This is a genomic window from Ruegeria jejuensis, assembly GCF_041537905.1.
Taxonomy (GTDB): Bacteria; Pseudomonadota; Alphaproteobacteria; order Rhodobacterales; family Rhodobacteraceae; genus Ruegeria_C.
The window spans coordinates 56,605-111,651 of the sequence record NZ_JBGRUO010000002.1; the positions used below are offsets into that span (position 1 = coordinate 56,605).

General features: G+C 60.3%; 62 protein-coding genes (2 of these 62 cut by a window edge). 33 read left to right on the forward strand and 29 right to left on the reverse strand.

What is annotated here, in order from left to right:
* From AB1E34_RS02750 to AB1E34_RS02785, 8 genes are all read left to right on the forward strand, one after another.
* Window positions 1-18, forward strand: partial view of a universal stress protein gene (locus AB1E34_RS02750; protein WP_372570812.1) — the end only. 438 nt of this gene lie to the left of the window's left edge; the window shows 18 of its 456 coding nt (coding positions 439-456); its start codon lies beyond the left edge, outside the window; it ends in the stop codon at window positions 16-18.
* A gap of 133 nt (window positions 19-151) precedes the next feature.
* Window positions 152-715, forward strand: a complete 564-nt coding sequence (locus tag AB1E34_RS02755; protein ID WP_372570813.1) for a NifU family protein — start codon at window positions 152-154, stop codon at window positions 713-715.
* Window positions 705-1,151: a GFA family protein gene (locus tag AB1E34_RS02760; RefSeq protein ID WP_372570814.1), complete on the forward strand. Its 447-nt coding sequence runs from the start codon at window positions 705-707 to the stop codon at window positions 1,149-1,151. Before AB1E34_RS02755 ends, AB1E34_RS02760 begins: the two co-directional genes overlap by 11 nt.
* A 7-nt stretch (window positions 1,152-1,158) precedes the next feature.
* On the forward strand, window positions 1,159-1,731 hold the full coding sequence (gene tsaB / locus AB1E34_RS02765) for a tRNA (adenosine(37)-N6)-threonylcarbamoyltransferase complex dimerization subunit type 1 TsaB (RefSeq protein ID WP_372570815.1): 573 nt from the start codon (window positions 1,159-1,161) through the stop codon (window positions 1,729-1,731).
* Window positions 1,728-2,141 (forward strand): GNAT family N-acetyltransferase, encoded by a 414-nt coding sequence (locus AB1E34_RS02770; protein WP_372570816.1) that lies wholly within the window; start codon window positions 1,728-1,730, stop codon window positions 2,139-2,141. Before tsaB ends, AB1E34_RS02770 begins: the two co-directional genes overlap by 4 nt.
* Before the next feature lie 155 nt (window positions 2,142-2,296).
* Window positions 2,297-3,301: a BMP family lipoprotein gene (locus tag AB1E34_RS02775; protein WP_372570817.1), complete on the forward strand. Its 1,005-nt coding sequence runs from the start codon at window positions 2,297-2,299 to the stop codon at window positions 3,299-3,301.
* 268 nt (window positions 3,302-3,569) lie between these two features.
* Window positions 3,570-4,493: a sulfite exporter TauE/SafE family protein gene (locus tag AB1E34_RS02780; RefSeq protein WP_372570818.1), complete on the forward strand. Its 924-nt coding sequence runs from the start codon at window positions 3,570-3,572 to the stop codon at window positions 4,491-4,493.
* A gap of 2 nt (window positions 4,494-4,495) precedes the next feature.
* Complete coding sequence (locus AB1E34_RS02785; RefSeq protein ID WP_372570819.1) at window positions 4,496-5,263, forward strand: TIGR02186 family protein; 768 nt, start codon at window positions 4,496-4,498, stop codon at window positions 5,261-5,263.
* Window positions 5,264-5,272: 9 nt separating this feature from the next.
* On the opposite strand, the gene AB1E34_RS02790 is transcribed toward AB1E34_RS02785, so the two are convergent.
* From AB1E34_RS02790 to AB1E34_RS02815, 6 genes are all read right to left on the reverse strand, one after another.
* Complete coding sequence (locus AB1E34_RS02790) at window positions 5,273-6,805, reverse strand: ATP-dependent DNA helicase (protein WP_372570820.1); 1,533 nt, start codon at window positions 6,803-6,805, stop codon at window positions 5,273-5,275.
* A 62-nt stretch (window positions 6,806-6,867) separates the two neighbouring features.
* Window positions 6,868-7,506 carry an acyl-homoserine-lactone synthase gene (locus AB1E34_RS02795; RefSeq protein ID WP_372570821.1) on the reverse strand — a complete coding sequence of 213 codons (639 nt, stop codon included), beginning with the start codon at window positions 7,504-7,506 and terminating at the stop codon, window positions 6,868-6,870.
* A 106-nt stretch (window positions 7,507-7,612) separates the two neighbouring features.
* Window positions 7,613-8,332: a helix-turn-helix transcriptional regulator gene (locus AB1E34_RS02800; protein ID WP_372570822.1), complete on the reverse strand. Its 720-nt coding sequence runs from the start codon at window positions 8,330-8,332 to the stop codon at window positions 7,613-7,615.
* Window positions 8,280-8,489 (reverse strand): hypothetical protein, encoded by a 210-nt coding sequence (locus AB1E34_RS02805; RefSeq protein ID WP_306196609.1) that lies wholly within the window; start codon window positions 8,487-8,489, stop codon window positions 8,280-8,282. The genes AB1E34_RS02800 and AB1E34_RS02805 overlap by 53 nt, the downstream gene beginning before the upstream one ends.
* Before the next feature lie 214 nt (window positions 8,490-8,703).
* Window positions 8,704-9,990 carry a crotonyl-CoA carboxylase/reductase gene (ccrA, locus tag AB1E34_RS02810; protein ID WP_372570823.1) on the reverse strand — a complete coding sequence of 429 codons (1,287 nt, stop codon included), beginning with the start codon at window positions 9,988-9,990 and terminating at the stop codon, window positions 8,704-8,706.
* A 107-nt stretch (window positions 9,991-10,097) separates the two neighbouring features.
* Window positions 10,098-11,507 carry a 1-acyl-sn-glycerol-3-phosphate acyltransferase gene (locus tag AB1E34_RS02815; protein ID WP_372570824.1) on the reverse strand — a complete coding sequence of 470 codons (1,410 nt, stop codon included), beginning with the start codon at window positions 11,505-11,507 and terminating at the stop codon, window positions 10,098-10,100.
* Window positions 11,508-11,656: 149 nt separating this feature from the next.
* Between AB1E34_RS02815 and AB1E34_RS02820 the strand changes: the two genes are divergently transcribed.
* From AB1E34_RS02820 to deoD, 3 genes are all read left to right on the forward strand, one after another.
* Complete coding sequence (locus AB1E34_RS02820; protein WP_372570825.1) at window positions 11,657-13,621, forward strand: ethylmalonyl-CoA mutase; 1,965 nt, start codon at window positions 11,657-11,659, stop codon at window positions 13,619-13,621.
* Window positions 13,622-13,725: 104 nt separating this feature from the next.
* Window positions 13,726-14,043 (forward strand): H-NS histone family protein, encoded by a 318-nt coding sequence (locus tag AB1E34_RS02825; protein WP_306196619.1) that lies wholly within the window; start codon window positions 13,726-13,728, stop codon window positions 14,041-14,043.
* Window positions 14,044-14,060: 17 nt separating this feature from the next.
* Entirely contained in the window at window positions 14,061-14,765 is a 705-nt protein-coding gene (gene deoD, locus AB1E34_RS02830) for a purine-nucleoside phosphorylase (RefSeq protein ID WP_372570826.1), read from the forward strand.
* A 20-nt stretch (window positions 14,766-14,785) separates the two neighbouring features.
* Here deoD and AB1E34_RS02835 read toward each other — a convergent pair whose 3' ends face one another.
* From AB1E34_RS02835 to AB1E34_RS02885, 11 genes are all read right to left on the reverse strand, one after another.
* Window positions 14,786-15,643: an urea carboxylase-associated family protein gene (locus AB1E34_RS02835; RefSeq protein ID WP_372570827.1), complete on the reverse strand. Its 858-nt coding sequence runs from the start codon at window positions 15,641-15,643 to the stop codon at window positions 14,786-14,788.
* A gap of 300 nt (window positions 15,644-15,943) precedes the next feature.
* On the reverse strand, window positions 15,944-16,090 hold the full coding sequence (locus tag AB1E34_RS02840) for a hypothetical protein (protein ID WP_372570828.1): 147 nt from the start codon (window positions 16,088-16,090) through the stop codon (window positions 15,944-15,946).
* Between the two features lie 179 nt (window positions 16,091-16,269).
* Window positions 16,270-17,049, reverse strand: coding sequence for a succinate dehydrogenase iron-sulfur subunit (locus AB1E34_RS02845; RefSeq protein WP_306196627.1), 780 nt, complete (start codon window positions 17,047-17,049; stop codon window positions 16,270-16,272).
* 12 nt (window positions 17,050-17,061) lie between these two features.
* Window positions 17,062-18,867, reverse strand: coding sequence for a succinate dehydrogenase flavoprotein subunit (sdhA, locus tag AB1E34_RS02850; RefSeq protein WP_372570829.1), 1,806 nt, complete (start codon window positions 18,865-18,867; stop codon window positions 17,062-17,064).
* A 21-nt stretch (window positions 18,868-18,888) separates the two neighbouring features.
* Window positions 18,889-19,260 (reverse strand): succinate dehydrogenase, hydrophobic membrane anchor protein, encoded by a 372-nt coding sequence (gene sdhD / locus AB1E34_RS02855; protein WP_306196631.1) that lies wholly within the window; start codon window positions 19,258-19,260, stop codon window positions 18,889-18,891.
* 12 nt (window positions 19,261-19,272) lie between these two features.
* Entirely contained in the window at window positions 19,273-19,659 is a 387-nt protein-coding gene (gene sdhC, locus AB1E34_RS02860) for a succinate dehydrogenase, cytochrome b556 subunit (protein WP_372570830.1), read from the reverse strand.
* 210 nt (window positions 19,660-19,869) lie between these two features.
* Window positions 19,870-20,532 (reverse strand): DUF1194 domain-containing protein, encoded by a 663-nt coding sequence (locus tag AB1E34_RS02865; RefSeq protein WP_372570831.1) that lies wholly within the window; start codon window positions 20,530-20,532, stop codon window positions 19,870-19,872.
* Between the two features lie 67 nt (window positions 20,533-20,599).
* Window positions 20,600-21,628 (reverse strand): MaoC family dehydratase, encoded by a 1,029-nt coding sequence (locus AB1E34_RS02870; protein WP_372570832.1) that lies wholly within the window; start codon window positions 21,626-21,628, stop codon window positions 20,600-20,602.
* Entirely contained in the window at window positions 21,628-21,834 is a 207-nt protein-coding gene (locus AB1E34_RS02875) for a DUF1737 domain-containing protein (RefSeq protein ID WP_372570833.1), read from the reverse strand. The genes AB1E34_RS02870 and AB1E34_RS02875 overlap by 1 nt, the downstream gene beginning before the upstream one ends.
* 11 nt (window positions 21,835-21,845) lie before the next feature.
* The gene (locus AB1E34_RS02880) at window positions 21,846-22,400 is read right to left on the reverse strand and encodes an NnrU family protein (RefSeq protein WP_372570834.1); all 555 of its coding nucleotides are present in this window, start codon (window positions 22,398-22,400) and stop codon (window positions 21,846-21,848) included.
* Window positions 22,401-22,403: 3 nt separating this feature from the next.
* Window positions 22,404-23,264, reverse strand: a complete 861-nt coding sequence (locus AB1E34_RS02885) for an HpcH/HpaI aldolase/citrate lyase family protein (RefSeq protein WP_372570835.1) — start codon at window positions 23,262-23,264, stop codon at window positions 22,404-22,406.
* 178 nt (window positions 23,265-23,442) lie between these two features.
* On the opposite strand from AB1E34_RS02885, the gene AB1E34_RS02890 reads away from it, so the two are divergent.
* Complete coding sequence (locus tag AB1E34_RS02890; protein WP_372570836.1) at window positions 23,443-23,757, forward strand: hypothetical protein; 315 nt, start codon at window positions 23,443-23,445, stop codon at window positions 23,755-23,757.
* A gap of 38 nt (window positions 23,758-23,795) precedes the next feature.
* Here AB1E34_RS02890 and AB1E34_RS02895 read toward each other — a convergent pair whose 3' ends face one another.
* Window positions 23,796-24,551: a sulfite exporter TauE/SafE family protein gene (locus AB1E34_RS02895; protein WP_372570837.1), complete on the reverse strand. Its 756-nt coding sequence runs from the start codon at window positions 24,549-24,551 to the stop codon at window positions 23,796-23,798.
* Between the two features lie 161 nt (window positions 24,552-24,712).
* On the opposite strand from AB1E34_RS02895, the gene mdh reads away from it, so the two are divergent.
* The 12 genes from mdh (at window position 24,713) to lpdA (ending at window position 37,521) form a co-directional block, all read left to right on the forward strand.
* Complete coding sequence (gene mdh, locus AB1E34_RS02900; protein WP_372570838.1) at window positions 24,713-25,675, forward strand: malate dehydrogenase; 963 nt, start codon at window positions 24,713-24,715, stop codon at window positions 25,673-25,675.
* 258 nt (window positions 25,676-25,933) lie between these two features.
* Window positions 25,934-27,127 (forward strand): ADP-forming succinate--CoA ligase subunit beta, encoded by a 1,194-nt coding sequence (gene sucC, locus AB1E34_RS02905; RefSeq protein ID WP_372570839.1) that lies wholly within the window; start codon window positions 25,934-25,936, stop codon window positions 27,125-27,127.
* Between the two features lie 63 nt (window positions 27,128-27,190).
* Window positions 27,191-27,700: a hypothetical protein gene (locus AB1E34_RS02910; protein WP_372570840.1), complete on the forward strand. Its 510-nt coding sequence runs from the start codon at window positions 27,191-27,193 to the stop codon at window positions 27,698-27,700.
* A 32-nt stretch (window positions 27,701-27,732) separates the two neighbouring features.
* The gene (sucD, locus tag AB1E34_RS02915; protein ID WP_372570841.1) at window positions 27,733-28,617 is read left to right on the forward strand and encodes a succinate--CoA ligase subunit alpha; all 885 of its coding nucleotides are present in this window, start codon (window positions 27,733-27,735) and stop codon (window positions 28,615-28,617) included.
* 1 nt (window position 28,618) lies between these two features.
* On the forward strand, window positions 28,619-29,350 hold the full coding sequence (locus tag AB1E34_RS02920; RefSeq protein ID WP_372570842.1) for a hypothetical protein: 732 nt from the start codon (window positions 28,619-28,621) through the stop codon (window positions 29,348-29,350).
* Between the two features lies 1 nt (window position 29,351).
* Window positions 29,352-29,900, forward strand: a complete 549-nt coding sequence (locus AB1E34_RS02925) for a DUF805 domain-containing protein (RefSeq protein ID WP_372570843.1) — start codon at window positions 29,352-29,354, stop codon at window positions 29,898-29,900.
* A complete protein-coding gene (locus AB1E34_RS02930; RefSeq protein WP_372570844.1) occupies window positions 29,897-30,364 on the forward strand; it encodes a DUF805 domain-containing protein in 468 nt (155 codons plus the stop codon). The genes AB1E34_RS02925 and AB1E34_RS02930 overlap by 4 nt, the downstream gene beginning before the upstream one ends.
* Window positions 30,361-33,318: a 2-oxoglutarate dehydrogenase E1 component gene (locus AB1E34_RS02935; protein WP_372570845.1), complete on the forward strand. Its 2,958-nt coding sequence runs from the start codon at window positions 30,361-30,363 to the stop codon at window positions 33,316-33,318. Before AB1E34_RS02930 ends, AB1E34_RS02935 begins: the two co-directional genes overlap by 4 nt.
* A gap of 3 nt (window positions 33,319-33,321) precedes the next feature.
* Window positions 33,322-34,827: a 2-oxoglutarate dehydrogenase complex dihydrolipoyllysine-residue succinyltransferase gene (odhB, locus tag AB1E34_RS02940; RefSeq protein WP_372570846.1), complete on the forward strand. Its 1,506-nt coding sequence runs from the start codon at window positions 33,322-33,324 to the stop codon at window positions 34,825-34,827.
* A 2-nt stretch (window positions 34,828-34,829) separates the two neighbouring features.
* Complete coding sequence (locus AB1E34_RS02945; RefSeq protein ID WP_372570847.1) at window positions 34,830-35,099, forward strand: hypothetical protein; 270 nt, start codon at window positions 34,830-34,832, stop codon at window positions 35,097-35,099.
* A gap of 161 nt (window positions 35,100-35,260) precedes the next feature.
* Window positions 35,261-36,031 (forward strand): sulfotransferase family 2 domain-containing protein, encoded by a 771-nt coding sequence (locus tag AB1E34_RS02950; RefSeq protein ID WP_372570848.1) that lies wholly within the window; start codon window positions 35,261-35,263, stop codon window positions 36,029-36,031.
* 101 nt (window positions 36,032-36,132) lie between these two features.
* A complete protein-coding gene (gene lpdA / locus AB1E34_RS02955) occupies window positions 36,133-37,521 on the forward strand; it encodes a dihydrolipoyl dehydrogenase (RefSeq protein ID WP_372570849.1) in 1,389 nt (462 codons plus the stop codon).
* 253 nt (window positions 37,522-37,774) lie between these two features.
* On the opposite strand, the gene AB1E34_RS02960 is transcribed toward lpdA, so the two are convergent.
* From AB1E34_RS02960 to AB1E34_RS02970, 3 genes are read right to left on the reverse strand one after another with little or no spacing between them, the layout of a single operon-like run.
* Window positions 37,775-38,497 (reverse strand): lysophospholipid acyltransferase family protein, encoded by a 723-nt coding sequence (locus tag AB1E34_RS02960; protein WP_372570850.1) that lies wholly within the window; start codon window positions 38,495-38,497, stop codon window positions 37,775-37,777.
* Window positions 38,497-39,396: a cell division protein FtsX gene (locus AB1E34_RS02965; protein WP_372570851.1), complete on the reverse strand. Its 900-nt coding sequence runs from the start codon at window positions 39,394-39,396 to the stop codon at window positions 38,497-38,499. The genes AB1E34_RS02960 and AB1E34_RS02965 overlap by 1 nt, the downstream gene beginning before the upstream one ends.
* Window positions 39,393-40,070 carry a cell division ATP-binding protein FtsE gene (locus AB1E34_RS02970; protein ID WP_372570852.1) on the reverse strand — a complete coding sequence of 226 codons (678 nt, stop codon included), beginning with the start codon at window positions 40,068-40,070 and terminating at the stop codon, window positions 39,393-39,395. Before AB1E34_RS02970 ends, AB1E34_RS02965 begins: the two co-directional genes overlap by 4 nt.
* A 184-nt stretch (window positions 40,071-40,254) precedes the next feature.
* Between AB1E34_RS02970 and AB1E34_RS02975 the strand changes: the two genes are divergently transcribed.
* On the forward strand, window positions 40,255-41,154 hold the full coding sequence (locus tag AB1E34_RS02975) for a zinc-ribbon domain-containing protein (RefSeq protein WP_372570853.1): 900 nt from the start codon (window positions 40,255-40,257) through the stop codon (window positions 41,152-41,154).
* 5 nt (window positions 41,155-41,159) lie between these two features.
* Here AB1E34_RS02975 and AB1E34_RS02980 read toward each other — a convergent pair whose 3' ends face one another.
* Entirely contained in the window at window positions 41,160-43,721 is a 2,562-nt protein-coding gene (locus AB1E34_RS02980) for a TIGR02302 family protein (protein WP_372570854.1), read from the reverse strand.
* Between the two features lie 38 nt (window positions 43,722-43,759).
* Complete coding sequence (lysA, locus tag AB1E34_RS02985; protein ID WP_372570855.1) at window positions 43,760-45,025, reverse strand: diaminopimelate decarboxylase; 1,266 nt, start codon at window positions 45,023-45,025, stop codon at window positions 43,760-43,762.
* A gap of 177 nt (window positions 45,026-45,202) precedes the next feature.
* Here lysA and AB1E34_RS02990 point away from each other — a divergent pair, with 177 nt between their 5' ends.
* Entirely contained in the window at window positions 45,203-45,706 is a 504-nt protein-coding gene (locus AB1E34_RS02990; protein WP_510769683.1) for a GNAT family N-acetyltransferase, read from the forward strand.
* 86 nt (window positions 45,707-45,792) lie between these two features.
* Here the strand turns inward: AB1E34_RS02990 and AB1E34_RS02995 are convergent, their stop codons facing one another.
* The 4 genes from AB1E34_RS02995 to argH form a co-directional block, all read right to left on the reverse strand.
* Window positions 45,793-46,095, reverse strand: coding sequence for a DUF2834 domain-containing protein (locus tag AB1E34_RS02995; protein ID WP_372570857.1), 303 nt, complete (start codon window positions 46,093-46,095; stop codon window positions 45,793-45,795).
* A gap of 61 nt (window positions 46,096-46,156) precedes the next feature.
* Complete coding sequence (locus tag AB1E34_RS03000) at window positions 46,157-46,327, reverse strand: hypothetical protein (protein ID WP_372570858.1); 171 nt, start codon at window positions 46,325-46,327, stop codon at window positions 46,157-46,159.
* Window positions 46,324-46,617 carry a hypothetical protein gene (locus tag AB1E34_RS03005; RefSeq protein WP_372570859.1) on the reverse strand — a complete coding sequence of 98 codons (294 nt, stop codon included), beginning with the start codon at window positions 46,615-46,617 and terminating at the stop codon, window positions 46,324-46,326. The genes AB1E34_RS03000 and AB1E34_RS03005 overlap by 4 nt, the downstream gene beginning before the upstream one ends.
* Entirely contained in the window at window positions 46,614-48,005 is a 1,392-nt protein-coding gene (argH, locus tag AB1E34_RS03010; RefSeq protein ID WP_372570860.1) for an argininosuccinate lyase, read from the reverse strand. Before argH ends, AB1E34_RS03005 begins: the two co-directional genes overlap by 4 nt.
* Before the next feature lie 26 nt (window positions 48,006-48,031).
* Between argH and AB1E34_RS03015 the strand changes: the two genes are divergently transcribed.
* From AB1E34_RS03015 to yddG, 7 genes are all read left to right on the forward strand, one after another.
* Window positions 48,032-48,595 (forward strand): TlpA family protein disulfide reductase, encoded by a 564-nt coding sequence (locus tag AB1E34_RS03015; RefSeq protein ID WP_372570861.1) that lies wholly within the window; start codon window positions 48,032-48,034, stop codon window positions 48,593-48,595.
* Between the two features lie 400 nt (window positions 48,596-48,995).
* Entirely contained in the window at window positions 48,996-49,277 is a 282-nt protein-coding gene (locus AB1E34_RS03020) for a hypothetical protein (protein ID WP_372570862.1), read from the forward strand.
* Between the two features lie 103 nt (window positions 49,278-49,380).
* The gene (locus tag AB1E34_RS03025; protein WP_372570863.1) at window positions 49,381-50,220 is read left to right on the forward strand and encodes an EAL domain-containing protein; all 840 of its coding nucleotides are present in this window, start codon (window positions 49,381-49,383) and stop codon (window positions 50,218-50,220) included.
* Window positions 50,221-50,398: 178 nt separating this feature from the next.
* The gene (locus AB1E34_RS03030) at window positions 50,399-51,574 is read left to right on the forward strand and encodes an acetyl-CoA C-acetyltransferase (protein ID WP_372570864.1); all 1,176 of its coding nucleotides are present in this window, start codon (window positions 50,399-50,401) and stop codon (window positions 51,572-51,574) included.
* 178 nt (window positions 51,575-51,752) lie between these two features.
* Complete coding sequence (phbB, locus tag AB1E34_RS03035) at window positions 51,753-52,475, forward strand: acetoacetyl-CoA reductase (RefSeq protein WP_372570865.1); 723 nt, start codon at window positions 51,753-51,755, stop codon at window positions 52,473-52,475.
* 291 nt (window positions 52,476-52,766) lie between these two features.
* Window positions 52,767-53,714, forward strand: a complete 948-nt coding sequence (locus AB1E34_RS03040; RefSeq protein WP_372570866.1) for a transcriptional regulator GcvA — start codon at window positions 52,767-52,769, stop codon at window positions 53,712-53,714.
* On the forward strand, window positions 53,711-54,577 hold the full coding sequence (yddG, locus tag AB1E34_RS03045; RefSeq protein WP_372570867.1) for an aromatic amino acid exporter YddG: 867 nt from the start codon (window positions 53,711-53,713) through the stop codon (window positions 54,575-54,577). The genes AB1E34_RS03040 and yddG overlap by 4 nt, the downstream gene beginning before the upstream one ends.
* On the opposite strand, the gene AB1E34_RS03050 is transcribed toward yddG, so the two are convergent.
* Window positions 54,574-54,738, reverse strand: a complete 165-nt coding sequence (locus tag AB1E34_RS03050; RefSeq protein WP_306196709.1) for a YdcH family protein — start codon at window positions 54,736-54,738, stop codon at window positions 54,574-54,576. The two genes, yddG and AB1E34_RS03050, sit on opposite strands and share 4 nt — an antisense overlap.
* Window positions 54,739-54,850: 112 nt before the next feature.
* Window positions 54,851-55,047, reverse strand: partial view of a tRNA1(Val) (adenine(37)-N6)-methyltransferase gene (locus tag AB1E34_RS03055; RefSeq protein WP_372570868.1) — the end only. It continues 568 nt past the right edge of the window; only the last 197 of its 765 coding nucleotides appear in the window; its start codon lies beyond the right edge, outside the window; the stop codon is at window positions 54,851-54,853.

Consider the following 55,047-nt stretch of genomic DNA (forward strand, 5'->3'; position numbering starts at 1 on the left):
CTGGAAGCGATCACCTGAGTCCAGCTCAGCCGGGTCAAGGTTCGCAACATCCGCCCTTGACCTCGCCATCACTCGATTTAGAATTGTTCTAAACCTTGACTTGCGGCCTGCCCGGTCGCATATCTGCTGCTCTGATCATGGAGACCCGGAAATGTTCATCCAGACCGAATCGACCCCGAACCCCGCAACGCTGAAGTTTCTGCCGGGACAGAGCGTCCTGGATATTGGCACCGCCGATTTCCCTTCGGTCGATACGGCCGAAAAATCGCCTCTGGCGAGCCGCATCTTTGCGGTGAGCGGCGTCACCGGCGTGTTTCTGGGCAACGACTTCGTGACCGTCACCAAGGCCGATGACATCGATTGGGATCACATCAAACCCGCCATTCTGGGCGCGGTGATGGAGCATTTCCAGTCAGGCCAACCCGCCATCAACGAGGGCGGCGCGGCCAATTCCGGTCATGCTGAGCATACCGGTGAAGATGGCGAAGTCGTCGACCAGATCAAGGAGTTGCTCGACAGCCGGGTCCGCCCTGCCGTGGCGCAGGATGGTGGCGACATCACCTTTCACGGCTTTGATCGCGGCGTCGTCTATTTGCATATGCAAGGCGCCTGCGCCGGGTGCCCGTCCTCGACGCTGACCCTGAAAATGGGCATCGAGAACCTGCTGCGCCACTATATCCCCGAAGTGACCGAGGTGCGCCCGGTTGCCGTCTGATCCAGGTGCCGTCCCGGTCGTGACCGGGCGGTGCTATTGCGGCGCGATGCAGCTGTCTTCGTCCAACCCGCCCCTGACGGTGGCCTATTGCCATTGCGCCGACTGCCGCCGCTGGACCGGCGCGCCGGTGGGGGCCTTTGCGGCCTTCAACCGCGCCGATCTGATCACCGAGCCCGCGCTGGGTGAGGGAACCTCACATCATCCGGCTGTGCGGCGCTGGAATTGTGATCGTTGTGGCTCGCCCTTGGTCGCGACCTTCGATTATCTGCCCGGTCAGATCTATGTGCCCGTAGGTTTGCTCGATCAGGCTGACGCATTTCCGCCGCAGATACATTGCCATGCCGACAAGGGATTGCCCTGGCTGCACATCTCCGACGATCTTGAACGCGCGCCGGGGTCAGGCCGGGACACCCTGAACAACACGACAAAAACATGAGCGACACGTGACCCTGATCCTTGGCTTTGACACGTCCGGCCCCTATTGCGCGGCAACCCTGCTGCGCGACGGTGAGGCGGTGGCCCTGCGCCATGAGGCCATGAAGAAAGGGCAGGCCGAGCGTTTGATGCCGTTGCTGGAAGAGGTTCTGAACGAGGTCGGGATCATCTGGCGCGATCTTGACGCCATTGGTGTAGGCACCGGCCCCGGCAACTTCACCGGCATCCGTATTGCCGTGTCCGCCGCGCGTGGTCTGGCGCTGGGCCTTGATATTCCAGCGGTGGGGGTGGACGGATTCGACGCCCGCGCGCTTTCTGCGCCGCCCGCCCATCAGGTCGCGATCCCCGCGCCGCGCGACCAGCTCTATCTGCGCACGGAGGCAGGCATCGCATTGCTTGCCCGGTCCGAGATCGACGGGCCGGTGCATGCCGAGGTTGATCCGGCGGATTTGGTGCGCGCCATTGCCCGGCTTGCCGCCGAACGGCGTGCCGAGACGACGACGCCCCCTGCCCCGGTCTATGCACGCCCTGCGGATGCGGCCCCGGCCAGCGACCCGCCGCCGCGCATTCTGGACGCATGACACCGGCGCAGATGGCAGAAACCCATGCCGCTGCCTTCACCGGAGCGCGGCCATGGTCAGCGGATGAGTTCGAGGCGCTGCTGTCGAACCGGTTCACGCATCGGGCAGGCGACCCGCGTTGTTTTGCCGTCTACACATTGATCACCGATCAGGTCGAGTTGCTCACCATCGCCACCCATCCCGACTTCCAGAGACTGGGTTTGGCGCGGCGATGCATGGAGCTTTGGCAATCCCAAGTCACCGAACAGGGCGCAAAACGCGCGTTTCTGGATGTGGCCGAGGATAATGCCGCCGCGATCGCGCTCTATCAAGGTTGCGGCTACGCGGTGAGCGGGTTGCGGCGCGGATATTACCTGCGCGAGGCAGGCGTGCGGGTTGACGCAATCGCTTTGGAGCGCGCCTTGCCGTGAAGGAAAGCAGACGCCGAACCACCCATCGCTGCAAAAAGCGGTTGACCCCCGGCACCCGGCGCGGCCTTAATTGCCAGCGTTATAGACACTTGATCGATCACCGGGGCTCTGGGGATGACCCGCGCCCTCAACCAAAATAACAACGGGAGTATCCAATGACCCTCATGAAATCCCTGATGGGAGCGGCAGCTGCGGTTGCCTTAACCGCAGGTCTCGCTTCGGCGGAACCGGCGCTGATCTACGATCTGGGCGGCAAGTTCGACAAATCGTTCAACGAAGCCGCTCACAATGGCGCGGAACGCTGGGCAAAGGATACCGGCGGCTCCTACAAGGACATTGAGATCCAGACAGAGGCCCAGCGTGAGCAAGCTGTTCGCCGCTTTGCCGAGGCGGGTTTCAATCCTGTGGTGACGACCGGCTTCGCCATCGCTTCGGTGCTGGAAGAAGTGGCGCCTGACTATCCGGACACCAAATTCGTCACCATCGACGGCTGGGTTGATCCGGAAAAGAACCCGAATGTTCTGGTTATCGGCTTTACCGAGCATGAAGGATCTTATCTGGTCGGTATGATGGCCGCGCAGGCCTCGGAATCGGGCACCGTTGGCTTCATCGGCGGCATGGATGTGCCCCTGATCCGCAAATTCGCCTGCGGATATGCTCAGGGCGTCAAGGCGGCCAACCCGGACGCGACGATCATCGCCAACATGACCGGCACGACGCCCTCGGCCTGGAACGACCCGGTGAAGGGCTCGGAACTGACCAAGGCGCAGATCAGCCAGGGCGCTGACGTGGTCTATGCCGCGGCAGGCGGTACCGGCGTGGGTGTTCTGCAGACCGCAGCGGATGAAGGCATCCTGTCGATTGGCGTGGACAGCAACCAGAACCACCTGCATCCGGGTAAGGTTCTGACCTCGATGCTGAAACGCGTGGACGTGGCGGTCTATAACGTCATGCAGGCGGGTGAAAACATGGAACCAGGCGTACTGGTGTTGGATCTGTCCGCTGATGGTGTGGGCTATGCCATGGACGACAACAATGCCGAGTTGGTCAATGCCGACATGCAATCCTCGGTCGAGGATGCCAAGGCCAAGATCATCTCAGGCGAAATCCAGGTCCATGACTACACCAGCGACGATAGCTGCCCGGTTCTGAATTTCTGAGCCGCAATACTCTCTAGGCAAACGGGCGTTGGCCCGTTTGCCTGACGGCCCGGATAAGGTGCCGCGACAAGGCCAGTTTCAAGTGATCGATAAGCCCACAATTACGATCACAGCCCTGCGCCGCGCAGGTCCGAGAGGCAATTCACCTTATACCCGACGTTTTTCCCGCTTGCTCTCTCTCAACACACTCAAATAAATGTTCGTTGGTCTGTGCTGCAGGGCAGCATAAACGGTTGATTTCCTGACGCTGCGTGAATTAACAGTAAACATGCAAATTTACCTTCCCATCGCTGAAGTTTCGGTCAACGCGTTCCTGCTGCTGGGTCTGGGGGGCCTCGTGGGGGTTCTGTCCGGCATGTTCGGGGTCGGCGGCGGCTTTCTGATGACACCGCTTCTGTTTTTCATCGGCATTCCCCCCGCTGTTGCCGTTGCGACTGAAGCCAACCAGATCGTCGCATCGTCGTTTTCCGGCGTGCTGGCCCATTTCAGGCGGCGAACGGTCGATTTCAAGATGGGAGGCGTGCTGCTGGTCGGAGGCCTGACCGGCGCGGCACTCGGCGTGGTGGTGTTCAACTACCTCAAGAGCCTCGGACAGGTCGATCTGCTGGTCAAGCTTTGTTACGTGGTCTTTCTGGGCGTGGTCGGCGGGCTGATGTTCATCGAAAGCCTCAACGCGATCCGCAAATCTCGCAAGGCAAATGGCGCGCCCCCGCCGAAACGCCGCCAGCGCGGTTGGGTCCACGCATTGCCCTTGAAGATGCGCTTTCGCACATCCGGCCTCTATATATCGGCCATCCCACCCCTGATCGTTGGCGTGTTTGTCGGTATCCTGTCGGCCATCATGGGGGTCGGCGGCGGCTTCATCATGGTGCCAGCGATGATCTATATTCTCGGGATGCCCACCAAGGTTGTGGTCGGCACCTCTCTGTTTCAGATCATCTTCGTCACCGCGTTCACCACGATGCTGCATGCAACCACCAACTTCACCGTTGACGTGGTGCTTGCGGTTCTGCTGCTTGTGGGCGGCGTGATCGGGGCGCAGATCGGAACGCAGATCGGCACCAAGCTGAAAGCCGAACAATTGCGGGTTTTGCTTGCGATGATGGTTCTGGCCGTCTGCGGCAAACTGGCGCTGGACCTTCTCCTGCAACCGGCCGAGCTATTCTCGCTGGGCACGGAGGGGGGGCACTGATCATGTGGCGCGCTCTGTTTGCCCTGCTGTTTGTCGCCGCGCCTCCCGCGCTGGCCATGGAAGAAGAAATCGTGCTTGGGCTGAGCCAGGATCGGGTCGCCATCACCTCGACCTTTGATGGGTCCGACATTCTGGTCTTTGGCGCGGTCAAACGCGAGGCACCCATCCCGGACGCAGAGCCGCTGGAAGTCGTGATCACGGTCTCTGGCCCGTCTGAACCGGTGATGGTACGCCGCAAGGAAAAGAAATTCGGCATCTGGGTCAATGTGGACAGCATTCTAGTCGATTCCGCACCCAGCTTTTATGCCGTTGCCACCAGTGCGCCGTTCAACGAAGCGATCAGCCATACAGATGATCTGCGCTATAAGGTCTCGGTCCCCCAGGCGATCCGGTCGGTGGGCGCAGATATGAAGGTTCAGGACGCACAGCAATTTTCCCAGGCCGTCATCCGCATCCGCGAAGCGGAAGGGCTTTATTCCTTGCGCGAAGACACGGTTGCGGTGGATCAGCAGACGCTGTTCCGAACCTCGATCTCGATGCCTGCAAACCTTATCGAAGGCGACTACAAGACGCGCATCTTTCTGACCCGTGGCGGCAAGGTGGTGTCGCAAATCGTCACCGATATCGATGTGCGAAAGGTCGGGCTGGAACGTTTCCTGTTCAACCTGTCACGGCAGCAACCGGCAATCTATGGCCTGATGTCGCTGGCGATCGCGATCTTCGCCGGTTGGGGCGCCTCTGCCGCCTTTACCGTCTTGCGCAACCGCTGATCGGCGATCTCAGCCCTCCTGCCCTTCCAGCGTCAGAGCCGCAGCCGGGATCTGGCGCAGATCATCCACGCGCAGCGGATGGGTGGGCTTTGACAGCCGGTTGCGCACCACCCAGATCAGCCGATCCTGCGCCCGGGTGATGGCCACATAAGCCAGACGTTTCCACAAGGGCTGACCGGCCTCCACACGCCCCATTCGGGCCGCTGTATAGATGTCGGGCCCAAAGACCTGCACCGTGTTCCATTGCGACCCTTGCGCCTTGTGGATCGTAACCGCCGCGCCATGCAAAAAGGTGGCCCCCATGCGCGCAGCGAAGGGAATGAAGGGTTCTTCCTCGTCGGGTTTTTCGATCTTCACGATCGAAGCGGCGCTTACCTGTGGCTCTTCGGCCCCGATTACGTGCAGCTTTGAAAACCCCGGTTTGCGCCCCGGCCCCAGATAGATGACCTGCGCGCCCTTGATCAGCCCCCGCGCTTCGAGGTCCAATCGTTTCTTGCGATGCTTGAGCGGCAATTCGATCCCGTCGCAGATCAGCGGCTCACCTTCCAGCAGCGCCTCTTCCGGGGCGCCATGGACCGTGCGGAAGGCGTTGATCAGGCGGATGCGCGTGGCGTTGCGCCAGACCAGCACCGGGCTGCGTGCCATCAGGTCGACCTCGACCCGCGCCCCCCAAACCACCCGATCATCGCGCCGGGCGGTGTCTTGGATCATGTCCTCGAAATCCTGAAACCCCAGCGCGGGATCAGCCAGCGCATGGGCCAGATCCAGGATCGGGTTATCGGCCTCTTGCCGATGAACGCGCTGCAGGTTCAACTTGCGCGGCTCCGGCAGCCCGTCAAACACCATCGAGCCCGACTGGTTCACAGGTGCAAGCTGCGCCGGATCACCAAACAGCAGCAGGGTCGGAAATATCTCCTTGAGATCCTCGAACTGCCGGTCGTCCAGCATCGAGGCCTCATCGACAAAACCGATATCCAGCGGCTCATCCCGGCGCTTCCAGCCGGTGATGAAATCCGAGCCACGCAGGCCGGCCGCAGCCAGAGCGCCGGGAATGGATTTGTTGCGCTCATAGAACGCGGCGGCACGGTCCAGTGCCTCGTCGCTCAGCCCCTCAATCTCGGGCCGCTCGCCATTACCCGCCAGCCATTCGGCGACGCGCTCATACTCCGGGTCATAGACCGGGGTATAGAGGATGCGGTGGATGGTTGTTGCGGGCACGCCTCGCAGGCGCAGCACGCTTGCCGCCTTGTTGGTCGGCGCCAGAATTGCCAAAGAGCGGCGCTCACGCGCCTTGCGGCTTTCGAAATCGCCCGACACGACATGAACGCCGGCCGCCTCCAGCGCCTTGTAGAGTTCGGCCAGCAGCAGGGTCTTCCCGGACCCCGCCTTGCCCACAACGGCCATGACGCCCGAGCTTTCCGTGCCCGAAGACAGGCGTAGCGTTTCGTCATCAATATCGATGCCCGCGTGGCGCAGCATCTCTGCCACACTGTCAAAGGCGGCGGCCTGATCGTCGGAAAATGTAACTGCGGCACTGCTCATGCCGCGACCCTATCGCCGCGCCCAGCAGATCACCAGACGCGGCGGGCAGCTTTACTGCGTTGTCAGGCGGTTTGTGCGAACCGGTGCTGGCCCGCCGACCCAAACGCGCGCGTGAACCAGAGCCGGGACAGGTCCAGCGAGATGTCGGCCCGTGTTGCCACTTTGTTGCGCGCCTCTTCGGTGAACTCCCACAACCCGACTGAGATCCGGTCGCGCCCTTCCCCCTCGGACCCGAGGATTTCAGGCGAAGATCCGATTGCTCTATAAATGCGCACCATTCGGGCATCAAAAACACCTGCAAAATGCTTGATCCCGAAGCCGGTCATGATCTCTCCGCCCCCCAGCATCAGGGCGGCAGCCACCCGGCTGTCGGCATCACGCGACAGGCAGAATCGCGTACATTCCCAGATCAGCGGGCTGCAGATCGGTGCGCCACCGGTCAAATGGCCAAAAATGTCGTTAACCATGACCGGGCCGGTTGTGGGCAGAAAACGCATCGACCCCCCATGGCCCCCTTCAGCATTCTCCCAGATGACATAAAGCGGGTTGAGCGCATCGTACTGGTCCCGCTCCTCGCCGTTTACATCAACCGAAACCTCCCAACCGAGCCTTGTTTTGAATTGATCCGCTCGGTCTTGGAACATTGCGCGCGCCAGATCGCGATGTTGATGCAATTGATCAGCATAAAGATAACGTAGCATTTGACTTCCCCTTGTCGTCCGAAATCTGGAACAAAGGGAGTACGTAAGAATGGTTAATATCTGGTCACCGAGGCGGGCGGCGCAATAAGCCGCAGCACGCTGCGCACTACATGACGATCAGACCCTGACTCAGCGCCTTCGCTATCGCGTGAGTTGTATTGAGCGCCCCGAGCTTGAAGCGCGCGCTCTCGATATAGACCCGCAGCGTGTGTTCGGAGATCGACAGAGAATGGGCGACCTGCGCGCGGCTATATCCCAAAGCCAGAAAGGTCAGTGCGTCCACCTCGCGTGGCGACAGGGCGCGCACTGGTTGCGGGCTGCGGTTTTCCTCGAAGTCCAGTGCTTTGCGATTGAAGTAATGCGCGATCAGGATCAGGTCGTGGCCATAAGTTTCCTTGAATTCCGACCATTCTTCGTCATCACAATTGTGGTTGGCCGTGAACAGGGCAAATTGACCACTCGGTCCACGCACCGGGATCGAATATCCTTGGTTGCCGACACCGTTGTTCAGCGCATCGGCCAAGAACCCCCTGGCCGCTTTCCCGGACCAGTCGACGGCCTTCCAGTCGACCGGGTGAAAACGCTGAAAGCAGCCGACAATTACCGGGTCTACCCGCAGATATTCCTTGTCGATATAACGCTGAATCCAGTCCGCCGGATAGGTTCCGCATCCATATTGCTCGCCCGCGCTGTCCACCCAATGATAGACAATGTGATCTATGTTCAGCGCATCGCGCAGACCGATGGATACGGCCTGCAGCCCATCAAGCCCGTCAGTGGCGTCCAACTCCTCCAAAATGGGGCTCAAATCGGCTTTCCTGTACATCTACCCGTGTCTTAGGCTCGTCCTCGAGCTTGGCGATCTCGACGGCCGCGATCAACTGAGTATCCCCCAGATGCTCAGCAAGGGTTTCCAGCCCGTTTGCCGATGCGAACGTCTTGAGATCCGCCAGCACATCAAGGATCCAATCGTTTCTTGCCATTACACTCTCCCCTCAACCGTTAACGAAGTGTTAATTTCAACTATAGCATGTGCGGATTTTGTTAGGAAATTCGCTGCTTTCCACTCCCCAGAAATAGCGAGGGAAAACTTTCTAAGTTATTGAAGTACATTCCCGCACCCGTTCCACGAAAAAAGCCAGCGAATCATCCCTGTGATTCGCTGACCTTTGTAGCGGCGATTGCCCTCGTGTCCGGTTAACGGCCGACCTCCAGAACTTCCTCCAAGGTCCGCAGCCCCGTCTTGGGCGCTTGAACCAGGACCGACATGTTGCCGGGCTTATGCTCGTTGCGCATCATCTTCATATGCGCCTCGGGCAGATCCGCCCAAGTGAAGACCTCGGACATGCAGGGGTCAAGGCGTCGCTCCAGCATCAGCTTGTTGGCCGCTGCCGCCTGCTTGAGATGGGCGAAATGCGAGCCCTGCAGGCGCTTCTGGTGCATCCAGACATAGCGGACGTCAAAGGTCAGGTTGAAACCGGTGGTGCCGGCGCAGATCACGACCATGCCGCCCTTTTTGCAGACAAAGCTGGACACTGGGAAGGTCGCCTCGCCGGGATGTTCGAACACCATGTCGACATTGTTGCCCTTGCCGGTGATGTCCCAGATCGCCTTACCGAATTTGCGCGCCTCTTTGAACCAGGTCGCATATTCGGGGCTGCCAACCTTCGGCAACTGGCCCCAGCAGTTGAAATCCTTGCGGTTCAGCACGCCCTTGGCACCCAGCCCCATCACAAAGTCGCGCTTGTCTTCGTCCGAGATCACGCCGATGGCATTTGCACCGGCAGTGTTGATCAGTTGGATCGCATATGAACCCAGACCACCCGACGCGCCCCAGACCAGAACGTTCTGGCCCGGCTTCAGGTCATGGGGGTGGTGGCCAAACAGCATACGATAGGCGGTGGCCAGCGTCAGCGTGTAGCACGCCGCCTCTTCCCAGCTCAGGTGCTTGGGGCGGGGCATCAGTTGCTGGGCTTGCACGCGCGTGAACTGGGCGAAGGAGCCGTCGGGGGTCTCATATCCCCAGATGCGCTGGCTGGGCGAGAACATCGGATCGCCGCCGTTGCATTCTTCGTCATCGCCATCATCCTGGTTACAATGGATGACGACCTCATCACCAACCTTCCAGTTCTTCACCCGGTCGCCCACGGCCCAGACAATACCCGAGGCATCGGACCCCGCGATGTGATAGGGTTCACCGTGGCCGTCAAACGGGCTGATCGGTTGACCCAGCGCGGCCCAGACACCGTTGTAGTTGACGCCTGCCGCCATAACCAGGACCAGCACGTCATGGCTGCCCAGTTCGGGCACGTCGACCACTTCCTGCTGCATTGCAGTGTTGGGCTCACCATGCCGTTCCTTACGGATCGCCCAGGAGTACATCTGCTTGGGGACATACCCCATCGGAGGGATTTCCCCCATTTCATACAGGTCTTTTTCCGGCGCTTCGTAGGCCGCCGAGCCGTTGTTTGTGTCCAAAGCCATGCTGGCCTCCTTTGTTCGCCTTTGCCGCAATGCAGAATCGCGGTGTTCAGCAAGGGATATGCAGGGACACGCAACATTGCAACCTATTTTGATCGCAATTTGTAATTTTATGACCCCGCAGATGCAGCATTCTCTTCTGCACTTGCAGAATCGGGCGACCTCACCTCCAGACGATCCGCCACCGAACGGGCGTAATAGGCCAGAAGATCAACGCGATCACCTGACACGCGATAGCGCCCGCCATCGCGTTTCAACATCCGACGATCCACCAATTGCTGCAGCGCGTCCTTGGCCTCGGTCTCGATATCTTCGTCCGGCAGAATAGCCCGCCCGCCTGCGAGGGCCGGAACGATGCGCTGGAATTCGGCCACCACATCCTCAAGGGTCATCTCGCCATTTTTTTGCAATAGCCATGCGGCGAGAGGAACCGGCAGCACTGGCACCAGCGCCCCGATCCGGCGCGACAGGTCTCGGGCGAGCGGAATTGTCAGGTCACGATCCAACTTGGCCTTGAAGCTGCCCAGCGAGACCGGCTCTCCAAAACTCACCGCCGCAAATCCAAAGCGGCGGAACCGGCCCAGAATGCGCTGCCAGATCTGTTTCAGAACCCAGGCAAAGACCACTCCGATCCGCGCCCGAAAGCGCCGCTCCTTGCGGCTGGCGGCAGCGGTCAGGATGGTATCTTCCAGCACTCGGTCATAGTTGATCGCAACCGGCACAAAGACCACGTCCCGGCCGCTCTCTTCTGCGGCGTCGATCATGTATTTCAGAAGACCCAGCTTGGGCGGGCCCATTCCGCCGGTCAGGCTCAACCCGCCTTCGGGAAAGATCGCCTGGGTCACGCCCGCCTCGGTCGCATGACGCACATAACAGGACAATACATTGCGATAGAGGTCACTGCGCGACTTGCGCCGGATGAAATAGGCCCCCATGGCGCGGATCAGACGGCTCAGCGGCCAGACCCGCGCCCACTCGCCCACCGCATAAGACAGCGCGGACTGATCCGCAGCCAGATAAGTCACCAGCACATAATCCATATTGCTGCGGTGGTTCATCACGAAGACAACTGTGGTGTCTTCTGGGATGGCGCGCAGCGCATCGGCATCTGCATAGGACAGACGGACCCGGAACAGCGCGTTGCTGATCAACCGCGCTGCACGAATCGCGAAGGAGAAATAGGCGAAGGCCGAAAAAGACGGAACAATTTCGCGGGCATACTTCCGCGCGGTTTCCGATGCAACGGCCTCGGGGATGCCATGCTCATGCGCGTGGGCCTGCACCGCGCGCCCGACTTCTGGATCATATATGATGCGTTGCATCATGTCGTGCCGCCGCATCAGCTTGAAAGGCTGTATCGGGCGCGTAAGCTGCTGGTTCAGCCGCGCCACGGCCCGTTCGAGTCGACGACGAAAGAACCACCTGACCGATGGCAACATGACCTTGTCCAGAGCGGCCACAATGGCGAAGCCCAGAATCAGCAGCAACAGCCAGAGCGGCATCTCTATCGTCTCAGTCATGTCGCCAAACTGCCACCAAACGATATCCGCTACAATCTAACGATTTTGCCAGGTTGCGCCGCAACGCAGCGAATTGACATTGACTGAAAATTGCGGTCTACCCCAATCCTGTGAAACATTATTGCCCTATCTGATCGCGAGGTCCCAAAATGACGCAGCCGCAGAAAGACCGCCCCTGGCTCATTCGCACCTATGCCGGTCATTCCACCGCCAAAGCCTCGAATGCGCTCTATCGCAGCAATCTGTCCAAAGGGCAGACGGGCCTTTCGGTCGCCTTCGACCTGCCGACCCAGACCGGCTATGACAGCGACCATGTGCTGGCGCGCGGCGAGGTGGGCAAGGTTGGCGTCCCGGTTTGCCATCTGGGCGATATGCGCACGCTGTTCGACCAGATCCCGCTGGAACAGATGAACACCTCGATGACGATCAACGCGACGGCGCCCTGGCTGCTGGCTCTTTATGTTGCCGTGGCCGAGGAACAGGGCGCAGATGTCTCAAAGCTGCAGGGCACGGTCCAAAACGATCTGATCAAGGAATATCTGAGCCGCGGCACCTATATCTGTCCGCCAAAACCGTCTCTGAAGATGATCGCCGACGTGGCCGAGTACTGTTACGAGAACGTGCCGAAATGGAACCCGATGAATGTGTGTTCCTATCATTTGCAAGAGGCCGGCGCGACGCCCGAGCAGGAACTGGCCTTTGCGTTGGCCACAGCGCAGGCGGTGCTGGACGAGTTGAAGCCGCGCGTTCCCGCCGAAGACTTTCCGGCTATGGTGGGTCGGATTTCCTTCTTTGTAAATGCCGGCATCCGCTTTGTCACCGAAATGTGCAAGATGCGGGCCTTTGTCGAACTGTGGGATGAAATTTGCGAAACGCGGTATGGGGTCGCCGACCCTAAATTCCGCCGCTTCCGTTATGGCGTGCAGGTGAATTCGCTGGGGCTGACCGAGCAGCAGCCGGAAAACAACGTTTACCGCATCCTGATCGAAATGCTGGCGGTGACGCTTTCGAAAAAGGCGCGCGCCCGTGCGGTGCAACTGCCTGCCTGGAACGAGGCTCTGGGCCTGCCGCGCCCCTGGGACCAGCAATGGTCGATGCGCATGCAGCAGATTCTGGCCTATGAGACCGATCTGTTGGAATATGGCGATCTTTTCGATGGCAACCCGGCGGTCGATGCCAAGGTTGCAGCGCTGAAGGACGGCGCGCGCGCCGAGTTGGACAATCTGGACGGCATGGGTGGCGCGGTTGCCTCGATCGAATACATGAAGTCCCGCCTGGTTGATGCCAATGCCGAGCGTCTGAACCGGATCGAGCGCTACGAGACAATCGTCGTCGGCGTGAACAAATGGACCGAGGGCGAGCCCTCGCCTCTGGAAACCGAGGATGGCGGCATCATGACCGTTGATCCGGCTGTGGAACAGGAACAGATCGCTCGCCTTGACGAGTGGCGCGGTGGCCGCGACAGCAATGCGGTGAAAGAAGCCCTGGCCGCATTGCGCGAGACCGCGCGGTCCGGCGGCAATATCATGGGACCCTCTATCCGGGCCGCCAAGGCAGGGGTCACCACCGGGGAATGGGCCGAAGAGATGCGTCAGGCTTTTGGCACCTATCGCGGCCCTACCGGCGTCTCGCGCTCGGTCTCGAACAAGACGGAAGGGCTCGAAGACCTCCGCAGCCAGGTGGATGCGGTCAGCGACAAGCTGGGGCGGCGGCTCAAGTTTCTGGTCGGCAAGCCGGGCCTTGACGGCCATTCCAACGGCGCCGAGCAGATCGCCTTCCGCGCCCGCGACTGCGGCATGGATATCTCCTATGACGGCATTCGCATGACACCCGAGGAAATCGTTGCCGCCGCGATCGAGGACGATGCCCATGTGGTCGGCCTGTCGATACTGTCCGGCAGCCACCTGCCGCTGGTCGAAGAGGTTATGCAGCGGATGCGGGACGAAGGGCTGGGGCACATTCCGGTCGTGGTGGGTGGCATTATTCCCGACGAGGATGCTGAAAAACTCAAAGCTGTCGGTGTTGCCAAAATCTATACGCCGAAAGACTTCGAATTGAATTCGATTATGGCTGATATAGTCAGCTTAGCCGATCCAAATCAAATAGCGGCCTAGACTTTTTAGAATTTCCTTGAAAATGGCGCTGAACAACGTCATTGAAACCACTAGTGTGGCGCTGTAGCGCCACGCTATTTTTTTGAGTTTCAAAGGAGACAGAAATGGGGATGGATCTGAAAGCGATGTCACGCAAGGAATTGCTGAAATTGCAGTCCGACGTCGAAAAGGCGATCAAAACCGCCGAGCAAAAGGAAAGAAAAGACGCGTTGATCGCGGCCGAGAAAGCAGCGGCTGAATTCGGCTTCTCCTTGTCCGAACTTCAAAGTGATACCAGGAAATCAACCAAAGGTACCAAGGCCGTCGCCAAGTATCGCAACCCGGCCAACCCGGAACAGACCTGGACCGGGCGCGGTCGCAAGCCGCAATGGATTCACGACGCCCTGACCTCAGGGGCCGATATATCCGATCTGGAAATCTGAATTAACAAAGTCTCACGATGACAATTCACATCGGTGCAAAACCGGGCGAAATTGCCGAGACGGTTCTATTACCGGGCGATCCGCTGCGCGCGAAATGGGCGGCGGAAACATTCCTGGATAATGTACGGCAAGTAAATGACGTACGTGGAATGCTGGGTTTTACCGGCGAATGGAACGGCCACTCCGTTACCATTCAGGGCAGCGGCATGGGAATGCCGTCGCTTTCCATTTACGTGAACGAGCTGATCAGCACCTATGAGGCCAAGACCCTGATCCGGATCGGCTCCTGCGGCGCGATGCAGCAGGATGTGGGGTTGCGTGATGTGATCCTTGCGATGACGGCGTCAACACTCAGCACGCCGTCGCGGGGCATTTTCCGGGAGTTGAACTTTGCCCCCTGCGCGGATTGGAGCCTTCTCAAGGCAGCCACTGAAGCAGCGGAAGCAAAAGGCACCCCCACCCATGTCGGCGGCATCTATTCTTCGGACGTGTTCTATGACGAGCGCCCCGACCTGAATGATCAGATGGTGCGCCATGGCATTCTGGGCGTCGAGATGGAAGCGGCAGAGCTCTACAATCTGGCGGCCCGGCACAAATGTCGCGCGCTGGCGGTTCTGACCGTGTCCGATCACCTGCTGACGGGTGAGGCCTTGCCCAGCGATCAGCGGCAGAGCAGTTTCGGCGACATGGTTGAGATCGCGCTAGAGGCCGCCTTCGCCTGATGAACAACCGTCAGGGCGGTTCAACTGCCCTGACCCCAGCCATGTGACCGGTCATAGCCATTGGATTCTGGTGGGGACCATGCCTCCAGCACGCCTTCGGCAGGCGCATAGACCTCGACCAATAGCGGGTGGCAAGCGGCGACGTCGGAGGAATGTTCGGACGAGCAATCGCCGCCCGGGCACGCGCTGAGTCCGCCCAGCAAATCAAACTCGGCGAAGAATTCCAGATAGTCCCCCGGTCGCACCGGCGAGGCTTTCATGAAATACTGCCCTGTGTCGCGGGTGAACCCGGTGCACATGAAGACGTTCAACACATCATGCACATACGGCTCGGCCTTTTCGGGCGAGACACCCAGGTGATCTGCAAGGGCGCGAGTCAGGTTGGAATGGCAACAATGATGGTACCGCGTGCCCGCCAGCAGGTTGCCGGTATAGGGATCACAGCGCGTGCCGATCACATCATGCACCGACCCGCCAAAGCTGTCGATGCCATACCAGCCCAGCGTATCTGACACGATCGTGGCCATGGGCCGGAGATAGGGAAAACTGCTCCACATACGCTCGCCCGTGGTCAGATGCGTGCCATGCAGCGCGCGGGTCTTGCCGGAGTAGAAACACTCGGACAGCTCTGACGCGTTCCACAGGTTCAAGTCACCTACCTGGGGCCCCTCGACGCTGGTAATGCGAAAGAAATGACCCGCCGGCACCTCGAAGCAGCGCGCATCGCGTGGCGGAACCAGCGTTTCACCGATTCTCCGCGCGCCTTGCCGGGCTTGCGCATAGAGCGCCAGATCCGGCGCTGGCAATGTGTCATTCGGATAGCAGATCACCGGCGCTACGGCGCGTCGTGCCTCGGCATCTTCTGGTGTTTTGGTCATTTTGAGCCCTCTCCCATCGGGAAAGGGCCAGAGTGCGCCGCAAGATGCAAGTCTTATTGCCTGAGGCAGGCTTTCGGTTCGTCCAACCCTTTCTGCTCAGCACCACAGGCGCTGCACCGCCACAGGCCCTCGCTGCGATGCTCGCGCCAGCGGCAGTCGCGGGTCAGGCTGGTCGTTCTGGACCTCCAGAAGAAATAGGCAAAGACCGCAAGGCCGAGCAATAACAAGAGAACGGGCATTCCCGATCTCTACTCTTTTGCGGTTTGTAAGGCAAACCTGTGCGCTGACAGGAGGCGAAGATCAGGCGGCGTTTGCGTATTCGAACAACTCCGGTTCACGCTTGTCCAGGTCTGGCACGACCGGCACAGGGCAGTAATAGGCCCAGGCCTCTTCCATATAGTCCAGCGCCTCTTGCGCCGTTGTTGCGGGGGTTTCGGAGAGTTTCATGATCCGATCCTTTGGTTTCATGCCCTCCCCGCGAACAGGATAAAACGACGGATCGAGGATTTCACCCCACCTCTTTGCAATCTCGACATGCGTCCTTTGCATCCGTGACGCAGCGCCGCATTCAACCAAAAACCCCCGGCACGGAGGCCAGGGGTTCAAAGAGGTTCAGGTTCTATCGGTCAGACCGTGCGTTCAACCATCATCTTTTTGATCTCGGCAATCGCCTTGGCCGGGTTCAGACCTTTGGGGCAGGTTTTTGCGCAGTTCATGATAGTGTGACAGCGATAGAGCTTGAAGGGGTCTTCCAACTCGTCCAGCCGCTCGCCAGTGGCTTCATCCCGGCTGTCGATAATCCAGCGATAGGCATGCAGCAGTGCTGCGGGGCCGAGATAGCGGTCACCATTCCACCAGTAAGACGGGCAGGAGGTCGAGCATGAAGCACACATTACACATTCATAAAGACCGTCCAGCTTCTTGCGGTCCTCAATCGATTGCTTCCACTCTTTCGCCGGGCGGTTGGTCTTGGTTTCCAGCCACGGCATGATCGAGGCGTGCTGGGCATAGAAATGGGTCAGGTCCGGGATCAGGTCCTTGACCACCGGCATATGCGGCAGTGGGTAGATCTTCACATCGCCCTTGATCTCGTCCATGCCATAGATACAGGCCAGCGTGTTGATGCCGTCGATATTCATCGCGCAGGACCCGCAGATGCCCTCGCGGCAGGACCGGCGGAAGGTCAGCGTCGGGTCGATCTCATTCTTGATCTTGATGAGCGCGTCCAGAACCATCGGGCCGCATTCATCCATATTCAGGAAATAGGTATCAACACTTGGGTTTTTCCCGTCATCCGGGTTCCAGCGATAGATCTGAAACTTGCGCACATTGGTCGCGCCTTCGGGCTTGGGCCAGGTTTTGCCCGTTGTGATGCGGCTGTTCTTGGGGAGGGTCAGTTGTACCATGTCATCCTCTCCTTAGAAGGTCCGCGCCTTGGGCGCGATTTTTTCAAGATTGATGCCGCCTTCGGCTTCGGTGCTGAGCGGGTCGACGATCACTGGACGATAACTGAGGTCAACCTTGTTGCCATCAATCCGAGAGACCGTGTGGACCCGCCATTTCTCATCATCGCGCGTGGTGAAGTCCTCATGCGCATGGGCGCCGCGTGATTCCTTGCGCGCCTCGGCGCCAATGATCGTGGCCAGCGCGTTGGGCATCAGGTTGGTCAGTTCCAGGCTTTCCATAAGATCGCTGTTCCAGACCAGCGAGCGGTCGGTCACATGCAGGTCATCCATCTTGGCTGCAATCGCGGTCATCTTCTCGACCCCTTCGGCCATCGTCTTGGAGGTCCGGAACACCGCCGCGTCCGCCTGCATGGTGCGCTGCATCTCAAGGCGCAAGTCAGCGGTCGGCACCGCGCCAGACGCGTTGCGGACGCTGTCGAAGCGGTCAAATGCCTTGTCGACAGAGGCTTGGTTCAACACCGGGTTCGGCGCTTCGGGGTCGACCACCTTGCCGGCGCGGATCGCAGCAGCGCGGCCAAAGACCACCAGGTCGATCAGCGAGTTCGAGCCAAGCCGGTTCGCCCCGTGAACCGAGGCACACCCGGCCTCACCCACAGCCATCAGACCCGGCACAAGCGCGGTCGGGTCTTTCTTGGTGGGGTTCAAAACCTCGCCCCAATAATTGGTCGGGATACCGCCCATATTATAATGCACAGTCGGCAGAACCGGGATCGGTTCCTTGGTGACATCAACACCGGCAAAGATCTTGGCGCTCTCTGAAATCCCCGGCAAACGCTCATGCAGCGCCTCGGCAGGCAGGTGGCTGAGATTCAGGTGGATGTGATCGCCATCTTTGCCCACACCCCGGCCTTCGCGGATTTCCATGGTCATCGAGCGCGAAACATAGTCACGCGGCGCGAGGTCCTTGTAGTGGGGCGCGTAGCGCTCCATGAACCGTTCGCCCTCGGAATTGGTGAGGTAGCCGCCCTCACCCCGCGCGCCTTCGGTGATCAGGCAGCCCGAGCCGTAGATGCCGGTCGGGTGGAACTGCACGAATTCCATGTCCTGCATGGCCAGACCGGCGCGCGCCACCATACCGCCACCATCGCCGGTGCAGGTATGGGCCGATGTCGCGCTGAAATAGGCGCGGCCGTAACCGCCCGTGGCCAGCACCACCATCTTGGCGTTAAACACATGCATCGTACCATCGTCCAGCTTCCAGCAAACGACCCCCTGACACTGCCCGTCCTCGGACATGATCAGGTCGATGGCAAAATATTCGATATAGAATTCAGCGTTGTTCTTGAGGCTCTGACCATAAAGCGTGTGCAGAATCGCGTGGCCGGTCCGGTCGGCGGCGGCACAGGTGCGCTGCACCGGAGGGCCCTCGCCAAATTCTGTCGTGTGACCACCAAAGGGACGCTGATAGATCTTGCCCTCTTCGGTGCGGGAGAACGGAACGCCGTAATGTTCCAGCTCATAAACCGCCTTGGGCGCCTCGCGCGCGAGGTATTCCATCGCGTCGGTATCGCCCAGCCAGTCAGAGCCCTTGACGGTGTCATACATATGCCACTGCCAGTGGTCGGGGCCCATGTTGGACAGCGACGCCGCAATCCCGCCCTGTGCGGCAACGGTATGCGACCGGGTCGGGAACACCTTGGTCACGCAGGCGGTGCGCAGCCCCTGCTCGGCCATGCCCAGCGTGGCGCGCAGGCCTGCGCCACCGGCACCAACCACAACGACGTCATATTCATGCGTCTCGTATTCATAAGCAGCCATGTGTCAGAACTCCCAGGCGCGTCAAAGAGCAATGCGCGCGATGGCGAAAACGCCCGCCGCGGCTGCTGCATAAGAAAGGCAAATCACCAGAATGATGAGAATCTTCTGGGCCAGCCCGTGAACATAATCCTCGATCAGAACCTGCGCGCCTTCGGCAAAATGCTTGAAGCCCACGATCAGGGTCAGCACGGCAACGATGGCAGGGAACGGTTTGCTGTAATAGGCGATCACCGCGTCATGCGGCTGCCCCAGCATCGGACCGAAGGTGAAGATGAAAAGCGGCACCAGAAACAGCAGCGCAACCGCGCTGACTTTCATCGACCAGAAATGTGCGGTGCCGGTTTTGGCGGAACCAAGACCATCAGCCCGCTTGCGATCGGTAAGATAACGCATGACAGTGTCTCCTTACGCGACGATGATGAGGGTGATGACGGTCAGGACAAAAGACCCGATCACAACGGCCCAGCCCAGCTTTTCGGCGACCGGCAGGTCCAAGCCCAGCGCATTGTCCCAGATCAGGTGCCGGATACCGGCCAGCGTGTGATACCAGATCGCCCAGACAGACAGCGCCATAACCACATCGCCCAGCAGCGAGGTCACCCACCAATCCGCGCGGGCAAACGCTTCGGGAGAGGTCGAGGCGGCCAGAAACCACCAGACAATCAGCAGCGCCGCAACGATCAGCGCATTGCCGGTGATCCTCGTCAGGATCGAGGTCACGGAGGTCAGCTGCGGACGATAGATCGTCAGATGTGGCGAAAGAGGGCGATTGCCCCTGTTGACATCTGCCATGGTGGCTCCTTTCCGTTAGCTGCAACGGTTTTAGCGGATTTTTCCGGCCTGTCACCCGCTGCGAGCGCAAACCGCCTGTGTTTTTTGTCACATACGCAGCGTTTCTTAGATTTGTGATCACGCATACAATTGCTGTGATCACGGAGCGTGCGCAAGATCGGCGGTATGTTCAATTCACGCAGACCGCATTGAAAGAAAACGAATCTTCATTCATTGCGCTGCGGCGGTCTGTTCGGTCACTTCACGCAGCAATTTCTTTCTGATCCGTTCCGGATAGTCATCAAACCCACCGGCTGTGACCACAAATGCACCGTCCCCCATGATCACATTCTCAAAGAAATAGGCCGTCAGGTCCGGCTCGCTCTGCTCGATGGCGATGGCATTGACCGTGATGTTGCGCGCGGCAAGATCAGCGCGCAGGCTGGTGGGTTCAATCCCTTCGTTCGACATGCCATCGCCCGACAGATCGATGAGATGCCGCTTGCAGCTGGCCACCTCGTCAAACCGGTCCATAGTTGTGGCCAACGCCTCGCCAATAGCTGTCGAAAAGTTGCGCCAGACCCGTTTATCCGCAGCCACAGCATCCGCGAACCGGTCAATTGCATCGAAACTGTCGATCGTGGTCCAGGGGATGGTGACCTGCTGGCGCGACGAACCGGTCCATTGGATCAGCATAAGCTGCGCTTGCCCCCGCACCAGCGCCTCGGAAATGATAGGATCGCGCAGCGCATGGGCCAGCCCGTCCATCTGGATGCGGTATTCCTGAGAATCTACGGAACCGGACACATCCACCGCCAGCGCCAGGGCCAGATCACATGCCAGCGCCGGAGTTGAGAGGAATGTTGTAAGAGCGAAGGCGCGCAATCCGAACATGGTTTGAGACTAGCACGAAATCTCGCGCGTGTAGTCAAAAGGACGTCAGATTGGCGCGCCTCCGCTCTTAGATTGGCATCAGCGCCCAATAGTCCAGATCCAGCAGCACTTCGGGACGATAGCGGCCCTCTTCTGTCCTGAGCTGGAACGGCTCGCCACCCTTGGTGGCAACCAGGCGCAGTCGAATCGCGCCCACGCCGGGTGTGTCCGTTTCGACCTTTTCCAGCACCTCGGACCAGGCCCTGACCGTATCGCCCGCCATGCAGGGATTGGCATGCGCGCCAGCGTTCAGGCCAACAATCATCTGTGCATTTGCCAGACCGTTGAAACTGAGCGTGCGCGCCAACGAAATCACATGCCCGCCATAGATCAATCGTCCCTCAGGCCGCACGGTCAGGTCGAAATGCACCTTGGCCGTGTTCTGCCACAGCCGCGTCGCCATCATGTGCTCGGCTTCTTCGATGGTGACGCCATCCACATGATCGATCTTTTCACCGACCGCGTAGTCGCCCCAGCGATGCGGCTCGCCCGCCAGTGCGAAATCGTAGTTCGAGAAGTCCAGCCCCTCGGGCACCACAAGCCGGTCGGCAGGAATGACCTTGCTGAGTTCCGGCAGTACGGTCTCGGGTGCGGGGACGTCCAGGTCCTTTTTGCGCACCATCACCCAGCGGCAATATTCCAGCACAACCTCGTCATGCTGGTTCAGCCCCCGCGTGCGTACATAGACCACACCGGTCTTGCCGTTCGAATTCTGCTTTAACCCGATCACCTCGGATTCAGAGCGCAGCGTGTCGCCCGCCCAGACCGGCTTCAGCCAGCGCCCCTCGGCATAGCCCAGATTGGCCACTGCATTCAGCGAGATATCGGGAACCGTCTTGCCAAAGACCACATGGAAGGCCACCAGATCGTCAATCGGGCTGGCCTGCAACCCGCAGGCCTGCGCGAAGCTATCCGAGGAATAGAGCGCATGGCGCGCCGGATAAAGCGCATGATAAAGCGCGCGCTCACCACCCGACACGGTGCGCGGCACCGCATGTTTCAACGTCTGCCCGACGCTGTAATCCTCAAAGAAAAAGCCCGGATTGGTCTTGCTCATTATTGTTCACCTAGCTTCATGTCCGGGGTATAGGCCCCCTCGATCTGTTTTGTGACCGCCTGCGCGCAGCGCATCTTACCGCTTGCGTGGTCATAGGCGTAAGACGGATCGCCATGCAGGTCCCAGCCCTTGGCCAAAGCGGCGCTGACCTTGTGACAAAAGGCCGAGGTGTCTTCCTCGGTCAGAAGGCGATAAAGCAAAGGCATCAGAGGTTCCTTCAGCCACCAAAGGGCCACGGGCCGATCCAGCCATGGATCAACCCGATAACGACAAGCAGAACAACCGACCCTGCAAAGAACATGCCATCCTTGGCCAGCGTCCCGGCTTCGCCCGGTGCCCATTGCGGCTCGGCCCGGTTGATCACGACTTTCTCGGCCATCGACCACACCCAGAGCCCGCCAAATAGGATCATGCCCGCCAAATCACCATTCACCAGCAGATGTGCGATCGCCCAAAGGCCAAAGCCCGTCAGCATCGGGTGACGCACACCATTCAGCAGGCGACCTTTCTGGCCCGCCGGGCTCATCATCCAGATCGCAATCAGCACCAGCAGGTTGTTGACATGGACAAGGAAGCTGGGTGGTGCCCAGACATGGATGAACGGGGTCATACGGAAGCCGATCACCATCAGGACGACTGCCAAAAGCAATCCAAGAGCGACAACGCCTTTCCCTTTGTCCCCCATCGCCTGTCGCTGCTCTGGCATCAGACGTTTGAAAAGATGAGCGCCCCACCAGAGCGCCAGACCGAGGACCAAAAGGACAAAACCCATACGCTAGCTCTCCGCTTGCAAGACCTGAATTGCCTCGGCTTTTGCCAGAATTTCACGGGCAGTTGCAACATGCAGGTTCTCGACGATCCTGCCATCGACCACGGCAACGCCCTGCCCCTGCGCGTGAACTTCCTCAAAGGCGGCGATCTGGCGGCGGGCCAGATCGATGTCCCCTTCTGAGGGCGCAAAGGCAGTATTTGCCACATCGACCTGCGCCGGGTGGATCAGCGTCTTGCCGTCAAATCCCATATCGCGACCCTGCTGGCATTCGGCGGCCAGCCCATCGACATCCTTGAACGCGTTATAGACGCCGTCGATGATGATCAGCCCTTCGGCCTTGGCCGCCAACAAGCACAGGCCAAGCGAGGTCAGCAGCGGTTCCCGGTCCGGGCGGAAGTTGGTCTGCAACTCCTTGGCGAGATCATTGGTGCCCATCACGAATCCCGCCATCAGCTTATGCGCCGCGATCTGCGCGGCATTCAGCATGCCGCGGGGCGTTTCCATCATCGCCCAGATCGGGATGTCACCGGTGATCGCAGCCACCGCGTCTACATCCGCAGGCGACCCAACCTTGGGCACCAGAACAACATCGGCGCCCATCTCGCGCACCGCTTCTGCATCGGCGCGGCCCCAGGGCGTATCCAGCCCGTTGATTCGCACGATCCGGAACCGGTTGCCATAACCGCCCTGCGCCAGCGCGGATTTCAGCGTTTCGCGGGCGGCATCCTTTTCGTCGGCCGACACGGCATCCTCAAGGTCGAAGATGATGGCATCAACGGGCAGCGTTCTGGCTTTATCAAGGGCACGCTCGCGCGATGCCGGGATGTACAGAACGGAACGATAAGGTCGCTGGCGCTGGTCCATGAGCCTCTCCTGAGCAATATTGTTGCGCGGAGAGGTGCATTTTTTGCCGGAAACTTCAAGTGCATTTTCGCCGCAGCGCAGCAAGCCCCCGTTGCATCCGCCCGAAACGTGACGTTAACCCGGCATCAGGGCCTGTCGCGCAGCCTGTTCTCATCCATTCAGAACAGTGAGGTCCCCAATGACACGCGGCTTTATCAAGATGACAATGGGGCTGGGCCTGATGGCGCTGGCCGCACAGCAGCTACATGCCGAACAACGCAATTGCGCCCCTCGGGACGTGGTACTGGACCGACTGTCCGAAAAATACGGCGAAAGCCGCCGTGGAATCGGGCTGGTGCAGCAAGGCTCGGTGATGGAGGTCTTTGCCTCGGACGACACCGGAACTTGGACCATCACCGTCACGCTGCCCAACGGTATGACCTGCCTGGTCGCTTCCGGCCAGTCTTATGAAGCTTTGGCCGAGGCCACACCGGCCCGTGGCGAAAAGGTCTAAAAAGAGGCGGCGCGTAGCGTTACAGGCCCGCGCCCGGTTCAGGACAGCGCATCCCAGATCAGTTTGCATCCGGTGATGGTCAGCAGCAGATAAGCGAGCGAGAAGAAAAGCCGCTCTGGCACCCGCCAATGCGCGCGCACCCCCAGCCAGGCCCCCAGCAACGCAAAGGGGGCCAGCAAAAAATCAGCCCAGAGCGTTTCGAGCGAAAACAGACCCAGATAGGCGTAGGGGATGGCCTTGGCAAAGTTGATCACCCAGAACACGATCACCGTGCTGGCCTGAAACTCGGTCTTTCCCAGCCGCTGAGACAGCAGATACACCGCAGCGGGCGGGCCGCCCGCGTGGCTGACAAAACTGGTAAACCCAGCAACCAGCCCTGCGAACACCCCCGCCGACGCCGACAGGCGCTGCTGGAAACCGCGCACCCAGCTGCGACTTTGCGATAGGTGCCAGATCACGAAACCCACCGAAATACCCCCGATCAGCAGACGCAGCAGATCGGCATCGGTCGCCTTATAGAGCCATGCCCCTAGCGCGACCCCCGGCAGCCCGCCGAGAATCAGAACCCAGGAATCGCGCACGTTCCAGCGCTTCCAATAGGGTTTCAGCGTCGCCACATCGACCAGCATGAGCAGCGGTAACATCAGCGCCAGCGCCTGTCCCGGCTCCAGTACAATCGCTAGGATCGACGACCCGGCAAAAGCCACGCCACCGCCGAACCCGCCCTTGGAAAAGCCTGCAAAGGTCACCGCCGGAATGGCGATCATAAAAAACCAGAGATCAAGCTCAGGCATCGCGCCATCCCAAATTGAACTGCCCGGCCCGAGGTTTAGCCTACTCTCCCGCAAAGCGATAGGGCGCCCGCGCGCCCATGCCGCGTCGCGGAACACTTGCAAGCGGCGGCATTAACGACTAGCAAAACCGCGATTTCAATCTCGGAAGTGGAGACATTCCAATGGCCAGACCCAAGATCGCGCTTATTGGCGCAGGTCAGATCGGCGGCACCCTTGCCCACCTCGCAGCCCTGAAAGAATTGGGCGACGTTGTTCTTTTTGACATCGCCGAGGGCACCCCCGAAGGCAAAGCCCTGGACATCGCCGAATCGGGCCCTTCCGAAGGGTTTGACGCCAGCCTCAAAGGCACCCAGTCCTATGCCGATATTGCCGGCGCGGATGTCTGCATCGTGACAGCCGGTGTGCCGCGCAAACCGGGCATGAGCCGCGATGATCTGCTGGGCATCAACCTGAAGGTAATGAAATCCGTCGGCGAAGGCATCCGCGACAACGCGCCGAACGCCTTCGTCATCTGCATCACCAACCCGCTGGACGCGATGGTTTGGGCACTGCGTGAATTCTCGGGCCTGCCCCACAACATGGTCTGCGGCATGGCTGGCGTTCTGGACAGCGCCCGTTTCCGCCACTTCCTGGCCGAAGAGTTCGACGTATCGATGAAAGACGTCACCGCCTTTGTTCTGGGTGGTCACGGCGACACGATGGTGCCGCTGACGCGCTATTCGACCGTTGCCGGCATCCCGCTGCCTGATCTGGTCAAGATGGGCTGGACCACCCAGGAAAACCTGGATGCGATCGTGCAGCGCACCCGTGACGGCGGTGCTGAGATCGTCGGCTTGCTGAAAACCGGCTCGGCCTTCTATGCGCCAGCCACCTCCGCCATCGAAATGGCCGAAGCCTTCCTGAAAGACCAGAAACGCGTGCTGCCCTGCGCGGCCCATGTGGATGGCGCACTTGGCCTCAAAGGTATGTATGTGGGCGTGCCCACTGTGATCGGCGCGGGCGGGGTCGAGCGTGTCATCGATATCAAGATGACCAAAGACGAGCAGGCAATGTTCGACAATTCGGTCAACGCGGTCAAAGGTCTGGTCGAAGCCTGCAAGGGAATCGACGCCTCGCTGGCCTAAGCGCTATCGCATCTCCAAACAGTTTCAATGCGCGCCCCCAACGGGCGCGCATTTTTCTTTCCCGCCAGAATCATTCAGTTCAAACCGGTTTCGGAACCATCGGAACATGACGCAAGGTGGTTTTGTGATCACACTTTTTTTCGTGTGATCACAAATGCAGAAAAACGACTGTTTTTCCATCATTCCTGCAAAAAACCCTTTAAATCCACATCTCACACGCGCCAAAAAGTTCCAAACGCAGCCACACGGGACAGTTTCATGAACATCCACGAATATCAGGCGAAAGCGCTTCTGCGCAGCTATGGCGCTCCAGTGTCCGAAGGACATGTTGTTACCCGCGCCGACGAAGCCAAAACCGCCGCCGGAGAGCTCGACGGGCCACTCTGGGTCGTCAAGGCGCAGATCCATGCGGGCGGGCGCGGCAAGGGCAGCTTCAAAGAAGCAGATGCCGGTGAAAAAGGCGGCGTGCGTCTGGCTAAATCGGTCGAGGAAGCCGCCGAAGAAGCCAAGAAGATGCTGGGCCGCACCCTGGTAACCCATCAGACCGGACCGGCGGGCAAGCAGGTCAACCGCATTTATATTGAGGCCGGTTCTGGCATCGAGACCGAGCTTTACCTCGCCCTGCTGGTGGATCGCCAGACCAGCCGCGTCTCGTTCGTATGCTCGACCGAAGGCGGCATGGACATCGAAGAGGTCGCCGCCTCGACGCCCGAGAAAATCCTGTCCTTTTCCGTTGATCCTGCCACCGGCTACCAGCCCTATCACGGCCGCCGCATCGCTTTTTCGCTGGGTCTAACCGGCGGTCAGGTCAAGCAATGCGTCAAGCTGATGGGCCAGCTTTATAGCGCCTTCATCGAGAAGGACATGGAGATGCTGGAGATCAATCCGCTAATCGTCACCGACAGCGGCGATCTGAAGGTGCTCGACGCCAAGGTCGGCTTTGACGGCAACGCGGTCTACCGCCACCCCGATATTGCCGAACTGCGCGACACGACCGAGGAAGACCCCAAGGAACTGGAAGCCAGCAAATACGACCTGAACTACATCGCGCTTGATGGCGAGATTGGCTGCATGGTCAACGGCGCGGGTCTGGCGATGGCGACGATGGACATCATCAAGCTCTACGGGGCCGAGCCTGCCAACTTCCTCGACGTGGGCGGCGGCGCCACCAAAGAGAAAGTCACCGAAGCGTTCAAGATCATCACCTCGGACCCGCAGGTCAAAGGCATTCTGGTCAACATCTTCGGCGGCATCATGCGCTGCGACGTCATCGCCGAGGGCGTTGTCGCCGCGGTGAAAGAGGTCGGCCTGCAGGTCCCGCTGGTCGTGCGCCTGGAAGGCACCAATGTCGAGAAGGGCAAAGAGATCATCAACACCTCAGGCCTCGACGTGATTGCCGCGGACAACCTGAAAGACGGTGCCGAGAAGATCGTGAAGGCGGTTAAGGGGTAAGCACGGGACGAATACGCAACGACCCCACTGTTCTCCCATAAACTTGAGAAGATTGAGCGTTCAATGAAAACAAAGTTATCCTTTGCAGCGGCCTTGACGGCTCTGGCGGCGTGTACAGCGCCGCTCACGCCGGAAGAGAGAGCCAAGCAAACGGACCGCAATCTACCGCTAGCGGCAGCCTCTGTCCCAGCGTGCATTTCCGCTGCAAGTGGTCAGAATCCGAACTATTCCAGCTTAGTGGCGCTCGGATACGAGAACTACAAACCCCTTACAAAGTCGGGGGTCAACTTCAGAAGCAAGGACAGCAGCTTTTGGTCGTCAGTTGGCACGGATTTGAACTTCAAGTCGAATATCGGTTGCGAAGCGTCCTACTCGAACGAGACCGACAGCTTTCAGGCCATTGGAAATGCCTGGGTAACCGCACTGAAAGATGAGGGTTACTCGCCGTCTGCAACTAAGGGAGGCTCTTACACCTTCGTTGCAAATGGCGTGCCAATGCGTTTCCGGGGAACACACCAAATCAGCAATCATTCGAATGTAATGACATTCAAAATTCAACGCGGCGATCGCTAGTCACACGCCGCTAAGAAACAGGAGACTCCGACATGGCAGTCCTCATCGACGAAAATACCAAAGTGATCTGTCAGGGCCTGACCGGCTCGCAGGGCACGTTCCACACTGAACAGGCCATCGCTTATGGCACCAATATGGTCGGCGGCGTGACGCCGGGCAAAGGCGGGATGACCCATCTCGACCTGCCAGTCTTCAACTCGGTCCACGAGGCCAAGGCGGTGACCGAGGCCAATGCCTCTGTCATCTACGTCCCCCCGCCCTTTGCGGCCGACTCGATCCTCGAAGCGATTGATGCCGAGATGGAGGTGATCGTCTGCATCACCGAAGGCATCCCGGTTCTGGACATGATGAAGGTGCAGCGCGCGCTGGAAGGCAGCAAATCGCGCCTGATCGGCCCCAACTGCCCCGGCGTCATCACGCCCGACGCCTGCAAGATCGGCATCATGCCCGGCCACATCCACAAGCGCGGCTCGGTTGGCGTTGTATCGCGTTCGGGCACCCTGACCTATGAGGCCGTGAAGCAGACCACCGATGTCGGTCTGGGCCAGTCCACCTGCGTGGGCATCGGCGGCGACCCGATCAAAGGCACCGAGCATATCGACGTGCTGGAATGGTTCCTGGCCGATGATGAGACCGAAAGCATCATCATGATCGGCGAGATCGGCGGCAGCGCCGAGGAAGAGGCCGCGCAATTCCTGGCCGATGAAGCCAAGAAGGGCCGTTCGAAACCCACCGCAGGCTTCATCGCAGGCCGCACCGCCCCTCCGGGCCGCCGCATGGGCCACGCAGGCGCCATCGTCGCCGGTGGCAAGGGCGGTGCCGAAGACAAGATCGAAGCCATGCGCTCAGCCGGTATCGTCGTGGCCGAAAGCCCGGCGCAGCTGGGTGAGGCTGTGCTGGAAGCGATCAGCAAGTAACATGCTGCCTGCAAAAGCGATATCTGCCGCTTTTTGCAGGCTAGGCTCGCTCCCGGAACGCGTTATTCGTTCCGGGAAAACTCTTTTCTTGGCCTGTCTTGTCTGCACTGGCACGGTTGCGAGTGCGCAACCCTCGGAAGAGAGCGAAAAAGCACTTCTGGAGGCGTTAGATCTCTGCGCCAGCGGGTTTGGGAGTCTGGATTCTGCGCGTGACGCCCTGACTAATGCAGGTTGGACCGAGTTTGAAAATGGGCCAGCGTCTGTAATGGTTTCAAGTATACTAGCATTTTCAATCGACGAGACGGACCTAGCCTATACTGTTGAGAATGCGTATTTCATGGCTGCTTCTATCCTTGGAAATTCCGCACTCGGCCCAAACCAATTGGCGTTTGTTCATTCCGACATCCTCCTCGGTTTAATTGGGGTGGAAGAGGGAAGCCAATACTGTGTAGTTGGCGGCCCAAAATGGACAGCTCTCACGGCCCTCCAAAATGGGTATGGCGGAGGAGTAAGAGCAAGAACCAAACTTGTTTCGCTGCTATTTGGCCGCAAGGATCAATCCACAACTGCAGTAGCATTGCTCGATTTGGACGCATTTTTTCAGGAGCTGGGTTCAACTGAAACGGATAGTTCAAAGAAAAAGCTGTTTGGTGCTCCTTTGAAAGAACTACTTATGCCCGCAAACATAACGGTTGCCCCTGATTCCAAAGACGAAAACGAGGAGGCAAAGTAGCTTGACCTTCTCCGACGCCATCCGCATCTGTTTCGCTAAGTTCCTCACCTTCTCGGGCCGCGCCTCGCGCCCCGAATACTGGTTTTTCTTCCTCTTCATCGTGATCTGGAGCGTTCTGGCCGGGATCATCGACTGGCAGTTCTTCACGCAGGTCACCAAGACGCAGGTGAATGACACGACCACCGTGACCGCGACCTCGAACGGCCCGGTGCAGAGCATCGTCGCTCTGATCGTCTTTCTGCCCCATCTGGCTGTCGCATGGAGGCGGATGCATGACAGCGGGCGCAGCGGGCTCTATGCGTTGTTTCCGGTGTTGCTGGTTCTGGGGGCGCTGGCGGTGTTGGTCTTTGGCATCGGCCTAGCCTCGACGCTGGGACATAGCGGTGCACACCGGCTTGATATCCTCTTTACCCGCGCCACGCTACTGATCGTGATCCCGACATTGATCATTCTCGTGCTATCGCCGCTTCTTATGCTGTGGTGGCTGACCCGTCCCAGCCAGCCCGGTACCAACAAATACGGTCCCAATCCACATGAGGCAAGCGCATGAGCCCAAGCCAAGCAGTCAAAACCTGCTTCGCGAAGTATTACACCTTCTCGGCGCGCGCCTCGCGCTCCGAGTTCTGGTGGTTCGTGCTATTTCTGGCGATCATTAGTAGTTTGGTTCAGTCTTATGTTCAGAGCGGGAATGGAACCATCAGCATCAAGTTCGGACTGAACTTCTTCCTTAGTACCGAAGCTCATTGGATGGAAAACCTGTTTACGCTCATCACCTTTGTCCCGTTCATCGCCGCATTAACAAGGCGGCTGCATGATATTGGCGCTTCGGGATGGCGCGGCTTGGGGTACTTCGCGATTATTGCGCTGGTAATTGCTTCGTTTTTCATACTGCCCTGGCAAATCAGCGCCTTCGCACTCCTGATTATGCTCATAATCGGCATCTATTTTCTCGCCAGCAAATCCGATACCGGCCCCAACAAATACGGTCCCAACCCATATGAGGTAACACCATGACCGACCAATCGCCCAACGACCAGTTCCATGCCTCCAGCTTCATGCAGGGGCACAACGCGGCTTATCTGGAGCAGCTCTACGCCCAATATGCCAACGACCCCAACGCGGTGGATGCCGCCTGGGCCGAGTTTTTCCGACAAATGGGCGATGCCGAGTTGGACGTGAAGGCCGATGCGGCGGGGCCCTCCTGGGCGCGTGCCGACTGGCCGCCCATGCCGGCTGATGAGGTCACCGGCGCGCTGACTGGCGAGTGGCCTGTGGCCGAAACCAAGGCCGCTGGCAAGAAGATCAAGGACAAGGCCGCAAGTGCCGGTGTCGAGGTCAGCGACGATCAGATCAAACGCGCGGTGCTCGATTCGATCCGGGCGCTGATGCTGATCCGGGCCTACCGGATTCGGGGCCATCTGGTCGCCGATCTGGACCCGCTGGGCATGCGCTCGGGCACCCCGCATCCCGAGCTTGACCCGCGCACATACGGGTTCAGCGACGCGGATATGGACCGGCCGATCTTTATCGACAACGTGCTGGGGCTTCAGGTCGCCTCGATGCGCCAGATCGTCGAGATCGTCAAACGCACCTATTGCGGCACCTTTGCGCTGCAATACATGCATATCTCGAACCCGGATGAGGCCGCCTGGTTGAAAGAACGGATCGAGGGGTTCGGCAAGGAAGTCCGCTTCACCCGTGAAGGGCGCAAGGCGATCCTCAACAAGATGGTGCAGGCCGAAGGGTTCGAGAAATTCCTGCATGTCAAATACATGGGCACCAAGCGGTTCGGCCTTGATGGCGGTGAAAGCCTGATCCCGGCGATGGAGCAGATCATCAAGCGCGGCGGCGCGCTGGGACTGCAGGACATCGTGATCGGCATGCCGCACCGGGGGCGCCTGAACATCCTCGCCAATGTGATGGGCAAACCCTACAAGGCCATCTTCAACGAATTCCAAGGCGGCAGCTTCAAGCCTGAGGACGTCGATGGCTCGGGCGATGTGAAATACCACCTGGGCGCCTCCAGCGACCGTGAATTTGACGGCAACACCGTCCACCTTTCCCTGACCGCCAACCCCTCGCATCTTGAGGCGGTGAACCCGGTGGTTCTGGGCAAGGTCCGCGCCAAGCAGGACCAGTTGAACGACACCGACCGCACCAAGGTGATGGGCATTCTGCTGCACGGGGACGCGGCCTTTGCCGGACAGGGCGTCGTGGCCGAAGGGTTCGGCCTGTCCGGCCTGCGCGGCCACAAGACCGGCGGCACCATGCATATCGTGGTGAACAACCAGATCGGGTTCACCACGGCGCCGCATTTCAGCCGCTCGTCGCCCTACCCCACCGATATCGCGCTGATGGTCGAGGCGCCGATTTTCCACGTCAACGGCGACGACCCAGAGGCTGTGGTGCATGCTGCCAAGGTGGCGACCGAGTTCCGGCAAAAATTCCACAAGGACGTGGTCATCGACATCTTCTGCTATCGCCGCTTCGGGCATAACGAGGGCGACGAGCCCATGTTCACCAACCCGATCATGTACAAGAAGATCAAGACCCATAAGACCACGCTCAGCCTCTATACCGCGCGGCTGGTCAAGGACGGCCTGATCCCCGAGGGCGAGATCGAAGATATGAAGGCCGCCTTCCAAGCCTATCTGAACGAAGAGTTCGAGGCCGGGAAGAACTACAAGCCCAACAAGGCCGACTGGCTGGATGGGCGCTGGTCGCATATGGACAAGAGCAAGGACGAATATGTCCGCGGCGACACCGCGATCAAGCCCGAGACACTGGCTGAGGTCGGCGCCGCGCTGACCCGTGTTCCCGAGGGGTTCCCCATGCACAAGACCGTGGGGCGGCTGGTCGAGGCCAAGAAGAAGATGTTCGAAACCGGCGAGGGGTTCGATTGGGCCACTGGCGAGGCGTTGGCCTTTGGCTCGCTGCTGACCGAAGGCTACCCGGTTCGCCTGTCAGGTCAGGACGCCACACGCGGCACCTTCTCGCAACGCCATTCCGGCTTCGTCAATCAGGACACCGAAGACCGCTACTACCCGCTCAACAATATCCGCGCCGGGCAGTCGCAATACGAAGTGATCGACTCGATGCTCAGCGAATATGCGGTGCTGGGCTTTGAATATGGCTATTCGCTGGCCGAGCCCAATTCACTGGTCTTGTGGGAGGCGCAGTTTGGTGACTTCGCCAACGGCGCACAGATCATGTTCGATCAGTTCATCAGTTCAGGCGAAAGCAAATGGCTGCGCATGTCGGGCCTCGTCACCCTGCTGCCGCACGGCTTTGAGGGGCAAGGCCCTGAACACAGCTCGGCCCGGCTGGAACGGTTCCTGCAGATGTGCGGTCAGGACAACTGGATCGTGGCGAATTGCACGACGCCCGCGAACTATTTCCACATCCTGCGTCGTCAGCTGCACCGCACCTTCCGCAAGCCGCTGATCCTGGTGACGCCCAAATCGCTGCTGCGCCACAAGCTGGCCGTCAGCAAGGCCGAGGAATTCACCACCGGATCGAGCTTCCACCGGGTCTTGTGGGATGACGCGCAGCAGGGCAATTCCGACACCAAGCTCAAACCCGACAACAAAATCAAGCGTGTGGTGCTGTGTTCCGGCAAGGTCTATTTCGACCTGCTGGAGGAACGCGACAATCGCGGCATCGACGATGTCTACCTGATGCGGATTGAGCAATATTATCCGTTCCCGGCCCATTCCCTGATCAACGAGCTCGAACGCTTCAAAGGGGCCGAGATCATCTGGTGTCAGGAAGAGCCCAAGAACCAGGGGGCCTGGAGCTTCATCGAACCCAATATCGAATGGGTGCTCACCCGCATCAAAGCCAAACACTCGCGCCCCCGCTATGTCGGGCGCGCCACCTCGGCCTCGCCTGCGACAGGTCTGGCCAGCCAACACAAAGCCCAACAAGAAGCGCTCGTAAACGAAGCGCTGAGCATCGAAGGAAAGTAACCGATGACAACCGAAGTTCGTGTTCCCACGCTTGGCGAATCCGTGACCGAAGCCACGGTCGCCACCTGGTTCAAGAAACCCGGCGATGCCGTCGCCGTGGATGAGATGCTCTGCGAGTTGGAGACAGACAAGGTCACGGTCGAGGTCCCCTCGCCCGCTGCCGGCACCATGGGAGAGATCGTGGCCGCCGAAGGTGACACCGTCGGGGTCGATGCCCTGCTCGCCACCATTCAGGCTGGCGAAGGCGCTGCCCCCGCACCCGCCGCGGCGCCTGCCGAAGCCCCCGCGCCTGCGGCCTCGGGAGGATCGGTCGATGTGATGGTGCCCACGCTCGGCGAGTCGGTGACCGAAGCCACCGTTTCCACCTGGTTCAAACAGGTGGGCGACAGCGTCGCGCAGGACGAAATGCTGTGTGAGCTGGAAACCGACAAGGTCTCGGTCGAGGTACCTGCCCCCGCATCGGGGGTGCTGGCGGAAATCACCGCTCCCGAAGGCACAACCGTGGATGCGACGGCCAAACTGGCGGTGATCTCGGGCTCTGCCAGCGGCGCGGCTCCTGCGCCCGCCGCAGCAGCAGCCCCAGCGGCCAGCGCGGCAACCAGCGGCAAGGATATCGCCAATGCGCCCTCGGCTGAAAAAGCCATGGCCGAGGCGGGCCTGAGCGCCGATCAGGTGCAGGGCACCGGTCGCGATGGGCGTGTGATGAAGGACGATGTGGCCCGTGCCGTTGCCGCCGCCGCAACTGCGACGCCAGCGGCAGCCCCTGCTGTGGTTCAGGCACCGCGCGCGCCTGTGGCCGCTGAAGATGCCTCGCGCGAGGAACGGGTCAAGATGACCCGCCTGCGTCAGACCATCGCCAGACGTCTGAAGGACGCCCAGAACACCGCCGCGATCCTGACCACCTATAACGAGGTGGACATGACCGAGGTGATGGCGCTGCGCAATCAGTACAAGGACCAGTTCGAGAAGAAGCACGGCGTGCGCCTGGGCTTCATGTCTTTCTTCACCAAGGCCTGCTGCCACGCGTTGAAAGAGGTTCCGGAAGTCAATGCCGAGATTGACGGCACCGACATCGTCTACAAGAACTTCGTGCATATGGGCGTCGCCGCCGGTACGCCGCAAGGTCTGGTGGTTCCGGTCATCCGCGACGCCGACGCGATGTCCTTTGCCGCGATCGAGAAAGCCATCGCCGAAAAGGGCAAACGCGCCCGTGACGGCAAGCTGTCCATGGCCGAAATGCAGGGCGGCACGTTCACGATCTCAAACGGCGGCGTCTATGGCTCGCTGATGTCCTCGCCGATCCTGAACCCGCCGCAATCGGGTATCCTTGGCATGCACAAGATCCAGGATCGTCCGATGGCCATCAATGGCGAGGTCAAAATCCGCCCGATGATGTATCTGGCGCTGACCTATGATCACCGCATCGTTGACGGCAAGGGCGCGGTCACCTTCCTTGTGCGCGTGAAGGAAGCGCTGGAAGATCCCCGCCGCCTGCTGATGGACCTGTAATCATGGCGACACATGTCCTCTGGCAGGCCGATGTGGCCGATTTCGACGTCTGGTTGGGCGTTTTCCGCGAAGACGAACCGGCGCGAAAAGCCGCCGGAATCAAGGACCTGCATGTCTGGCGCGACCCCGATCGCGCCAACCATGCCATTGCCATGTTCGAGATCACCGAGCTGGAAAAGGCCAAAGCGTTCTTGCAATCCGAAGGCTTCGCCCTTTACCACGAACGCGGCGGCGTCGCACATGTCGAAGTGAAGTTGTTGGAGCCCGTATAGCCCTGAAAGGCAATCGAACCTGTGCGCCCATTCCTCATTGCACCCGACTGGCGGAACCTCCCTTCCAGAGCACTCAAGTTACGGTAGCGCGATCCATGGCGATGATATTTCACGAACCGGAACTGCGCCCTCGCGAAAGGCACAGCCAGCTGGAAATCGCAATGCAGCGTTTTCCGGAGGACTTTCCGACACTCGATTCAGCACGCATGTTCATGACCCATCTTGTCATGCCCCCGAGTCTGCGCTGGGCCTACAAAGGCAACAGCAAGACTGGCACGTCCTCGACAAAGCGGTTTTTGTTTGAGTTGGAATTTGGGGTCCCGCTGTCGACGCAGATCGACCCAACCAACAACATCATCCCCGATTCCGCAGCGCATCAGTTGAAGTCGGCAAACGTGTTTCGCGATATCTTTTCCCTGCCCTCGGGCTTCTCTGCTTTGGACTCCGCGTTGCGACTGACCACTGTGCGAGATCCTGTCAGCCGGGCAACATCGGCTTTTCTATATCTCTGCGCCTCTGGCGATCAGAAACATGTGTGGTTTTCCAACGACCGTCTGCGCATGAACGCTATGGTCGGGTTCGATTGGAACCGAGACATTCGGACATCGCAAGGTATGGAGAAATTCCTCGACTACATACAGATCATGATCGAGGAGCATGGCGAGGATTCCGTCGACCGGCACTGGCGACCGCAAGTGGCAAACGTTAAGCCCCGCGTTCTGAAGCCTCACCTAGTCGGCAAAACAGAAGAGATGGAGACGTTTTATCGAGCCATCGCAGAACGGCTGGACCTGCCTCTTCCAGATAACTGGGTTACACCAAGAGTGAACAAAAACGCATCAGGCTTTGATCCAAAGACTTTACTTTCCGCAGAGGCGCTTTCACGGATCGAGGTGATTTATGCGAGAGATTTCGAAGAATTCGGCTATTAGGGTCAGGATGGGTGCAAATGTCACAATCCGGAAATATCGGCACATACCCAAGTACCGAGACTGGCGAGGCTGAGGCCTCAAGATCGTGAAGGACCATTGAAATGGCAAGTTATGACGTCATCGTAATCGGAGCAGGCCCCGGCGGCTATGTCTGCGCCATCCGCTGCGCCCAACTCGGGCTGAAAACCGCAGTCGTTGAGGGGCGCGAGACGTTGGGCGGCACTTGCCTGAACGTAGGGTGCATTCCCTCCAAGGCCCTGCTGCATGCCAGCCATTCCCTGCATGAGGCCGAGCACAACTTCGCCAAGATGGGCCTCAAGGGCAAATCGCCCTCGGTCGACTGGAAACAGATGCAGGCCTACAAGACCGACACGATTGAACAGAACACCAAGGGCATCGAGTTCCTGTTCAAGAAGAACAAGATCGACTGGCTCAAGGGCTGGGGATCGATCCCCGCCGCCGGTCAGGTCAAGGTGGGCGACGAGACCCATACCGCCAAGAACATCATCATCGCGTCGGGCTCTGAACCCTCGTCGCTGCCCGGTGTCGAGGTGGACGAAAAAGTGGTCGTCACCTCCACTGGTGCGCTGGAACTGGGCAAGATCCCGAAGAAGCTGGTCGTCATCGGCGCAGGCGTGATCGGACTGGAACTGGGTTCGGTCTATCAGCGGCTGGGCAGCGACGTGACCGTCATCGAGTTCCTCGACGCGATCACACCGGGCATGGACCCGGAGGTGCAGAAGACATTCCAGCGCATCCTAAAAAAGCAGGGCATGAAATTCGTCATGGGCGCGGCGGTGCAAAAGACCGAAGCCACCAAGACCAAGGCCAAGGTCACCTACAAGCTGCGCAAGGATGACAGCGAACATGTGATCGATGCCGACACGGTTCTGGTCGCCACCGGGCGCAAACCCTACACCGAGGGTCTGGGCCTCGATGCGCTGGGGGTCGAGATGAGCCCGCGCGGCCAAATCAAGGTCGGCCAGGACTGGCAGACCAACATCAAGGGCATCTACGCCATTGGTGACTGCACCGACGGCCCCATGCTGGCCCACAAGGCCGAGGATGAAGGCATGGCTGCCGCCGAACAGGTCGCGGGCAAGCATGGCCACGTGAACTACGGCGTCATCCCCGGCGTGATCTACACCTGGCCCGAAGTGGCCAATGTGGGCGAGACCGAGGCGACGCTCAAGGAACAGGGCCGCGCCTATAAGGTCGGCAAGTTCATGTTCATGGGTAATGGCCGGGCCAAGGCCAATTTCGCCGCCGACGGCTTTGTTAAAATCCTCGCCGACAAGGACACCGATCGCATTCTGGGCGCGCATATCATCGGCCCGGCGGCGGGGGATCTGATCCACGAGGTCTGCGTGGCGATGGAATTTGGCGCCTCAGCCGAGGATCTGGCGCTGACCTGCCACGCCCACCCGACCTATTCCGAGGCGGTGCGCGAGGCGGCGCTGGCCTGCGGCGACGGGCCAATCCACAGCTGATCCACCCACTGCCCCAAAGCAAACAAGGCGAGCCCCGACGGCTCGCCTTTTATCTATCCAGGTCTGTGGCGGGCGATCACGAGGCCGGATCGGCCTGTCTCGATGCCCTTATTGCCGTGCCAACAGATGCGCCAGGGCGGTCTTCTGCGCGGCGATGAAGTCGCGCTTGTCCCCATGCCCGGAGCAGCAGATGCCCAGCAGCACAGCACAAAACTGAACGTTCTTTTTTTGCTCCGCACGCAAAAGCAGGCGCTCAGGCGTCGAAGCCCACCTCGCGCATCAATTCGTTGGAGCGCGTTTCGATCAACTCTTCCAATCGCGCGGTGAACACATCGCGCCCCAAACCCGGTTCAATGGTTTCCAGAAACTCCACCGTTGCGACACCGGGCTTGCGCAGGATGCCCGAGCGGGGCCAGAAAACGCCTACATTGGTGGCGGCAGGTACGCAGGGATACTCCAACCCCTGGTAAAGGATCGCTGTCCCGGCCTTGTATTTCAGATGAACCCCCGGCGCGACGCGGGTACCTTGCGGGTAGATCACCAATTGCCCGGGCTCGGAGAACTCCGATGCCACATCCTTTACCATCTTGGCCACAGCCGCGCCTTTCTTGCCGCGATTAACCGGGATGCAGCCCAGTCGCTTGGCATAAAGACCGATGAACGGCGTCCAGAGCAGTTCCCGCTTCATGATGAACTTGGCCCGGGGCACTGCGGCAAAGATCAGCATGATGTCAAAGAAGGACTGGTGCTTGGCCGCGATCACCACTTCTCCGGTCGGCACAGGCCCGTGAACCTGACCCTTGAGGCCAATCATCCAGCCTGCCATCCAGATCACAGACCGCGCATAGAACTTGCAGGCATACAGCGCACCGTTGCGCGAGATCAGCGCATAGGGCGAGAACAGGATCCCCAGCACTGCCATCCACAGATACATGACAATCGTGAACACAAGCGAACGAAGCCACTGAACCGCCATCAACTCAACTCCTTCAATCGGCGCCGGGCCGCAGCCCAGGTGGAAACAAAGGCGACCACCGCACCCAGCACCGGGATCAGCAAGGGCAGCGCCCAGCCGATGCCACGAAACCCGAGGCCGGTCAGAAAACCGCCCTCGTCCGAGGCGGCGGGCAACAGCATCACGCCAATCATGCCAAGCACAACCCCGGCCCCCGCCCCGATCAGGGCACGCAAGGTGAAGCGGCGCACAAATGCTCCGGCGATATAGCCGTCCTTGGCCCCCACAAGACGCAATACCGCGATCACCTGCGCGTTTGCCGCCAGTGCCGCATTGGCGGCCAGGGTGATCATCGCGGCCGTTGCCCCACCGATCAGCAGGATCGCGATCAGGCCCAGACGACGCAACCCTTTGGCCGCATCGACCAACGGTTCGCGCCAGCGCGTGTGATCGTCCAGCACCGCGCCCGGCACCTCTGCGCTCAGCCGCAGACGCAGCCCGGCAATGTCATAGCCCGGCTCACCGGCGGTGACCTCGATCAGCTGCGGCACGGGCAGCGCGTCGATCGGCAGGTCCGGGCCGAACCACGGGGACAGCAATGCCGCCTGTTCTTCGGTGGAAAGCGCACGGGCATTTGCGACACCCGGCGTCTGGCGCAAGATTTTCAGCGCGATCTCGGTCTGGGCTGCGCGCTGCTCAGCGGGTGCGTTGATCCGCAGGGTTGCCGCCTTCGCAAGCTCCTGAGACCAACGATCCGCCAACCGGCCTGACGCCAGCGACAGGGCCAGCGCAAACACCGCCAGAAACGCCATCGCGCCGGCGACAAAGACCGTCAGTTGCGCCGTGAACCCAGTGGGCGGCACGACCCGGTCGGCCTGCTTGTCGCTCAGCAGCAATCCCCGGATGGTTCCCTTGCTCACAGATCAGCCCCCGCAAGTTGCAAACCCTTGTTCGAAATGCGCAGCACGCGGGCCTGTACCTGGCTCTTGGCAGCGCGGATCAGGCTCAGGTCATGGGTCGCGATCAGCACGGTCTTGCCCATCCGGTTCAGCTCCACCAGCAGGTGCAACAGACGCTGCGACATCTCCCAGTCGACATTACCGGTGGGTTCGTCCGCCAGCACCACATCCGGTGACATGATCACGGCACGCGCCAGCGCCGCCCGCTGCCGTTCGCCCCCCGACAGCTCAGGTGGCAGAGCATCGGCACGCGACGACAGGCCCACCCAACTCATCAACTCTTTCAGATTATCCTGCTCGCCAGCTTGGCCGCGCCCCGAAACGACCAGCGGCAAAGCGATATTCTCGGAGAGCGGCAGATGGTCGAGGAAACGGCAATCCTGATGCACGACGCCGACCCGGCGGCGCAGCAAGGCCAGATCATCGCGGTCCAGCGCGCTCATGTCGCGGTCAAACACCTGAACCCGCCCCGCCGTTGGCAGCAGCGCGCCATAACACAGTTTCAGCAAGGTGGTCTTGCCCGCACCCGAAGGGCCGGTCAGGAAATGGAACGAGCCCGGCGCAAGCGACACCGAGACATCGCTCAGCAACTCGCCACCGCCATAGCTGTAGCCCACGTTTTCGAGCTCGATCAACACTGCCCCCTTGGTTCTTTGGCCGCCTTCTTGCCCTAGTCGGGATGGGGTTTCAATGCCCCGACCGGGGCGGTTTGGCGACACTTCCGTTGAGTTTTTCCAAATCTCCCTTTTCGCCCAGACATTAAGAACTTATCATCGCGCAAAAAACCGAAGCAGGCAGATCCCGAAACCCGGAGGCAGAATGCGTCTTACTTGTCCGAATTGCGGCGCTCAATACGAGGTCCCGAGCGAGGTGATCCCGCCAGAGGGGCGCGATGTGCAATGCTCCAATTGCGGCGATACATGGTATCAAACGCACCCCGACCACCCTGACGCGCAGTCCGATTTTGTCGAAGAGCCCCCTGCCGCGGACGCCGAGGACAGCACTGAGCCTGCGGAAGACTACTCCGAACCGGAGGTTCAGCACGACCCCGAGCCCTCTACACCCGAGCCAGAGCCAGAGCCAGAGCCAGAGCCAGAGCCAGAGCCAGAGCCAGAGCCAGAGCCAGAGCCAGAGCCAGAGCCAGAGCCAGAGCCAGAAATCATGGCCCCGGAACCTGCCGCGCGCAATCTCGATTCTGCCGTCTCCGATATTCTGCGCGAAGAGGCCGAGCGCGAAGCGCAGCTGCGCTCATCCGAAGCCGACGGTCTGGAAACCCAGCCCGAATTGGGGCTTGAAACCCATCCCGGCGACGAACCCGAACGCCGCGCCCGCGAGGCCCGCGACCGCATGGCCCGCATGCGCGGCGAAGAACCCGTTGCCGATCACGCAGCCGCCGAAACCGGCGCGCGACGCGGCTTGTTTCCCAACATCGACGAGATCAACTCGACCCTGCGGAGCAATGGTGACACCGAGCCTGAACACGTCGACCCCGAAGTCGAGGATGAAGTTGCGCCCACGCGTCAAAGCGGCGGGTTTCGCCGTGGCTTCATGTCGATGATCCTGCTGGGGTTGGTGCTTGCACTGCTCTATCTCTATGCCCCGCCGATAGCCAAAACCATTCCGCAGGCCGAACCTATGGTCAGTGCCTATGTCGCGCTCGTCGATCAGGCGCGGATCTGGCTGGATGCAAAGGCCTCGGGCATTCTGCCCACCCAATAGGCGCCTCAGAACCGGTCCAGCAGTCGTCTGAGATAGTCCAACTCGATCTGCGGGCGCTCGCCCTCGCCGCTGCGGCGGCGGATCTCGTCCAGCAATTCGCGGGCGCGGCGGTAGACATCCTCGCCTTGCAGCAGCTGTTCGTCGGTTCCGATCGAGCCTTGTGATCCCGGATTGCGCCCCAGCGGGTCGCGGTTTTGGGCGCGCATATCGCCTTCCTGCGTGCCCTGTCCGGGCTGCTGCTGTTGCTGTGCCAGCGCCTCGCCCAGCGCACGCATCCCTTCGCGCAGCGCTTCCATCGCTTCCGACTGTCGGTCGATGGCATCGGCCATATCATTCTGCCGCAACGCTTCCTCGGCCCCTTCCATGGCGCGCCCGGCCCGATCCAGCGCGTCGCGCGCCTCGTCGCCTTCGGGCGTGCCTTCGCCGGGAAGGCCCTGCTGTTGACGGCGCAACTCATCGCGCAGCGCCTGCTGACGATCCGCAAGCGAGCCCTGCCCGCCATCACCTTGTTCTTCACTTTCGCCCCGGCGCTGGCCATCCCCCTGACCCTGTCCGCCCTGACCCTCGTGGCTCTGACCGCGCCCGGCCCCGCCGCTGCGGCCTTCGTTTTCCTGGCTCTCGCCCCGGTTGGCGTTTGGATTGAACTGTTCCTGCAGATCGCGGAACGCCTGATCGGACAGACCCTGCTGGTTGCGCAGGGTTTCGGCCAGACCTTCCATCGCCTGCTGACCTTCGGATTGCTGGCCTTGTCCCTGGCCCTGGGTGACACGCATGTTCTCCATCATTTCCTGGAGTTCCTGCAGCGCCTGCTGCGCTTCGGCCATGCGGCCCTGTTCCATCAGTTCCTGAATGCGATCCATCATGCGCTGCAGATCGTCCTGCGTCATCTGCATCGACTCGCCATCCTGTCCCTGCTGGCGCTCGTCGCTGTTTTCGTTGTCTTGCTGGGCTTGGCGCTGCAATTGGCGCAGATAGTCGTCCGTGGCCTCGCGCAATTCCTGCATCAGTTCGGCAATTTCCTGATCCGAGGCCCCGTTCTTCATCGCCTCCGACAGGCGTTCCTGTGCGCGCCGCAGCCGTTCCAGCGCGTCCGACAAAGTGCCCTCTTCGAGGATGATCGCCAGATCCCAGAGCGCTTGCGCGATCTCGTCCTGCTGCTCTGGCTTCAACCCAAATTCGTTGAAGGTTTCCAACCGCCGCAAGGTCACGCGCAGGCGCAGATAGGCGGTTTGCGAGCGGAACACATCCTCGGGCCGGTGCGATACCGCGCGCAGCATCTGCGCAACGCGCGCGCCGTTCGAGCGCGCCCAGAGCAGATCACGCCGCTGTTCGATGATCGCCGCCGCCAAGGGCTGGAAGAACCTGCGCGCAGGCAGGTTGGTCTGCAGCGGTTCCGCCGTGCCTTCCTGGTCCGCCGCATCGCGGGCGGTGAGCGTGATTGTCACCGGCAGATTGGCCCACGGGTGTTGCGAGAAATCCTCGATCAGATCCTCGGTAAAGATATCCCGATCGCCGGTGATCGGCATTGGCAGATCGACCGAGACCGTCTCACGCGGGTCAGGGTCGGACACCAGCCCGTGACGGCGGTCAATGGAGGGCAGATCGAGCGCGATCTCGGCTGTGCCGGAGACCACGCCGTAATCATCGCTGGCAGTGAAGGGCAAACTCATCTGCCCGGCAGCCTGCGCCTCAGCCACACCGGCCACGGCGATCTGCGGCGCGGTATCGGATACCACGCTGACCGTCCAGGCGCGCCCGCCATCGCCATTGATGTTCAGCGTCCCATCGCGGGTGACGATCAACGTCTGCTCCGGCTCGGTTATTGCTTCGGCGCCGGTCTCGGAAATCGTTTCGCTCAATTGCAGCGCGCCGACCTCGCCATAAAAGCGCAGCACGATGCGGCTGCCTTCTGGGACGCTCATCTGTGGATCGGAGATATCGTTCAGATAAAGTGTCGGCAGACCAGTATAGCGCGGCGGCTCAACCCAACCTTCCCAGGTCGGCCCTTGGGCGGCGGTTGCGGCACCTGGAGCCATGTCGGTAATCGATCCGGCCCGCCAGACCGAACCGAACAGAACCGCCACGCAAAACACCAGCAATGCCGCATAGCGCAGTGCGTAAGGGTCGCGTGATGCCAATCGCAGATCGGGCTGCACCGGCGCGGCGGCGGCGGCCCTTGCCGCCATCCGGTCCTGATGCGCCTGCCAGAGCGCGACCGAGGCAGCGTCCCGCTCACCAATCGCCTGATCGTCCAGCAGCGCCTGAATCGGGCGGCCCGGCAAGGTCTGATCCAACCTTGCAAGCGCCTCGCCGCGTGTTGGCCAGTGAAACCGCCGCGCACCCCAGACCAGCGCCACCAGCGACCCGGCCACAGCCGCGGCACCGCTGGCCCACACCATCTCGACCGGGACAAGATCGTGAATGCCCAGCATCAACAAGGCACAGACCGTCAGCAGGATCGAAATCAGGGGCCAGAAACAACGCAGAACCCGCTCCGAGAGCATCCCGAAACGGGTCAGTCCCAGCGACCAGCGCGGGACAGGCAAATATGTGGACCGGTTTGACACGTAACTTGGCCTCCTGACGGGCCAGCGCCGCTAAAGCGTCAAAGCCACAGAGGTATGGTATCGCGGTTTATCATTTCGTCAAAGGTCGGACGTCGGCGAATAACCGCGAATTGATCCTCATGCACCAGAACTTCGGGGGTCAGGGGGCGCGTGTTGTATTCGCTGGACATCACCGCGCCATAAGCGCCGGCACTGCGAAAGGCCACCAGATCGCCCGCAGAGAGCTTCGGCATATTGCGCTGTTTGGCAAACGTGTCGCCGCTTTCGCAGACGGGCCCCACGATGTCATAGGGCTGCTGTTCGGCCCCCGGTGCAGGTTCGATCACCGGCACGATATCGTGATACGCCTCGTACATGGCGGGCCGGATCAGGTCGTTCATGGCCCCGTCGAGGATCAGGAAGTCGCGGCCCTCGCCAGATTTCACATAGATCACCCTGGATACCATCAGCCCGGCGTTGCCCGCGATCAAGCGGCCCGGCTCAATCTCGATCTCGCAGCCCAGGTGGCCCACCGTGTGTTTGATCAGCGCGCCGTATTCCACCGGCAGCGGGGGCGCTTCGTTGGAGCGCGCATAAGGAATGCCCAACCCCCCGCCCAGATCGAGACGGCGGATATTGTGACCCTCACTGCGCAACTGCTCGGTCAGTTCGGCGACCTTTTTGTAGGCCAGTTCGAACGGCGCGAGCTCGGTCAACTGCGAGCCGATATGCACGTCGATGCCAATCACCTCGAGCCCCGGCAGCGAGGCCGCAAGCGCATAGACCTCTGAGGCCCGCGCAATCGGAATGCCGAACTTGTTCTCCGACTTGCCGGTGGCGATCTTGGCATGGGTTTTTGCATCGACATCGGGGTTCACGCGGATGGTGATGGGCGCTGTAACGCCCAGTTCCGAAGCAATGGCGCTGATCACCTGCATCTCTGGCTCGGATTCGATGTTGAACTGCCTGACGCCACCGGTCAGCGCCGTGCGGATTTCCCCCGCCGTCTTTCCCACCCCGGAAAAAACGATCTTGTTACCGGGCACACCCGCTGCTTTCGCCCGCAGATATTCGCCTTCCGAGACCACATCCATGCCCGCACCCGCCTGTGCGAGCGTCTTCAGAATCGCCTGATTGCTGGCCGCCTTCATTGCGTAGCAAACCAGATGCTCCGTCCCCTCCAGCGCCTCGTCAAACAGCCGGAAATGGCGCAGCAGGGTCGCGGTGGAATAGACATAGAACGGCGTACCCACCGCAGCGGCGATCTCGGTCAGCGGCACATCTTCGGCATAGAGTTTGCCGTCGCGATAAAGAAAATGATCCATGCGCCCGCGCTTAGACTGAAACGCCTAGCAGGATCAATGGGGTTGTTGCTCCTGCACTGACCTGCTCTTTTTGGCAAATAGCTGTTTCCTCGAAACGGAGCAGTCATTCCAATCAGGTCCTAAGACTGGCTGTCAAACGCCCATAGCTACCAATAGTCGATATGTTATTCTTCGGCCATGTCAGCGACCAACCGATACACATTTCGAATGGCAACGATGGCTGATCTTGATCTGTTGTTGGAGTGGCAGTCGCGACCACATGTGCGCGAGTGGTGGGATTCGGATGAGCCCAGCAACGAATACGAGTTCAAAGACCCTCGTGTAGCAAGGTGGATTGTCTCATTGGCAGGGCACCCCTTTGCCTACATGCAGGACTACACCGTCCATGGTTGGGAAAATCACCATTTCTTCGAGCTGCCGAAAGGTTCTCGGGGCATAGATCAGTTCATCGGCGAGCCGGATATGATCGGGAAAGGACATGGCCCCGCGTTTATCGCAGAGCGTTTGCGAACACTGTTTGACGAAGGTGCTCCGGTGATCGCAACTGATCCCGACCCAGAAAACGCCCGCGCCATCGCAGCATACAAAAAATCAGGATTTAGGGAGTTCGGACCTGCTCAGGAAACCCCATGGGGCCGGATTCTGCCAATGAAGATCAGTCGAGAGGTTGGCAAAGTCTAGCGCCCGCCTGATCCCGCATCGCAGTCATGCAAGAGGCCTGCGTCAATGCGGTGTTTGCCTCGAGTACAGAGCTTGTAAGCGCCGCATCAATATCTGGACCGTAGAAACAGATAGAGAGGTAGCCCGCAGCTGACCCCGATGCAGAAGGTGGCAGGAATGGCGATCAGGTTGATCCAGGCCCGGCGGCTGATGACCTCGGCCATGATCCAGAGGGTCAGGGCGATGGCCGCGATGGTCAGGTCCCACACCAGACCGGAGCTGGCGGCATTAGCATGCCAGGCTTGCGTCATCGCGTAGAGGTCGAAGCCGTTCTCGCGGAACCATTGCAGGAAATAGTACATCGGGTGAATCGCGCCCCAGATGGCAAGCGCGAGGAAGACAAATCTCATGGCGATCTCCGGTTTCCGCCGCAGCTAGCGCGCCAGGCAGGATCAGCCAGTCCTTATCGGCTCAGAACCCCAGATAAATGCCCAGCGGTCCTTTGTTCAAACCGACGGCACCACCGACATAGCCGCCGCTGCTGCCAAAACCGCCATAAGCGTTGAGCGTTGGCTGCACCGGTTCGCCATCGGCACCGCAAGCCGCAACCGCCAATAAAGCAAGAATGCAGAGTTTTCTCATAGTCCCAACCTCAATCCACCCAGGCCCAGGCCCACCCGGATCGGCGAGTTACCGACCCGCACCGATGCCGCCGGTCCCCCGGTTCCAACGGTGACCGCCGCATTGCCGGTATCGACAACATCGACGCTCGCGCCAACGCCGCCCGTGCCCGCGCCGACATTGACGGGGCCGGAACTGGCACCAACCCCCACCGCACCACCATCCGCACCAACCGAGGCGCCGACGCCGGTACTCGTCTGCTCGCAGGCAGCGAGCAATACGAGTCCGGCCAGTGCGACGAGGTGTTTCATCCCAGAATGTCTTTCCATCTCTGAACCTGCGCGCGCACCTGGACCGGCGCAGTTCCACCATAAGATGTCCGCGAGTTTATCGAATTTTCAACTCCAAGAACACTGTAGACATCCTGCGTGATGTCGCCGTGGACCTCCTGCATCTCGGCAAGGCTCAGATCGGGCAGATCGCAGCCACGGCTTTCCGCACGCGCCACCAGAGTGCCAGTCACGTGATGGGCGTCGCGGAAAGGCAGGCCCAGAACCCGCACCAGCCAGTCGGCCAGATCGGTGGCGGTGGAAAACCCGCTGCCCGCCGCCGCCGCCAGGCTGTCGCGGTTGGCGGTCATGTCGCGCACCATACCCTCCATCGCGGCCAGCGCCAGCATCCAGTTGTCGGCAGCGTCAAAGACCTGCTCCTTGTCTTCCTGCATGTCCTTGGAATAGGTCAGCGGCAGCCCCTTCATCACCATCATCAGCGCCGTATTGGCCCCAAAAATACGCCCGACCTTGGCGCGGATCAGTTCGGCGGCATCCGGGTTCTTCTTTTGCGGCATGATCGACGAGCCGGTCGAGAACCGGTCGCTGAGCGTGACAAACCGGAACTGGGCCGAGGACCAGATCACCAATTCTTCGGCAAAGCGGCTGAGATGCATCGCGCAGATTGATGCGGTGGACAGGAACTCAAGCGCGAAGTCCCGATCGCTGACCGCGTCCAGCGAGTTGGCGGCGGGCCGGTCGAAGCCCAACGCCTTGGCGGTCATGTCCCGGTCGATGGGGAAAGAAGTGCCGGCCAGTGCTGCGGCACCAAGGGGCGATTCGTTCATCCGGGCGCGCGCGTCGCGCACGCGGCTCAGGTCGCGCCCGAACATCTCGACATAGGCCATCATGTGATGGCCCCATGTCACCGGCTGCGCGGTCTGCAGATGGGTGAAGCCCGGCATCACCCAGTCGGCCCCGGCCTCGGCCTGTGACAAAAGCGCGCTGATCAGGGCCAGCAACCCGCTTTCGGCCGCGTCCAGCTGATCGCGCACCCAGAGCTTGAAATCGGTCGCCACCTGATCGTTGCGGCTGCGACCCGTGTGCAAACGGCCCGCGGGTTCGCCAATGATCTCTTTCAGCCGCGCCTCGACATTCATGTGGATGTCTTCCAGCGCGGTGGAAAAGGTGAAATCCCCGGCTTCGATCTCTGACAAAACAGTGAGCAGCCCTTCCCGAATGGCCTTGGCGTCACTATCAGTAATAACGCCTGTCGCGGCCAGCATCGCCGCATGGGCGCGCGACCCTGCGATGTCCTGAGCAGCCATGCGCTGATCGAACCCGATCGAGGCATTTATCGCCTCCATGATCGCGTCTGGTCCGGCGGCAAAGCGGCCGCCCCACATCTGGTTCGAGGTCGTGTCTGTCATTGGTCTGAAAACCCTTCGGAGGGGATATGAAGAAACTGTTGCTTGCGCTCGTCTATACCGCCCTCGCTTCGGGTGCAAATGCGGCTGGCGAAGATCTGAGCACGCTGGAGCCGTTGCGCGAAGGCGATATGAAGAAGCTGGTGTTTCACCTCGAACCGAAACCTGTATCGGCCCAAAGCTTCGATCTGGCCGATGGTGCGGGCACCGCGACGCTGGCCGATTATCAGGGCAAATACGTGCTGCTGAACTTCTGGGCCACATGGTGTGCGCCCTGCCGCAAGGAGATGCCAATGCTGTCCGCGCTTCAGTCGGAGTTCGGCGGCGAGCAGTTCGAGGTTTTGACCCTGGCCACCGGTCGCAACGCGCCTGCGGGCATCAAAAAGTTCTTTGATGAGATCGGCGTCGACAACCTGCCCCGGCATCAGGACCCCAAGATGGCGGTGGCGCGGGAAATGGCGGTTCTGGGTCTGCCTATCACGGTGATCCTTGACCCCGAAGGCAACGAGATCGCGCGACTGCGGGGCGACGCCGACTGGAACTCCGACAGCGCCAAAGCCATCATTACCGAGTTGATCGCCCCCGGGAGTTGATCGGAGATCACCCGACAGGTCCGGAACCTCCGGCATGCCTCCCCGCATCCAGTGGGGAGCATCGCACCCGGTAGCTTGGTGATCGGACAGCGACCCAAAGGTGGTGACCTTCACTCACAACAAGGGCAAGAGCGTGCCTGTAAGTTGGGTGATCCAATAGCGCCGCCCTCACTCCGGGAAATCAGGCGAATCGGCCACAAACGCCTCTGATTTTCCCTTTATCTTTCCAAATTCCGCCAAAGACTTGCGCGATGGTTCACGGATCGCTGAAGGGCCCTTCCATTGAAGACAGGCAGGTGGCGCTTACATAATCCTCATTCGAAGAGCGGCGAAATTCCTGCCGGGCGGCTGTCGCCCCGCAATAACGAAAGCTGGGATAACGATGGTCATGACGACGTCTATGCGCCTTTTTCTGTTTGCCGGATGTATAGGAATTTTCCTTGCCTCTTTCGCCGTGCAGGTGCTGCCCGACATCCCCCTGCTCTACGTTGCTGGTCTGGGATTGATGGGTGCAGGCGCGCTGGGATGTGTTCTGGTCAGCCTGCCGCAACTGCTGACCTCGCGAAAGCCGCGTTTCGAAGACATCCGACAGCCCCACATGGACCATATCGCTGCAGGCAATTCGGCAAATCAAAACGCCGCCCCACTATCCGAACGCGCCGCGAAACGAATGGCGCGATGACCGGCGGGCGCATTCGATGCGTCTAAAATCCGCGCTTTAAGCCTCTGTTTACAGTTTTGGGTCAAAGCTGTCCCGGTCTCCATGTCGTGCAGGAAACCGGGTCATGATCCTGAAACGAGAACGCCGCAAGGCCGATCTTCCAGAAGGTGCCGAGAGCCCGCTCAACAACGCGGTGGAACGGCGCGACAAATCCGTGCTGCAGATGGCCAAGGATGCGGTCCGGCACAAACAATGTATGCTGGCCTTTCAGCCGGTGATGCAGTCCCGCACACCCAATCAGATTGCCTTTTACGAAGGCTTCATCCGGGTTCTGGACGAAACCGGCCGGGTGATTCCCGCGCGCGAGTTCATGCCAGCGGTCGAAAACACCGAGGTGGGGCGCGACCTTGATTGTATCGCGCTGGAAAGCGGGCTTAAGACCTTGTCCAAGGCCCCCCATATCCGCTTGTCGATCAACATGTCCGCACGCTCCATCGGGTACAGCCGTTGGATGCGTATTCTGGAACGATCCCTGAAACGAGACAAAACGCTGGGTGACCGGCTGATCCTGGAAATCAATCAGGGCTCGGCGATGACGGTGCCTGAATTGGTGATCGATTTCATGGACCGCTTGCAACTTCTCGGCATCGCCTTCGCGCTGGACGATTACGGTGCCGACCCGGTCTCGTTCAGCCAGTTCCGCGATTTCTTCTTCGACGCCGTGAAAATCGATGGGCAGTTTGTCCGCAGGGTCAGTTCCGATACCGGCAATCAGGCCGTTGTGCGATCCCTGATCGCCCTCGCGCGCGAATTCGACATGCTGATCGTGGCCGAATCGGTGGAGACCGAGGAAGATGCCCGCTTTCTGGTCGAAGCAGGCGTAGATGCCTTGCAGGGCTATCTGTTTGGAGCGCCCAGCGTCAATCCGCCCTGGCGGAGCGACAGTCAGCGCCGCGGGGCCTGATCGGGGCTTGCGCGCCGCGCAACCCGGACCAGCACAACAAAGCTACCGGTTGCTGCAATTTCAGCATTGCGTTATTGCCAATGTCAGAGCGGGAATGACCGGGCGCTCTGGGGACCAATTCAGGATCCCAACAGCGTCGAACAAGTCCCGCTGACCCTGACGGCAGAGGACTGACCACATGACAAACGTAGTAATAGCATCGGCGGCGCGGACGGGCGTCGGCAGTTTCGGCGGCTCATTTGCCAACACGCCAGCACATGATCTTGGTGCGGCTGTGCTGGAAGCCGTGGTCGAGCGCGCGGGCGTCGACAAAGCTGAGGTCAGCGAGACCATCTTGGGTCAGGTCCTGACTGCGGCACAGGGTCAGAACCCGGCCCGTCAGGCGCATATCAATGCCGGTCTGCCGCAGGAAAGCGCGGCCTGGGGTATCAACCAGGTCTGTGGGTCGGGCCTGCGGGCCGTTGCGCTGGGCGCGCAGCACATCCAACTGGGCGATGCCGAGATCGTGGCTGCGGGCGGCCAGGAGAACATGACGCTCAGCCCTCATGCCGCCGCGCTGCGCGCCGGTCACAAGATGGGCGACATGAAATATATCGACACCATGATCCGCGACGGGCTCTGGGACGCGTTTAATGGTTATCACATGGGCCAGACCGCCGAAAACGTCGCCGAGAAATGGCAGATCAGCCGCGACATGCAGGACGAATTTGCCGTTGCCTCGCAGAACAAGGCCGAAGCCGCCCAGAAGGCGGGCAAATTCGCCGATGAGATCACGCCGTTCACGATCAAGACCCGAAAGGGCGACATCGTGATGGACAGCGACGAATATGTCCGCCACGGCGCGACAATGGAAGCCATGGGCAAGCTGCGCCCGGCCTTCACCAAAGACGGTTCGGTCACGGCGGCCAATGCCTCCGGCCTGAACGATGGCGCGGCCGCGACGCTGCTGATGTCGGCGGAGAATGCCGAGAAGCGCGGGATCGAACCCCTGGCCCGGATCGCGTCTTATGCCACGGCGGGGCTGGACCCGTCGATCATGGGCGTCGGCCCGATCTATGCCTCGCGCAAGGCGCTGGAAAAAGCCGGTTGGACGGTGGACGACCTCGATCTGGTCGAAGCCAACGAAGCCTTTGCCGCGCAGGCCTGCGCGGTAAACAAGGACATGGGCTGGGACCCCTCGATCGTGAACGTCAACGGTGGCGCAATCGCCATTGGTCACCCGATCGGCGCCTCGGGCTGCCGGGTGCTCAACACCCTGCTCTTCGAGATGAAGCGCCGGGACGCCAAGAAAGGTCTCGCCACGCTCTGCATCGGTGGCGGCATGGGCGTCGCGCTCTGCGTTGAGCGGGATTGAGCGGTTCCGCTTCCTATCGGATAGGGCGCTTTCGGGCGCCCTTTTCTTTGCGCTCCAATCACCCCTGCGACAGATTGGACGCGCTAAAACACAATAAAACGACAGCAACATAATTGCGCATCTCGCATCAGGGCAGTAACAACATTACCAAGGCCAGATTAATTTGGAGGATCCCTCAATGGCACGAACGGCACTCGTCACCGGCGGCTCACGCGGCATCGGCGCGGCAATTTCCAAGGCACTGAAAGCGGAAGGCTGCAATGTCGCCGCCACCTTTGCCGGCAACGAAGAAGCAGCCGCAGCCTTCACTGCGGAAACCGGCATCGCCACCTACAAGTGGAACGTCGCCGATTACGACGACTCAAAAGCGGGCATCGCCCAGGTCGAGGCTGATCTGGGGCCCATCGACATCGTGGTCGCCAATGCAGGCATCACCCGCGACGCACCCTTCCACAAGATGACACCCGAGCAGTGGCATCAGGTGATCGACACCAACCTCACCGGCGTGTTCAACACGGTACACCCGATCTGGCCCGGCATGCGTGAGCGCAAGTTCGGGCGGGTCATCGTGATCAGCTCGATCAACGGCCAGAAGGGTCAGTTCGCGCAGGCGAACTATGCCGCGACCAAGGCGGGCGATCTGGGCATCATCAAGTCGCTGGCGCAGGAGGGTGCGCGCGCGGGCATCACTGCCAACGCAGTTTGCCCCGGCTACATCGCGACCGAGATGGTGATGGCGGTGCCCGAGAAGGTGCGCGAATCGATCATCGGCCAGATCCCTGCGGGTCGTCTGGGGGAACCGGAAGAGATCGCACGCTGCGTCGCCTTCCTGGCCTCTGACGATGCGGGCTTTGTCAACGGCTCGACCATCTCGGCCAACGGCGCACAGTTCTTCGTCTGATAAGGGACAGAGGGCCGGTCAATGCGACCGGCCCTCAGCCTTATCCCGTAAGAACGCGCGCGCAGCGTTCAGCGGGAACCTTTCAGCCATTGCCAGAACAATCTGACAGCTTTCGCGCGCTCTTCATGCGCCTTGAGAAATGCACGGCTTGCGGCGGGACTTGTTGTCACTTCGATCATCCTGGCGTCCTCTCAGAAAAGTTTCGTTTGACTTGATCTCAATATGATCGTTGCATCCCAACTGCACAAACGAGACGTTTTACAGCTACACACAAGAAATTCTTATCTGACTATGCCAGATCGCCTGCCCCCGCTGACCGCCTTGCGCGCCTTTGATGCCGCCGCGCGGCACATGTCTTTTGCCAGGGCAGCCGAAGAGTTGAATGTCACACCGGCGGCGCTGTCCTTTCAGATCAAATCGCTGGAAGAGCATCTGGGGCAACCGGTTTTCCGGCGCCTGAACCGCGCTGTGGAACTGACCGAGGCCGGACGAACCCTGGCCCCCGGCACCGCTGACGGGTTCACTGCACTGCAGACGGCCTGGCAAGCCGCCCGGCGATTGCAGGACAACACCACGCTCACGGTTGCCGCGGGTCCTGCCCTGACCGCAAAATGGCTGGCCCCAAGGCTTTATGATTTCGCCAAGGCGTATCCCGAAATCAATCTACGTATCTCGACCTCGCTGCATCTGGTTGATTTGCATCGCGATGACGTCGATGTGGCAATCCGTTTCGGCTACGGGAGCTATGATGACCTTTATGCGGTGCATGCGCGCAAAGAGTGGTTAACCCCGGCAATGACACCCGACCTTGCCGAGCAGTTTCCCACCCCGGAAAGCCTTGTTGATGCTCCGCTTGTCGTTAACGATTATGACAACTTTTTTGACCCTCCCTGCGACTGGCCAGCCTGGTTTCGTGCTATCGGGATCAAGAGGTTCGAGCCCAGCGGCATGCGGTTTTCCAACGTTGAGCATTCCATCGACGCTGCCTGCGCCGGGGTCGGTGTCCTGCTGGGGCGCAGACCCCTGCTCATCAAGGATGTGCTGGAAGGCCGTCTGGTGACACCGTTCAAGATCGCCATTGAAACAGAGGCCCGGTTTTCATTTCTTTGCCTCCCCGGGGCAGAAAAACGGCCGCAGATCGCGGCGTTCCGGGATTGGTATCTGGCGGAAATCGAAAAGACCGCAGGTATTTGGGGCAAGATTGACCTCATTCCCGTCAAGGATGTTCCGCCCGCATGACCAAGCCCCGCGCCACCGCCATTGGATTCATTGCCGTCCTGCTCTGGTCGTTGTTGGCGCTTTTCACGGTGGGTTCGGCCCCCACTCCGCCGCTGTTGATGAACGCGGTCTGTTTCTCCATCGGCGGCGCGCTGGGTCTGATCTGGACCGGGGTTACGGGTGGTTTCGGCAGGTTGCGCACGGTGCCACCAAAGGTCTTTCTGTTCGGCGCTATCGGGCTGTTTGGCTATCACGCGCTGTATTTCTCGGCCCTGCGGCTGGCGCCTGCGGCTCAGGCGGGGCTGATCGCGTATCTCTGGCCCCTGCTGATCGTTCTGTTTTCCGGCCTGCTGCCCGGTGAGAAACTACGCACCGGTCATCTGTTGGGTGCGCTGATCGGCTTTGCCGGTGCGGCGTTGATCATCGCAAGCGGGACCGGGTCGGGGTTTCAGACCGAATATCTGGCGGGCTATGGGCTGGCTTTGCTTTGTGCGCTCACATGGTCGGGATATTCGGTCCTGTCGCGGCGGGTGGGCGACACGCCGACCAGTTCGGTTGCCGTGTTCTGCGTGATCACCGCCGTCGCGTCCTGGATCCTGCATTTCGCGCTAGAGGAAACGGTCTGGCCGCAGACCACAATCAGCTGGCTCTCACTCGTGGCGCTTGGCCTCGGCCCTGTTGGGCTGGCCTTCTACGTCTGGGATATCGGGATCAAACGCGGCGACATACAACTGCTCGGCACAAGCTCATACGCTGCGCCGATCTTGTCGACCGCCGTCCTGGTGTTGACCGGGATTGCCGAGCCGACATGGGCCCTGGCAATCGCGGCCGCATTGGTCACTGGCGGAGCCCTGATCGCGGCCCGCGCCAGCCTGTCCGGTTAGGCGGACAGACGCTCAATCTCTTCCTTGAGCTTGAGTTTCTTTTTCTTCAGTTGAGACAGGTGGAGCCCGTCACTTCCCGGTGCACGTTGCGCTTCTTCGACTTCATGACTGAGATGCTCATGCTTCTTCTTCAGTTCGGTCAGGTGCGCACTCAGGCTCATAGCAATCCTCCTCTGAATAAGTTGCCGACCGATATGAGCATATCTATTCGCGTCTGTCACGCTGCATGCGCACGGTTTTTGTCGGGAATTTTCGGAATTCGCCAAACTCCGCCTATGACCAGCAAAGTGCGCCGCCATTGCGCAGCACGTCCTGTATTTCGGGCCGATAGCTTTCACTGTCGCGCTCATGACGCGTCCCGGCATGCAGAATCAGCGGCGCATGCAGGCGAAAGTCGGCTTTTCCGCCTTTGCGCGCGCGCAGAATGACCAGATCAGGCGCCCGCCCGATGCGTGGCGCTAGCGGCAGAA

Bases quoted from the DNA above. Each gene is read 5' to 3' on its own strand.
- AB1E34_RS02755 (WP_372570813.1), top strand. From the start codon at position 152: ATGTTCATCCAGACCGAATCGACCCCGAACCCCGCAACGCTGAAGTTT.
- AB1E34_RS02770 (WP_372570816.1), top strand. From the start codon at position 1,728: ATGACACCGGCGCAGATGGCAGAAACCCATGCCGCTGCCTTCACCGGA.
- AB1E34_RS02775 (WP_372570817.1), top strand. From the start codon at position 2,297: ATGACCCTCATGAAATCCCTGATGGGAGCGGCAGCTGCGGTTGCCTTA.
- AB1E34_RS02780 (WP_372570818.1), top strand. From the start codon at position 3,570: ATGCAAATTTACCTTCCCATCGCTGAAGTTTCGGTCAACGCGTTCCTG.
- AB1E34_RS02785 (WP_372570819.1), top strand. From the start codon at position 4,496: ATGTGGCGCGCTCTGTTTGCCCTGCTGTTTGTCGCCGCGCCTCCCGCG.
- AB1E34_RS02790 (WP_372570820.1), bottom strand. From the start codon at position 6,805: ATGAGCAGTGCCGCAGTTACATTTTCCGACGATCAGGCCGCCGCCTTT.
- AB1E34_RS02795 (WP_372570821.1), bottom strand. From the start codon at position 7,506: ATGCTACGTTATCTTTATGCTGATCAATTGCATCAACATCGCGATCTG.
- AB1E34_RS02800 (WP_372570822.1), bottom strand. From the start codon at position 8,332: ATGTACAGGAAAGCCGATTTGAGCCCCATTTTGGAGGAGTTGGACGCC.
- AB1E34_RS02805 (WP_306196609.1), bottom strand. From the start codon at position 8,489: ATGGCAAGAAACGATTGGATCCTTGATGTGCTGGCGGATCTCAAGACG.
- ccrA (WP_372570823.1), bottom strand. From the start codon at position 9,990: ATGGCTTTGGACACAAACAACGGCTCGGCGGCCTACGAAGCGCCGGAA.
- AB1E34_RS02815 (WP_372570824.1), bottom strand. From the start codon at position 11,507: ATGACTGAGACGATAGAGATGCCGCTCTGGCTGTTGCTGCTGATTCTG.
- AB1E34_RS02820 (WP_372570825.1), top strand. From the start codon at position 11,657: ATGACGCAGCCGCAGAAAGACCGCCCCTGGCTCATTCGCACCTATGCC.
- AB1E34_RS02825 (WP_306196619.1), top strand. From the start codon at position 13,726: ATGGGGATGGATCTGAAAGCGATGTCACGCAAGGAATTGCTGAAATTG.
- deoD (WP_372570826.1), top strand. From the start codon at position 14,061: ATGACAATTCACATCGGTGCAAAACCGGGCGAAATTGCCGAGACGGTT.
- AB1E34_RS02835 (WP_372570827.1), bottom strand. From the start codon at position 15,643: ATGACCAAAACACCAGAAGATGCCGAGGCACGACGCGCCGTAGCGCCG.
- AB1E34_RS02840 (WP_372570828.1), bottom strand. From the start codon at position 16,090: ATGAAACTCTCCGAAACCCCCGCAACAACGGCGCAAGAGGCGCTGGAC.
- AB1E34_RS02845 (WP_306196627.1), bottom strand. From the start codon at position 17,049: ATGGTACAACTGACCCTCCCCAAGAACAGCCGCATCACAACGGGCAAA.
- sdhA (WP_372570829.1), bottom strand. From the start codon at position 18,867: ATGGCTGCTTATGAATACGAGACGCATGAATATGACGTCGTTGTGGTT.
- sdhD (WP_306196631.1), bottom strand. From the start codon at position 19,260: ATGCGTTATCTTACCGATCGCAAGCGGGCTGATGGTCTTGGTTCCGCC.
- sdhC (WP_372570830.1), bottom strand. From the start codon at position 19,659: ATGGCAGATGTCAACAGGGGCAATCGCCCTCTTTCGCCACATCTGACG.
- AB1E34_RS02865 (WP_372570831.1), bottom strand. From the start codon at position 20,532: ATGTTCGGATTGCGCGCCTTCGCTCTTACAACATTCCTCTCAACTCCG.
- AB1E34_RS02870 (WP_372570832.1), bottom strand. From the start codon at position 21,628: ATGAGCAAGACCAATCCGGGCTTTTTCTTTGAGGATTACAGCGTCGGG.
- AB1E34_RS02875 (WP_372570833.1), bottom strand. From the start codon at position 21,834: ATGCCTTTGCTTTATCGCCTTCTGACCGAGGAAGACACCTCGGCCTTT.
- AB1E34_RS02880 (WP_372570834.1), bottom strand. From the start codon at position 22,400: ATGGGTTTTGTCCTTTTGGTCCTCGGTCTGGCGCTCTGGTGGGGCGCT.
- AB1E34_RS02885 (WP_372570835.1), bottom strand. From the start codon at position 23,264: ATGGACCAGCGCCAGCGACCTTATCGTTCCGTTCTGTACATCCCGGCA.
- AB1E34_RS02890 (WP_372570836.1), top strand. From the start codon at position 23,443: ATGACACGCGGCTTTATCAAGATGACAATGGGGCTGGGCCTGATGGCG.
- AB1E34_RS02895 (WP_372570837.1), bottom strand. From the start codon at position 24,551: ATGCCTGAGCTTGATCTCTGGTTTTTTATGATCGCCATTCCGGCGGTG.
- mdh (WP_372570838.1), top strand. From the start codon at position 24,713: ATGGCCAGACCCAAGATCGCGCTTATTGGCGCAGGTCAGATCGGCGGC.
- sucC (WP_372570839.1), top strand. From the start codon at position 25,934: ATGAACATCCACGAATATCAGGCGAAAGCGCTTCTGCGCAGCTATGGC.
- AB1E34_RS02910 (WP_372570840.1), top strand. From the start codon at position 27,191: ATGAAAACAAAGTTATCCTTTGCAGCGGCCTTGACGGCTCTGGCGGCG.
- sucD (WP_372570841.1), top strand. From the start codon at position 27,733: ATGGCAGTCCTCATCGACGAAAATACCAAAGTGATCTGTCAGGGCCTG.
- AB1E34_RS02920 (WP_372570842.1), top strand. From the start codon at position 28,619: ATGCTGCCTGCAAAAGCGATATCTGCCGCTTTTTGCAGGCTAGGCTCG.
- AB1E34_RS02930 (WP_372570844.1), top strand. From the start codon at position 29,897: ATGAGCCCAAGCCAAGCAGTCAAAACCTGCTTCGCGAAGTATTACACC.
- AB1E34_RS02935 (WP_372570845.1), top strand. From the start codon at position 30,361: ATGACCGACCAATCGCCCAACGACCAGTTCCATGCCTCCAGCTTCATG.
- odhB (WP_372570846.1), top strand. From the start codon at position 33,322: ATGACAACCGAAGTTCGTGTTCCCACGCTTGGCGAATCCGTGACCGAA.
- AB1E34_RS02945 (WP_372570847.1), top strand. From the start codon at position 34,830: ATGGCGACACATGTCCTCTGGCAGGCCGATGTGGCCGATTTCGACGTC.
- AB1E34_RS02950 (WP_372570848.1), top strand. From the start codon at position 35,261: ATGCAGCGTTTTCCGGAGGACTTTCCGACACTCGATTCAGCACGCATG.
- lpdA (WP_372570849.1), top strand. From the start codon at position 36,133: ATGGCAAGTTATGACGTCATCGTAATCGGAGCAGGCCCCGGCGGCTAT.
- AB1E34_RS02960 (WP_372570850.1), bottom strand. From the start codon at position 38,497: ATGGCGGTTCAGTGGCTTCGTTCGCTTGTGTTCACGATTGTCATGTAT.
- AB1E34_RS02975 (WP_372570853.1), top strand. From the start codon at position 40,255: ATGCGTCTTACTTGTCCGAATTGCGGCGCTCAATACGAGGTCCCGAGC.
- lysA (WP_372570855.1), bottom strand. From the start codon at position 45,025: ATGGATCATTTTCTTTATCGCGACGGCAAACTCTATGCCGAAGATGTG.
- AB1E34_RS02990 (WP_510769683.1), top strand. From the start codon at position 45,203: ATGTCAGCGACCAACCGATACACATTTCGAATGGCAACGATGGCTGAT.
- AB1E34_RS02995 (WP_372570857.1), bottom strand. From the start codon at position 46,095: ATGAGATTTGTCTTCCTCGCGCTTGCCATCTGGGGCGCGATTCACCCG.
- AB1E34_RS03000 (WP_372570858.1), bottom strand. From the start codon at position 46,327: ATGAGAAAACTCTGCATTCTTGCTTTATTGGCGGTTGCGGCTTGCGGT.
- AB1E34_RS03005 (WP_372570859.1), bottom strand. From the start codon at position 46,617: ATGAAACACCTCGTCGCACTGGCCGGACTCGTATTGCTCGCTGCCTGC.
- argH (WP_372570860.1), bottom strand. From the start codon at position 48,005: ATGACAGACACGACCTCGAACCAGATGTGGGGCGGCCGCTTTGCCGCC.
- AB1E34_RS03015 (WP_372570861.1), top strand. From the start codon at position 48,032: ATGAAGAAACTGTTGCTTGCGCTCGTCTATACCGCCCTCGCTTCGGGT.
- AB1E34_RS03020 (WP_372570862.1), top strand. From the start codon at position 48,996: ATGCGCCTTTTTCTGTTTGCCGGATGTATAGGAATTTTCCTTGCCTCT.
- AB1E34_RS03025 (WP_372570863.1), top strand. From the start codon at position 49,381: ATGATCCTGAAACGAGAACGCCGCAAGGCCGATCTTCCAGAAGGTGCC.
- AB1E34_RS03030 (WP_372570864.1), top strand. From the start codon at position 50,399: ATGACAAACGTAGTAATAGCATCGGCGGCGCGGACGGGCGTCGGCAGT.
- phbB (WP_372570865.1), top strand. From the start codon at position 51,753: ATGGCACGAACGGCACTCGTCACCGGCGGCTCACGCGGCATCGGCGCG.
- AB1E34_RS03040 (WP_372570866.1), top strand. From the start codon at position 52,767: ATGCCAGATCGCCTGCCCCCGCTGACCGCCTTGCGCGCCTTTGATGCC.
- yddG (WP_372570867.1), top strand. From the start codon at position 53,711: ATGACCAAGCCCCGCGCCACCGCCATTGGATTCATTGCCGTCCTGCTC.
- AB1E34_RS03050 (WP_306196709.1), bottom strand. From the start codon at position 54,738: ATGAGCCTGAGTGCGCACCTGACCGAACTGAAGAAGAAGCATGAGCAT.